The sequence below is a fragment of the Leuconostoc sp. S50 genome (assembly GCF_016624925.1).
Classification (GTDB): Bacteria; Bacillota; Bacilli; order Lactobacillales; family Lactobacillaceae; genus Leuconostoc; species Leuconostoc pseudomesenteroides.
This window is the reverse complement of record NZ_JACVUE010000001.1, coordinates 1-57,671: the sequence shown is the minus strand read 5'-3', so window position 1 is coordinate 57,671 and position 57,671 is coordinate 1. Positions and strand designations below refer to the sequence as shown.

Here is a 57,671-nt window from a genome sequence, read left to right as displayed (position 1 = left end):
ACCAATAATATCAGTTGAGCCCAACGTTTCAACGGCTGGCAACTTACGAACGAGGGCATGACGCGAGGCCATGCGTGTGGTACCTAATGCTAATGTTATCGTCACAATCGCTGGCAAACCTTCTGGAATAGCGGCAACCGCCAAAGAAATGGATGTTAACAACATATCAATGATCGTCTCTCGACCACGCAACAAACCAACAATAAACGTTACCACAGCAACGCCTAAAATCAAGTATGTCAAAACTTGACCTAGCTTGACCAAATTCGTTTGCAATGGTGTTTTGGTTTCATCAGCCGCCTCTAACATGCCGGCAATATGCCCAATTTCGGTTTGCATTCCCGTACCTGTTACGACACCAACACCACGACCGTAGGTCACGTTAGTATTCATGAATCCAAGGTTGGTGCGATCACCCAACGGCAAATCACTATCTGCTAGTGTATCTGCAATTTTATCAACCGGTACTGATTCACCCGTCAATGAGGCTTCTTCAATTTGAAGAGAGGCAGATTCAATCAAACGTAAATCAGCTGGCACAATGTCACCAGCCTCCAGACGGACAACATCACCCACAACCAAATCCGTTGATTTCACAGACATTTCCTTGCCATCACGAATGACGTTTGCGTTAGGTGTCGACATTTCTTTCAACGCATTGATGGCATCTTCGGCCTTGGCTTCTTGGAAAACACCAAAAACAGCGTTGATAATGACAATGGCCAAAATGAAGATGGCGTCAACCAGTTCACCTGTAAACGCCGCCACGATTGCAGCAGCTAACAAGATAGCAATCATCAAATCCTTAAACTGGTTGATGAATTTCTGAACTAAACTGGTTGATTTTGCTTCGTTCAACTGGTTAGGACCGTTTGTTTCAAAACGTGCCTTGGCCTCTTGACCTGTCAAACCAGCCTTTGCATCAGTTTTTAATGCTACCAAAACATCCGTACTGTCTTGGTTATATAACGGCTTATCTGCCATCGAAATTCTCCTTATACGCTTGAGGTTAAGCTAAGACTAACAAAATGAAAAGACCCATGCAAACGCAAATAAACGTTTACATGAGTCTCACTGTTTAATGCTGAACCGGCGCATAGCGCGATATAAAACATTGCTGTTTTGCTTTGACGATTCAGCCACGAACATTTCGTCAGTTACTCCCTCAGAAATTAACTTATACATATAGTATAACAAATTTTTTGGAAAAATGTTGTTTAATTTATGCCCACTCGATGTTAAAAAGCACCACCACCGCCGCCACCAGCACCACCTGATGAACCACCAGAGAAACTGCCACCGCCACCGCTCACGTTACTACTTGATTGGAAGGCACCATCTTGATTGATACTAGTGACAAAACCATCACTCCAGTCGCTACCATACAAATAATACGGTACAAATAATAATGTATTATCAGTATCCCAATCCGTATCTTTCGCCCAGATTTTCATTTGATTAGCGACATTCTTGGCTTCCCCAAAGATGACTGCATAAGCTAAAATTTTATCCCACAATTGGACGTCTAGCACCTGCTTGTCTTGTAAGTGTGCAATATCATGTAACATCTTTTTAAATCCTTGCCACTGCCATTGTTCCTGCATACCGTCTGGTACAGTGAAGAAAATCGTTTTTTGTGTAGCAGTCAATAATAACGTTACAAGCGCTACAACGCTCTCAATCACAATAATGGCCCAGATACTCGACACTTGTGTTTGGTCAGCAATGATTCCTAACACAACTGCTGAAATCACTGATAATACAATTAAGCCACCCAACGCCATCGTTTTGGTATCAGTCGCTTTTTGGGTAGCAATTTTGTCAATAATACGTGTCTGTTGCTCTGCTTTGGCTAATGCTTGCTTGAAAGCGCCAATTCGTTTTCTAATACTTTTTGAAACTGGTGATTGTTTCTTTTTAAAATCACCATGACGGACTAAATCACGATTTTTGCCAAAAACCATTCTCACAAATGATAATTCAAATGGTTGCAAATCTTTTTCATCAGTTACTTGATAGGTAATCTCATCTGGTCGCTTCATGTCTTGATAAGTCATTGTTATTTTATGACGGGCCACTAAATCAAGCAACGTTGCCACGACAATTTTGGCGTCATCGGACTTTTCTGCTAATCGCTCAGAAATTAATGCCGGTCCAAGATCATTTGGTAAATCAAAGATATGGACCGGTTCACCAGCAGTACCGCTTTTTTGATTTGCCAAATTCTGTTGATAACGCACTTTTTTGTTTTGCCAAAATACGATAAATATTACTATCACAAACAGAATTGGTGAAACCAAAAAAGCAATAATCATCATCCAAAAAACAAATCTGTTATGTTTAACCACGATCGCTGCTTCTTGCTGGCTAATTAGTTTCGCACGTTTGCCAGAGCGACGTAATTGATTAAGCGGCGTCTGATTGCTGTCAAAATACATGTGAATTTCTAATGATTCATCTGCTGGAACAGTATCACTTGCAACAGTCACTTTACCTTGTGATTTATCCAGCTTGACATCCCCTTGCGCCCGGCTGTGTACCCAAGCTTTTAACTGCTTAGGTGATTTTTTAGGCAATTTAACAATCAACTTCGCCTTTTCTAAATCAACATCCCAGTCAGAAATTGGTCGCCAATTAATTTCTGCCACGTCGTCCCAATTTGTGACTAATCCCTTTAAAACATATTGATAAGTCACAACTAATTTATCATTTTCACGAACTGGATAATAAACTTTTTCTTTAACTGCGTTTGACGTCTTTGTTTCAACGTAACCGGTTTGCGCCGCACCTTGTCTTGGCAGAATGACTGTCGGCGTTTGACCGTTCACCGCAACTTTGATCGATTTTAAGCCACCCCAGGTCAGTGCTGACGCTTTTTTACCTGCTGCCAAACCTTCTCGCATAACCACGCCATGCATATCATCATCAAACGAATAACTCACCTGCTTAGTCACATTAGCGTCACCATTAGGCTGAATTGCAACTGTTTGCTGCCAATTAGTTATCTCATAGTCATCATCTGCTGAAACCTGTTGTATGCCAATCATAGCAAACAACAACGTCAGTATTAAAAATCGCCACTTCATCTCATTCTCCCCTAATTCTTTGTTCCCATTATATCAAAAAAGGCATTCACCATTACAATAATTGGAAAGCCCAATCATGCCTTGCCCAACATAATGTCAAAGTGCTAAAGTGGAAAGATACGCAACGACTATTTAGGGAGACAATAATGATTAGAACACAACACCCCATTCACGAACGATTACCTATTGGATTACTGCTAGCAATGAATTCTGGATTTGTTGATGCTTATACTTTTCAGTACCACGAATCACGTTTTGCTAGTTTACAAACCGGTAACCTCATACAAGCTGGCTTCAATTTAGCCCATGGACGCTTGAACGATAGCATGATTTTTATCTGGCCAATTCTGTTTTTCACAATTGGCGCCGCTTGCAATACAATTCTGAAAAAACAATGGCCTGAAGGACGTTTGTCCTCTCAACAGCACAGTATTCTGCTTGAATTTATCGGTATTACAGCCATTGTTACCGTGCACCAGTATTTGAGTAGCACATTTTTCATCGCATTTTTGTCTTTCTTTCTAGCCATCCAACTAGATTCCTTTCCTAAATTGCAAGGTCTGCCATTCACAAGTGTCATGTCAACAGGTAATTTGCGTAGTGTTGGTACTAACATCACTAATTTTTTCTACACTCGGGACAAACAATTTTTGAGCAATACTTTTCATTTTCTTTGGCTCGTCTTAGCTTTTTTGTTTGGCGCTTTCATTTCAGGATTATTGGCACAAGCATTAGGTACTTACGCCCTATTTGGTGCCAGTTTAATTGTATTGATTGTCTTTGGCTTACTGTTCAAAAAATAAAAACTGTTGACATTAGTTTGAATGGGATGTAATATTATCTATAACGATTTTTAGAATGAAACGAATTGAACAGGAAAGTAACAGTTTATCAAAGCCAAGAAAGCTAACGGGAGATGTGAGTTAGCGTGCGTGCGATTGTGAAAATGACCTGTGATTGGTGCAGACGAATCGGTTTACCGTTTAGTTTGCAACGATTTGGCCCCCGTTAACGGGCACACCATTCGGCTAGGATCATTTCCCGATGCCCGATGGTTAGTGAGCAACTATTTGGTAACAAGTAGTCCAAACTCAGAATGGTATCGCGCTTATGATAAGCCGCTTCTGTATTTTAAAGTACAGAAGCGGCTTTTTTGATTGACAAAATATCTTGTTCATCGCCATTCTAAAAATCAAGTATTATCATTTAGAGAAAACAGGGAGAAATACGTATCATGAGTAAAACAACTAAATGGCTTGTTGGTGGTGTAGCTGTTGTCGCTATTGCTGGCATTGCCTATGCTAGCTTTGGTCAAAAAGCCAAGACAAATTCAAAAACCGTCACCATCGGTATTATGTCAGGTTCAAAACAAGATGCCAAAATCTGGGATACGGTTAAAAAAACCGCTAAGGATAAGTATGGTATCACGCTAAAATTCAAAGAATTTACTGATTACTCACAACCTAACAAAGCACTTGCATCTGGTGACATTGATTTGAATGCCTTCCAACACTATGCCTTCTTAGCACAGTCAAACAAATCAACAGGAGACAAAATCGTGTCAATTGGTGATACTGTCATTTCACCAATCCGGTTGTACTCAAAGACATATACAAAAGTCTCACAGTATAAGTCAGGTGACACCATTTCTGTTCCTAACGATCCCAGTAATGAAAGTCGCGCGCTCTATGTTTTAAAAGCAGCAGGCTTAATTGATCTCAAATCTGGTTTAACCTTAGCAACGGTTAAAGATATTACCAAGAATCCAAAAAATCTCAAAATTAAAGAGCTAGCCGCCGATCAAACAGCTCGCTCACTCTCAGATGTACAAGGGGCAGTGGTAAATGGTACTTATGCCGATTCTGCTGGTTTAGATTATAAAAAAGCTATCTTTGTTGAACCCTTAAACAAAAATTCTCACCAATGGGTCAACATTATCGCTGCTAACAAAAAGGACAAGAACAACGCTACGTACAAGAAAGTTGTTAAAGCCTACCAAACAGAAGCCACTAAGAAAGCCATTAACAAGCAATATGATGGCGTTGAATTAGCCGCTTGGGACGCTGATTTTAGTAAATAAAGATGTGATTTGAGTCTAATCCATCACTGCTATGAGGAAAATATTATGAGTAAAAAAACAAATTGGATTATCGGCGGTATCGCTGTTGTCATTGTTGCTGGTGCTATTTATACGTTTGGTCATGGTAGCAAAAGTCAATCAAAGACCGTAACAATCGGCGTTATGGCCGGATCAAAGGAAGAAGATCAAATCTGGGATGCCGCAATCAAGACCGCAAAAGACAAATATGGCATCACTTTAAAAACAAAAAAATTCACTGACTATTCACAGCCTAACAAAGCATTAGCCGATGGTGACATTGATCTGAATGCTTTCCAAAACTATCCATTTTTAGCCAACTGGAACAAAACATACAAAACTAATATTGTTTCAATCGGTGATACTTGGACGACACCCCTACGCCTATATTCTAAATCATATAAGAAGACATCTGAATTTAAAACAGGTGATCAAATCGTTGTGCCAAACGATGTCACTAACGAAAACCGTGGCATTCATTTATTAGCTGAAGCTGGTTTAATTAAAATCAAAGATACTAATACGGCAACGCCAAAGGATATTACATCAAATCCTAAAAAACTACAAATCACACCAATTGACGCGTCACAGACAGCCAAATCGTTAGATGATCCCAAAATCGCTGGCGCAGTCATTAACACTAACTATGCTATTTCTGCCAAGTTAGACATTAATTCAGCAATTTATGTTGAAGGACTTAACAAAGACAGTGAACAATACTTTAACTTTATTGCCGCTAACAAGAAAGACAAGAATAACGCGACCTATAAAAAAGTCGTGAAATCTTTGCAAACCGCCGAAACAAAGCGTTTGGTAAAGAAGTTCTATGGCTCAGCTGAAATCACTGTTTGGGATTATAAGAAATAATACATGCGCTTTTGCGCGTACATAGTTGTTGCGGGAGGATTGATAATAGATGAGCATCAGAACACAATATTTAACACTTTTACATGATTTGGTTGCATTACCTAGTGTTTCAGCAAAACATGAATCACTACCAGAAACTGCTAAATTAATTGCGGACGCACTGCGTGGTTTAGGGGCTGAGGTGTTATATGATGATACCTACTTTGCACCATTCATCATTGGCAAATTGACCAGCGATGTGCCTCAAGCGCCAACAGTTATCATTTATAATCATTACGATGTTCAACCAGCAGAACCACTTGATTTGTGGCACAGTGATCCTTGGCAGCTGACAGAAAAAGATGGTAAGTTGTATGGTCGCGGTGTTGATGATGACAAGGGTAACCTGACTGCACGCTTAACTGCCGTGGCTGAGTATTTATCTGAACGTAACAATCAGTTACCGATTAATATTACCTTTATTATAGAAGGTTCTGAAGAAACGTCATCTCAGCATCTCGACGATTATTTGGCTAAGTATCAGCAGCATTTATCTGGCGACCTCGTTATCTGGGAATCGGGTGGTAAAAATGCCAACGAAGAAGTGGAAATATTTGGCGGTAACAAAGGCATTGTGACTTTTGATGTCAGCGCGACAACGGCTGGTCATGATTTACATTCGTCTTTAGCTGCTGTTGTCGATTCAGCTGCCTGGCGTTTGACACAGGCACTAGCCACATTGTACGATGACAATGGTCACATTACGGTAGCAGGATTCTATGATGATGTGACGCCACCAAACAGCCGTGAAATACAGCTAGTGTCTGCATTACCTCTGACACATGATGCACTAATTGCGCAACATCAAATCACTGTGCCGCTTTTGACTGACAAAACTGGGGATGATTTGAAGTCAACTTTATATTTTTCACCGACACTCAACATTGAGGGTATTGAAAGCGGCTACGTTGGTGAAGGCGTGAAGACTGTCTTGCCTGCCAAGGCATCAGCCAAACTTGAAGCACGTTTAGTTCCAGGAATGGATCCTGACAAAACGCTCCTTCAAATCAAGCAACACTTTCAAAACCGTGGCTTTTCTGATATTCTGGTGACTAAGACATTGGGGCAACCCGGTTATCGTAGTGACATGTCGGACCCAGAAATTTTACGCGTTATTGATGTCACAGCCAATTACTACAAAGCACAACCTGTTGTTATCCCAACATCCCCCGGTACTGGCCCTATGTATTATATTCATGAAGCATTGGGTGCCCCCATTGCCAGTTTAGGAATTGGTTATGCCAATACAAACGACCACGCACCAAATGAAAATATTCGCCTAGATGACTACAATCAACACATTGATGTCATTAAAGCACTAATTAGGAGTTATGAAAAATGACAGAAGAACCCATTATTAAACTAGACAATATCAATGTCACTTTCCATCAAAAAAAGCGGACGATCACAGCCGTTAATAATGTTACTGTTCACGTTAATCGTGGGGATGTATACGGTATTGTTGGTTATTCCGGCGCTGGTAAATCAACCCTTGTTCGCGTCATTAATTTATTACAAGAACCAACTAGTGGCTCTGTGATTGTGAATAACGAAACGTTTTTTCAAGCAACTGATGAAAATGCTAAAAAAACAATCATTGGTGGTAACGCTTTACGTGACAGACGCCGCAAAATCGGCATGATTTTTCAACACTTTAATTTGCTAAATGAGCGGACAGTCACTGAAAACGTTGCGTTTGCCTTGCAACACAGTCCATTAAAAGAGGAAGAAAAAAAGGCAAAAGTAGCAGAATTACTTGAATTAGTTGATTTATCTGATCGCGCTGATCAATTTCCTGCCCAACTCTCAGGTGGACAAAAACAGCGTGTCGCCATTGCCCGCGCTTTGGCAAACGACCCTGAAATTTTAATTTCTGATGAAGCTACTTCAGCTTTGGATCCTAAAACAACCAATCAAATTTTGGCATTACTAAAGAAACTCAATCAAGAATTTGGTTTGACAATTGTTTTAATTACGCACGAAATGCAGGCTGTTAAAGAAATTGCCAACAAAGTTTCCGTCATGCAAGACGGTGAAATTATCGAAAGCGGTTCACTATTAGAAATATTTGCACAACCAAAAGAACAACTCACACGTGAATTTATTGAAACGGCTACCAATATTGATAAAGCAATCGAAACAATTAGCCATGAAGCGTTGGTTCACAACTTAAAAGATAACGAAGTCTTTGCGCGCCTGTCATATGTTGGCGACACAACAGATGAACCATTAATTGCTGGATTATTCCGTGATTTCAATGTTACTGCTAATATTTTGTACGGCAACATTGAAATTTTGCAAGAAACGCCTGTTGGCTCATTGTTGGTTATTTTATCAGGCGAATCAGCACAACTAAAAGCTGCACTTGGTACCTTGCGTGACCACCATGTGACAGTTGAACTTATTAAAGGAGGCCAATCATTATGAACCAATGGTTTGCACATACTTTCCCTAATGTAATATATCAAGGCTGGGGTGGCGACACTGGTTGGTGGACTGCGATTGTACAAACACTGTACATGACATTTTGGTCAGCTATTTTTGGTGGCCTTTTGGGTCTGATTTTCGGTATTGGTCTTATTATTACCGCGCCAAATGGTATTGCACCAAGTAAAACTTGGTTTTGGATTTTTGATAAAATCGTGTCCTTCTTCCGTGCCTTACCATTCATCATTTTGTTGGCAGCTATTGCACCTGTCACCAAAATTATTGTTGGTACCCAAATTGGCACAACCGCAGCGCTTGTGCCATTATCTCTTGGCGTCTTTCCGTTTTACGCACGACAAGTTCAAGTTGCTTTATCAGAAGTTAGCGGTGGCATCGTCGAAGCTGCACAATCAGTTGGTGCATCTTTTTGGGATATTGTGTTTGGCGTTTACTTACGAGAAGGACGGTCCGAACTGGTTCGTGTTTCAACCGTCACTTTAATTAGTTTGATTGGCTTAACTGCCATGGCTGGTGCTATTGGCGCCGGCGGTCTAGGAAATATGGCCATTTCGTATGGTTATAATCGTTTTGCTACCGATACAACGTTAGTTGCAACATTGTTAGTTTTGATTCTAGTCTTAGTGGTTCAAGTCATTGGTGATATTCTTGTTAAACGACTCAATCATAAATAATAAAAAAGCTGATATCGTACAGATATCAGCTTTTTTAACGTGTAATTGTCATTTCAAAGCGCTCACCAACATAAAATGAACGAGAGTACTCAAACGGCATATCATTTTGATCATATGAAACTTGACGTACTGACAGAATTGGATCACCACGCTTAATATGAAGTAACTCTGATAAGCGTTCGTTGGCTAGACTCGCCGTAATTGTTTGCTCAGCGCGACCCGGATTAATGCCTGCCTGTTCCAGCGTTGCATACAACGATTGCGTTAATTGACTACGTGTAAACGCTTCAACTAATTTAACCGGCAAAGTTGTTTGTTCTAACAGAATAGGTTCATCATCACCCAAACGCAGCCGTTCCATCACCAATACTTCATCAGTCTCTGATAGTTGCAAATGCTCCATTTCCGAAGCAGAGGGTGTTGTTGTTTTATAACTGACAGTCACCGTGCGTGCTTGTCTTCCTGTGGCAGCCATTAATTCCGTAAAACTTGTGACACCCAGCGCACGTTCAGACACTTTCTTTTCAGCAACATAGGTTCCTGAACCAACCTTGCGTTCCAAAATGCCTTCGTCTACCAAAGTTTGAATTGCTTGACGCAAAGTCATCCGCGACACATCAAATTCCAGTGCCAAATCACGCTCAGCGGGCAAACGTTTTTGAGCTTCCCACTCGCCAGCTTCTATTCGTGACAATATTTGATTGTGAATTTCGATGTAACGCGGTTTAGCCATTAATTCTCCCTTGCGAAGCGACGACCAAGTGAGTATGTCGCTTGTAATTGCATGTCTTGATTAAAAATATTAAAATCAGCGTCTTTACTTGCTGACAAATCACCTTTTTGTGTCAAACCAAATTCCCGTGCTTGGTTGACTGAACTCATTTGCACAGCATCGCTAATATCCGCACTTGTAAAGCGTTGAATATTAGCAAAAGCATCATCATAGGCTAAAACAGAACCAGCCAAGTGACCATTTTCTAAGCGTGCCTGTTTGTCTTTAACAATTACTTTTTGTCCACCCAATTCTGATTCGCCATTACCTAATCCTTCGGCACGCATTGAATCAGTCACCAAATCAAGACGCTGTGCCCCCTTGACCTTGAAAGCTAATTGTAGCATATCAGGCACAACGTGGAAACCATCAGCGATTAATTCGCCTGTAATTGATTCTTCAAGCATGCCATGACCCGTAACACCGGGTTCACGATGATGTAGTGGTCGTTGTGCGTTATACAAATGTGTTATGTGAGTAGCACGGGAATGTCGTAACTGTTCACGAGTAGCATTAGAATGGCCAATCGATGGCACAATATGATGTTGCAACATGAATGCCTCAAAGTCAGGTAACCCACCATTTTCAGGCGCATAAGTGACTAAGCGTATTCGTTCGCCAGAAAGTGCATACCATTTTTTGAGTAACTCAGTATTTGGATCAATAATATACTTCTCAGGTTGGGCACCCATGAAAACTTTATTAATGAAAGGTCCCTCCAAGTGAATTCCTTGAATAACCGGATTAGTCTTAGCGACTTGATCGATTGTCTTCAACGCACGTTCAATATTTTCAGGTGATTGCGTCATGGTCGTTGGAAATAGTGAGGTAATCCCTTCTGTCACCATCTTGTTGACCATCTCGTTAAGCTTATCGGGATCGCCGTCCATAGTGTCTAAACCGTAACCACCATGTTTATGAACATCAATGAATCCTGGTACGACCAGTTGACCAGTTGCCTCGTCAATGACTTCATCGTCAGCTCGCGCTGTGAAATCAGCCATGTAGCCAACTTCCTCAATTGTGTCAGTGAAGCGCATGTAGGCGTCTGGCATATGCTTATAGCCTGTATACAAGTCAATATTCTTAATTAATTTTGCCATATCATCACGTGGTACGGCGTTTTGGACGCCGCAGCACTTTCCTCCTCTAGCTTTTATACTTTAAGTATAATTGGTCTAGACCTATTTTGCAAATATTTTCTATCCCTGATGATGACAATAAAAAAACACCTCAGTATTAGTTTTTGATTTCTGATTCGTTTTCAACCATTCCTGCCGCAAATTTGTGGGCTACCTTAGAAGCAGCAGCTGCAGCTAGAGCACCCACAATATCATCAGCAAATGTCGTCACTGCTTCGCTTGTTTTTCCCTTGCGATCAAGTTCGCCAACCAGTCCAACTTTTAGTTTGTCGATGTAGCCATAATTGGTCACACCAATCGTGTCAAAAGACATTGCAATGGCGGTTCCAATTGTCTCATCAACGCCAAATAAACCATCATCATGTTCAACTAAATCTTGCAGTGGTGCTTCTAATAAATGTTCTTCAGCCAAGCGATCTAATTCAAGTCCAACCCATACTTGGTGCTGAACAACGCGCTTATGTAAAATACTTTCCACCGCTTCTGACACTTGCTCAAGTGTCAAACCTGCCACGTATGATTGTTCATTATCAAAAGCAATTTGGGCGATATCTTTTACCGTAATATGGTGCTGTGCTAATTTTTTAATTGTGTTGTCGTAAGTTGCGTACTGCATGTGTTACCCCCTTCTATGTTTTTCTAGTATATCGAACTTTGATTTTGAAAGCTATCATGAAGACAAATGCTGTCACAACAACATTTTGATAATATCAAACTCCGCTAATTAATGTCACAAATGAAACGATTATTTTTTCATTATTCTAACTGAAAGGTTAATTTGCTGTGATTGGCGCCTATGATATTTTCAAAACCAGGACATGAAATTTTCATTTTTTTAATCACAATCGAATGCTTGAACAAAATCGCAATCGTTTCAAAAATACTGCTTGCAAAAGAGAGACATTTTCTGTAAAATATATAGAGTAATTGCCCCTTGGCCAAGCGGTAAGGCGGTGGCTTCTGGTGCCACTACGCGCTGGTTCGAATCCAGCAGGGGCAATTTCTAATAGGCAATCAACTTTTAGTTGGTTGCCTTTTTCATTGGCTCGTCATGCGTTGATAACACCATTGTTGTGACGTTCATTCAGTAAACTCAAGATCATGGTGACAGCTATTTCACCAAAAAATAAGATATAATAAGCCATAGGAGGTGTTCAAATTCATGCCAGAAATTATTTCGCGGCCAATTGTCACAGTAACCAACGTCATTTGGAGTTATAATTTTACAACTGAAGAAGTTGTGGTACTCTTAGCAAAAAAATCAGATGAGCCCTTTAAACATTTTTGGAGCCTTCCTGAAACATTTCTAAGGTCAACTGAAGATGCCGATTCAGCGGCGCTAAGACTCATTTCAGACAAAATTGGTATCCAATTAGATAGTTTCCATACTGAACAGCTTGCGACTTTTTCATCAGTGCTTCGCACTAAATCAGACCGTCAGCTTGCCCTAGCGTACATGAGTTTTTTGCCAAAAATGCCAGATTTGACACCAGGTGTCGGCGCTGTCAATGTTGCTTGGGTACCGGTCAAATCATTACATAGTCGCTTTTATTTAGTTCACCCTGAGTTCAGTATTAAATTACCAACCGCCTCACCAGACATTTTTTATCAGAACTTAACCGTTAATAGTAACCAATCACAATTAGCTTTTGATCATGAATTGATTATTCAAACCGCCATCACTCGTGTTCGCAACAAACTTGATTATGCGCCGTCAATTCTACGGATTCTTGGCGACACCTTTACACTCAAAAATGCACGTAAAATCTATGCTAATTTCCTCGGCATCTCAGAATTAGCAATTGATAATTCCAATTTTCGAAAAACACACGATCATCTTTTTTCTGAAACTGGTGCTGTTACCACAGTAGGAAAAGGCCGTCCAGCAAAACTCTACCAATTAAAGTAAAATTGACTTTTAATCAATAGCGTGATATTCTTAACTCCAATAAAAGTATTTAATACTTAAAAGGGAGTTTTTTTATGTGGTCATCTTTTACGCGCAAAACATTATTAATTATCGGTACTGCTTGGCTCTTTGATGCACTAGATGTGGCGTTGCTGTCATTTATCATGCCAATGGTAAAAACACAGTGGCATCTAGAAGCCACTCAAACAGGTCTATTGTCTTCTGTCACAGCTATTGGCATGGCATTTGGTGCCATATTGTTTGGTAAGGCTGCTGACCACTTTGGTCGAAAAAACGTTTTAACAGCCAGTCTTGTCTTGTTCTCTTTGGGCAATTTAGCATTAGCATTTTCACCCAATTATCACTGGTTTTTAGTTATTCGTTTCATAGTTGGTCTTGGTTTGGGCGGCGAATTACCTGTAGCCGCAACTTATTTGGCTGACCATTTTAAAGGAACCGTACAATCGCGCCTATTAATTCTAGCAGATAGTTTTTGGGCAGTGGGTTGGCTCATTGCATCCGTATTAGCATTCTTTTTTGCTAATAACCTTGGCTGGCGTGGGTTATTAATACTAACCGCCGTTCCGGTATTGTTTGCTCTGATCTTGCGCAGTAGGCTCACTGATGCACCAAAGATAGCCACAAAATCACCCACTTTAAAAACAAGTTTGATTGCTAATTTTAATTATCAAACTATTCTACTATGGTTAACTTGGCTAATGGTGATGTTCAGTTATTATGGCATGTTTATGTGGCTGCCGACAATTTTGGCTAGTCGTGGCAACACTTTAGTGACGGGATTTGGCTATACCGTTCTCATTACAATTGCACAATTGCCTGGTTATTTTGTTGCAGCGTGGTTAATGGGAAAAATACAAGTTCGTTGGGTCTTCATCATTTACATGTTTGGCACAGCGTTGAGTGCTTTTGCCTTTGGTCAAGCTGACGGCATACCTGCAACCATACTATTCGGCAGTTTACTCTCATTTTTTAATCTTGGTGCTTACGGCACAATTATTGCACTGACTCCGGTTCAATATTTGCCGGAATATCGTGGTACTATGACCGGTATTGCCCAAGGAATTGGCCGGTTAGGCGCCGTAATTGGTCCTTTGCTGGTTGGCTGGTTATTAGATTATCATGTGTCTGTTAATCATATTTTTACTATTTTCATGATGTCACTCTTTATTGGCGCACTAGCGGCAGTCTTTTTGCCAGATCGCCTGAATGCGTAAAAGGATGTTACAAGCATGTTGAAAGATTATTATACATTTAAAAGCCCAAAATTGACGATACAAGTGCTGACCATCGCAGCGTTGATGTTAGCACTTGATATCATATTATGGAAAATTAGTATTGGTCCTAGCTATTTTCAAATAGCATTAGGCTTTATTTCTATGGGTCTGATGGGCTATTTTCTTGGTCCGTGGTTGGCCGGCACAGTTGAACTGATGTCCGATTTTTTAAATAGCACCGTTTTCGGTGGTTCATCCACCTTCGCTTGGCAATTCTTAATAGGTGCTTTCTTAGGTGGCATGGTATATGGTGTGCTACTTCATGGTCGCAAATGGTCATGGCTTAACATCGTTGTCGCCCACTTAATTGTTCTTGGTCCCATTAGTCTTTTACTTGATACTACTATCGTTTCTTTTGTTTACCATATAGACTGGCACGTAGTGTTTATGACACGCGCTGTGCGTAACTTCTTTACATTTTTCATTGAAACATTTGTATTAATCAGTATACTCAAGGGCATTGCAGCCAATAAATTTTTAAGAGAAATCAAGCATAATTTGTAATACCATGGTCAATGATTTTTGCTATCAGCCTGAAAAACGTCACATTCCCAATTAGTTGATATTATTGTTTATCTTGATAGCTGCCGCCGTACTTTTTACCCAAGACTATTGTCTACTGCTTACCATGTTTATGGCACGATGATACGCTGCAAACGTGGCGCAAAATTATTCATCAGCGCAACAATACTAGCATCTGAATACTGAGCCAAATCAGACAAACTCACTGATTGAATGCCAACCTTGCCAATTAACGTCACTTGAACACCAACATTCACTGGCTTATCGACAAAAATCATCGTCTGGTCCATCGCCACACCACCAGCGATATGTCCGACTTGTCCATCAGCTATTAAAACGCGCATACCATCAGCATTAAATGGATAACCGTCTGAATGCCCAACCGGAATCGTTAATAACCACCCGTCGTGTTTCGCGCGATAATCTGCACCATATCCCACCGCTTCCCCAGCTTTAATCGGTTTGCTAAAAATAACTTCAGCCGTTAGTTCGAGCACCGGTTCCAGTTCAAACGGCATCGGCATGGTTGGTTCAGAAGAATCAATGCCAAATAAGCCCACACCTAAACGAATAATATCGGTATCGACTTTATCAGCGTACCAAGTGGCTATACCAGTATTAGCGAAGTGTTGTTCCTTTGGTTGTGCAGGTAAATTCTGCGTTAAACGTTGCCATTCTGATATTTGAAAATCAACATACGTCTCATTAGGTGTATCTGCCGTAGCAAAATGTGTCCAGAGGCTTTGAAATTCTAACTGTTTCGAATCAACTACTTCTTGGATTGCTAGCACCAATTGGTCACGTTCTTTGAAACCAATACGATTAAGTCCTGTGTCAACCGGCAACGATACTTTCAGGTGTAATGATGTATCAGCTAATACTTTGGCCGCTTGTTGAATAGTCGCTAGTGAACTAAATGCCAACGTAATATCTCTTTGTGCGGCTAATCGGACGAACTGCGGATCCGTCAGACCTAATACATCAATGGGCTGTTGATAGCCTAAATCACGTAATGCTAGTGCTTCATCCAGCATCGCCACGCCAAAACGAGTTGCACCAGATTGGCTACTCAACATCGCCATTTCTGGTAAACCGTGTGAGAATGCATTGGCTTTTAAGACAGCCATTACTTGTTGTGCATGAGCATGATTTTTGATGGCTGCCACATTGTGCGCAACAGCTGAGCGAGATAAGGTCACTTGTGCATGACGATGCAATGCTGCGTAATTCATATTGCCACACTTTCGTTAATAAAACGCGCCAAACTCGGAACCTAGTGATGGATAAGCATAAATATTTGCTTGCGTGTCTGCTAAAGTTCTTTTGTCGTTGATAGCGGTCACAAAATAGTTAATTAATTCTTCTGCTTCCATGGCAATGACACTGGCGCCAACAACCCGCCCATTTGGATCCAGTACTGTACGAATTCTGGCGTTGTCATGATAGCGATAGAAAGTAATGACTTGACTCATATCAACATCAGTGACACGATAACCTAGTTCTTCTGCTTCCTTAACTGATATACCTGTTTGCGCAATACGTGGTGATCCAAACACTACTGCAGGCATAGTCGGAAATGCAATTGGGTCAGTTATTTTTTGAGCTATAAGTTGTGCAACATAGCGTCCTTCATAATTACCTGTGGGCACTAACTTTGGCGCCGGACTACCACCCACATCGCCAACTGCGTAAACATGAGGATTGCTGGTTCTTAAATAGTCATCAACTGGAATATCAGCTTCACTATAGGTAATGCCGGCCGTTTCAAGTCCTAACTTATCAGCATTTCCGACACGTCCAGCTGTGACGAAAACACGGTCTGTTTGGAATTGTGTCCCATCATCAAGCGACACTAATAACTTTTTTGTGTCAGTTTTTTCAATTTTAACTACTGTCGCATCAAAATACCAATCAAAACCAGCTTCTTGCGTTTCAGTAATCCATTGTTGTACCAGTGTTTGATCGAAGTCACGCAACGCACTATGGCCATGCGTGACAACGCGGGTATGTGCACCTGCGGCATTTGTGATTGTGGCAAATTCGACACCAACATACCCCGCCCCAATAAAGGTCACATCATCTGGTAAATCAGGCAAATTCAAAAAGTCTTCACTGTCTTGTGTGAATTCAGACCCTGGAAAATCAAGCTTTTTAGGACGTTGTCCAACCGCGATAATCCAATCAGTAGCTTTAATCGTGTCATCGTTATCTGTTATGGATACTGTGTCAGTGTTTATAAATTCACTATGACCATATAACCGCGTTATCCCTGCTTCATCCAATCCACGAACTTTGCGTGGTTCGACAGCATCAACATAACCTTGCTTGTAGGTCATCAAGTCTGACCAATTAATTTTTGAGTATCCTTGTAAGCCACGTCCTTGCATGGCGGATTGACGCCTAATACCTTCAACGGCAGAAAGTAATATTTTTTTAGGATCACAGCCATAGTTTGGGCACGTACCGCCCCACAAATATTGCTCGATAATAACGACTGATTTTCCTAATGATTTAGCGGCAAATGCTGCCGCTAGGCCAGCTGGTCCGGCGCCAATCACGCCGACGTCATATTGATATTGTGCCATTTTTGCCTCACTTAATTTTTTTATTATTATACAATACAGTCGTTATTTTTTTGGTTTTGGATTAAGCTTAAAACCATAAAATGTATTACCTTTAAATGTTTGCTTGGCTAATTTGCCAACTGCTGTGTACGGCTTACCACGTTTAGATTTAGCAGGAAAACTCACTTCTGTCCCAGATAACAACTTTTGCAGTTCATCATCAGTAAATACGTGGCCACTCCATTCTCGAGCAAATGTAACTTCTTGTCCCTGCCAAGTACCAGTCATTTTTTCTGACACTTTTCTGGTCTTTCGAACTTTTGGTTTGGGTTTTCCTAATAAATCTTCTAAAGACTGCGCATTGTTGACCATAATTGGCAGATCATGTTCAACCACTTTAGTGGCTGAATCAAGTACTTGCGTCATCGTCATCTCAAATTGACCCACTTGATCCATCATTTCAAATAAACGCTTGGTAATTTTGGGTGAAGCAATCCAAGTATCTTTAACCATAATAGCGGAGACGTTACCTGTCTCTGTTAAGTCTAACTTCCCTCTTTTTTCAGATATCATGGCTTTAGTGCCGCGCGCCATTTCAGAAAGTGTTGCCACACGTGTCGCACCAGTACCGACGTTATGCTTTTCTAAGAATGCCATAATCCACTTCGTTGTTGGTGCTTGTGGTTTTGGATTAGCGCCTTCGTGCAAATAAGGCGTCGCGTCAGGTCCTAATTCCCCTTTAGTGGCGTTGTTCTCATCCTCTTCCCCATCATCAACTTTAATGGCTTTTTGAGCATCATAGACTAGTTTAAAGTTAAGTTCAATTGGCACATTGAATGCCGTTTTAAAGTCGGGATAATCTTGTAAATTAGCCGTAACATGATCATAGACATAATCTTCTGCTAACATTGCCAAGTAGTTTTTGGCCAATACGTCATATATGGCTGGTCCGCTAGCACCGTACTTTGATAATGACTCGGTTGTGTTGGGGACATTTTCACCTGGCCGATTGGCACCGTGCGCTCCTTGTGCTTTGACATGAGTTGAGCGTGGTGTCCGATGTGTTAACAGCGAGGGATCAATACCAACAACTGCCGCAATACGATCTACTAAAGGCAACAAATCATTAAATTGATCTGGCGTCACTGTTTTATCTTCGGTTCTTGGGTATGAGACGACTTGCGCCTCATACAATTTTTGATAAGTACTCAAAACTTCTTTAGAAGAGAAGCCGCGCGGGGCTAAAATTGACGCCAAGCCGGCTAAATCAAGTAACTTCCCTGGCGCTTGCGTACGGGTTTGGTGTTTTTCATTAACAACGGCACCGTTATGATATTGCAAAATATCTTGCTCTGCTTGTGCTTTCGTCGAAAAGCGCCATGGCACCACATCGCCTTGTGGTGTCACACGTCCAAAAATATGTCCTGCCGGATCTTTGAACTTCACCTCAAAAAATGGCGTTTTAACATAGTTTTTAATGGCTTCAAGTTGCTGATAAATACGCCAAACAATAACTGATTTCAGACGTCCTTCACGGGCAACAACTTGAAAACCAGCCTTTTTGGCAGAAGTTGTAGCAATACGGGTAAGTTGCATGGACGCAAAGTCCCAGCGATTGCGACTTTCTCCTTTGATGTACTCACCATCAGCCATTTTGTCAGACACATCACGTAACTGACGCATTGCTTTTTGAATGCCGGTCGTTGACTCATCCATAAAATTAGCACGAAGCACTTGTCCGTGCCAACTGATTGCGTCTAAAGCTTCCCAAGCAAGTAATTCGCCCTCTCCTGACGGATCAGTATCAGTGGCAATTATAATCGCATCAAAGCCTGCTTTAGATTCTTTTTTTAGGTCGTCAATTAGCTTTTTCGTCGACTCTATTTTGCCTGTTCTCAAATTGCGCTGTTTGATGTACGTACGTGTCCACGAAAAATCTTCTAATCGCCAAGGTAAATGTTTAATGAGCCATGATTTGTATTGTTTTTTGAGGTCTTCTGCCACCATTTGTTCTGGATCTTTGAGTGTCATCACATGACCACGCAAATTAGTAATGGTATAAGTAAAGTTGTCAAATGATCCTGATTTGCCGCCCAGTGCTTTACCAAAATTAGCGGCTGCGGATGGTTTTTCAGTTAGGATGAGATAATTAGGCATAGTAATGTGTGCGCTATCTTTCTAAGGTTAATTGACTCTATTTTAACAGATTGCGCAAGCCGTTGCCCTCTGCCTGAATTAACGCCTACTCTATTGTACGATTTGAATTTAGATAACGCTTATGCTTATGAAACAAAAAATAACACTTACTTTTAGTAAGTGTTATACTAAAAACAAATCAAGAAAGTAGGTCAATAAAATGTCAGAAATTCTATTAGTTGATGCCGCGGGCATGTCAATTTCAATGTTGTCAAATAAAATGGACCAATATAGTGCAGCCCATAATTTAGGTTACCATGTTGAAGGCATCGCAGATGCCGCTGCTGAAGAACATATTGCTCACGTCAAGCACGCCATTATCATGATTGCACCTCAAGTAAGCTACTTGTTTGATAAATATAATGACAAATATGGCGCCAACATTCCGGTTATTAACATTGAAATGATGGCTTATGGCACGATGAATGCTGAAAAAATTATAGGTGCAGCGATTGAGCAAATTGGCTAAATACAAAGTCAGTTGCCAATTGCATGTTATTACTAATAATATTAAAAGCAAGGTGCAACAGCGCTAATACTTTGTATCAATAAGTTGGAAATGGTCACATTTTGTCGGCTCCTTTTACCATCTTTAATATCACAAAGATCAACTCACTATACTTCACATCCTATTTTAGGATAAATCTCCAAAAGGTAAAAAAACTCTTCACTTCCAATGTTAATATTGCTTTTATTATTAAAATGACAAAATATCTGTTTACATTAACTACTTACTGATTAAAACTTACAGATAACCAATTATGCAACTCCTAATGCCTTAAAAACGGCATCTTCAACTGAGCTGTAAAAAAGAATGCTAAACGTACTCATTAGTTCAGGTGGCACATTCCCTAAGTCTGCAGCAGATGTCATTGGTAATAAAACTTTTTTCGCGCCACTATCATGGGCAACTTGTAACGTATCGGCAAGATCATCCAGCCGTTGTAAAGTGCCACCAATTGTTATGGTTCCAAGCACCACCAAACTATCAATAGTTGGCTTACTTAGTGAAATTGACGCTAAGGCTATCAGAGTAGATAAAGCTAGATCTCTCGTCATATCATAACCATTTAAATTCTGCACGTTTAATACATAGTCATGATTGTTAAGACTGATAGTGTTACTGATTGCACTGGCATTAGCTTTCAAATAATTATATGCAGTTTTAGTAGCTTCTGAAGCATCTTTACCTGACACGCCTGTGACATTATATTTTCCCGTTCCACCGCTCATTTGTGTTTCAGTCTTATATAAACTCAGGCGTCCACCAACGTCATGTGCCACAGAATAAATATGTCCTGGCATACCGCTCCCTTCAGGAATTAGCGTGGAACCTCCTTGTTCAGGAACAGGCACAAATTGTTCTTCAAAAGTTTCATTATCTATGTAGCTAAAATTCACATCAAAAAACTCCATGCCACCGATCTTCTTTAACTGCTCTTTAACACGACGGCGCATTTCAAGCGCAAAAATCAAGATTTCTTCAACATCGTCACGACTATACTGTTCATTTGGAAATATCAATTTTAACATGCCAGAAGCCGTTTTGACTACACCGTCTGAATCACGTTTAGCTAGTTGATGCCCCAATTTGAAAAATTTACTAATTGCATCCCCATATGATATTTTCCGCAGTTCTCTCATCACTTCTGAAAAATAATCTGTAATAAAGCCATAACCATTAGTAAAATGATCAGCATGATATTTTGGCATTTCCCATCCTGGCAAATACGCATGCATACGATCTAAAAATGCTGAGTCATTAGCCATGACATCTGGAAATGGATCAAATAAATGAGATGTGCGCATCACAACATCTACACTTTGATTAATGTTTCCTTCAAAAACCATTGATGCACTGGCAGCCTTTTGTTCTTTACCGCGCGCAAATGAACCAGAGGCCATGTAATCTTTCATAATTTGAATGCCATCCTTGTCTTTGAAGTTAATACCAGCAACCTCATCAAATGCCACAACATCCCAGAGACCTACTAATCCTATGGAACGAGAAGACATATTATAAAACAAATTAGCAACAGTTGTTTGACCACCAGAGACTAGAATAGAATTAGGAGAAATTTCTTTATAAACATGAGATTTTCCGGTGCCCCGAGGCCCAAGTTCCACTAAATTATAGTTATTTTCTACCAATGGCACCAAACGTAATAAGTGAAGTAATTTTTCACGATGCGACAATTTACTGGGTTCAATCCCAGTTGTTCTTAGCACAACATCAATCCATTCATTTTTTGTAAAATTAGCACGTCCTAGCTTTAGTTCATCTAAATTGATACTTGGCATCTGAATTGGTGTAATATTCTTTATAACAAATGGCATACCATCATTTGCTTTACTTTCTTTCTGATCGTAATCTCCTCTCAAGTCGTCCTCATGTATATATTCCATTTGAACAATCGCCCAGATACCTCCTCCAAGCAGCCTCTCATATTTAGATGGATAAATTGAATCCACTGGCACTCCACTCAACCCAAGATTCGAAAACTCAACTTCGTATTGATCAACACGGTAGTTCAACGAAACGGTTAGTCGGTCAATGATAGTATAGGAACCTTTTTCACGCAAATTTGAAATAACCTTTGTTGCCTCATCAGGTCGTACATAATTACGCGCTAAAATGTTCTTAACAGTTTGAATACCTTTTTGAATTTCTACTTCATCAGTTGAATTGGCATACATACCTAATAAGTACTCCAAAACATAAGTTGGTACATTAGCCCCTTCCTTGATAAGCTTTGTGAGATCCTTTCGTACAAACTTCCCAGGAAAATTCGTTTGTAATTTTTCAAGAATCGTTGTTTCATCTGTAAGTAGTTCTTCTGTCATTTGATTGCCTTTATTAAACTAAATGTCAAATCCAAATCCACCAGCCAATGCAATATCTAATATATATGGATTACGTTGTACTTCAACACCAGTAGTTCTATCAATTATTAACATATAAAATCGGTCCGTCCGTTTATATTTTTGCTCTTTAAATGTAAATGAGCTGCGAAAACGACGATTATTGACATTATTGTCTTTTAAATTAGCCATAATAATGACTTCATTTGATATAATTTCATTATTTTCACTGACGAAATAAACTTTATATTCGTTAGGTTTTACGACATCACTTATTGGCTCGTCTTGCAAAAACTCGATATTTGTCAACAGATTGGTTATTCGATTTGACGGGGTCAAAACCCGAAGCTCAGCCGGTTTATTTGTAGATTTTCCACGTTTAACATTAACGTGTATGACTGGTATCATCATCTCTTGAAGAGATGATCCACCATGAACGTAATTCCTACCTCCACCAGCACCCTGAAAGACATTAATGCTCTTTGGATAATTGACAAATCTGTCATCAGAATTGCCTAGAATATCACCCAATTTGGTAGCAGTAACTCCAGGTTCATCATACGAGTAATCGCTAATAAGATATCTTTGGCCAGGTTTTTCACCTTTAGCTAATTTCAGCTCAATCTTGTCAGAAACATCAACTTTATCTTCTCGATAAATATATCCGTGATCGGCTGTAATAAAGAAATTACCAATATTTGCACTACCAGCTAAACGTTTGATTAGGTCATGAATGTCATCAATGGCTTTCCTGGTTGCTTCGAAAACTTGATCTTCTGTTTTTTGCGTATCACCTACTGCATCAATTTGATTGTGGTAAATATAGATTATCTCTTTATTAGATCTAAAATCACGTAATTCTGCTTGCGTCATTTTTTTGATCACATCAAATTGAATAGCAACACTCTTTTCATTCCAAGTCTTTAGAATCTTAGCACGATTTTCCGTATTATTGGTATCAAATTGATTATCCACAATGATATTTTTTTTATCGCAATCATATGATAGTGAATTATGCGGTAACAATTGTGCCATACCAAACGGTGTGATGGAAGGTAATCCGGTCAAAGCTGATTCTACGCGAACAATATTTTTTGTATCAAATTTCAACAAATCAGCTAGTTCCAACGCCGCTTCATAACGAAACGCATCGGAAATAATTACCACTGTATTGGCAGTCTGATTAGCAATATAGTCCTGGTAAAAGTTTCGCTGTAAATTTAATTTTGATTGATTAACGTCTGTAAATATAAATTCCTTATTCCATTGAGTAATCGCATTAGCCAAATATTTTACATACGTTTCTTCGATAAGCTGACGAAGCTTATCGTACTGATCTCGATTTTTCGCTGCATGCAAATGTTGATAAAATTTGCGATAATGTCTATCGATATTAAACCCAGTCTCTTTGTATGCTGTAATCATGCTTGCAATGTCACCATATGAAACATTATGATTTTGTAATAAAGCGGCAGCATGTTTTAAAACGTGATAGTCCTCCGAGTAAAAATCCCCAAAATGCATTTTCACTCGTTCATCTGTTAATTCCTCAATAGAAGATTCATTGACCTTTGCTGTGACATCACCCGCAAGCAATCGTTCAATACTCCATTTCAAAACTCGTTCATCAAATTGGCGAAAAGACGATGCCTTTGCGATAATATCAATACTCATTTTACCGAATAATTTATCTGCCCGCACGTAATCATAAACTGCATTGGCAAGTACATCGTATCGTGCCGTATATTCTTTGTTATTCATGTAATTAGCCATGAACACAGCTACAGTTGATTGTCGACTAACCCGATATATCTTGTAACTACTAGGAATTTCAGTTGATAATTCAAAAAAAGTGAAATTCAAAACCAGAGCGCTAACAAATTGCATTAAATTGGGCGTTTCGCTTTGATAACCAAAGTGAAGGTTAACCTCCTCCCAATAGTGCTTCAACAAATCATATTTGTTAAGAACTGCCAAAATTTTATTATCTTCATCAAAAGAACCATCCATAACTGCACGTGTTATCGTTTCAATATCAGCAGTCTTTTGATTGGTTAATACCGCCATCATGCCCAAAATCAAGTCACGTTCATCACGATATTCCAGATTAAGGCTAGCCAACTTTTGCATTCTTTCTTTATTGCCAAAGAAAATCTGGTGCTCTTCCACTATTGAACGCAAAGCTTCTGGAATACCTAGTTCCAATGATATAAACGCAATACGGTCAGCGGTAAATTCTTGTGAATACTCAAGTTCATCCATCAAAAAATTTAATTTAGCTGTCGGTTTTAGAGCGGGTGAATAGATAAGGAAACTATCATTAGGCTGTTGTCTTTCAATAATTGTTTTTGTTTTGAATTGTTGATTATAAGGCATAATCAACAATTTAGCATTCTCTAATTTGCTTGCAATCTCTTCAATATCATCAAAAAAATCTTGCGCCGCATCATACCAAAAAATCAAGCGCCGTTCACCTATAACGAACTCACTATTTAATTTATCGATTATTTGTTGTAAACTGACTGCTGCCATTTATATATGAGCTCCCAAAAAGTATCTTACTTCTATTTTACTTTAGATTAGTACAAAAAAACACAGATAAAATAATATAAATAATCGCTCTTCTTAATCAAACAGTTGACGTGATGAATGACTTGTACAAAATGATTTTTATTAAGCAAGCCAATAAATTAAACGACGTCTTGCCGCAACTATTTGAAAAAATTGCTGATTATTCTGAATTATTGTTCACACCTAATTATACGGATGTGAATGGCGTGATTCACAAACTAGTTAACGATATTGACGAAGCTGATTTTGACGTCACCAAATCTGGTCAAGTTGAAATTATTGGCTGGTTATATCAGTATTACAATACTGAACCACATGAGCGCGTTGTCAATATCACTGGTGGCGCTGTTAAGAGAGCTGACATTCCTGCAGCCACTCAACTTTTTACAACTGATTGGGTTGTGAGATACATGGTTGATAACTCGTTAGGAAAATATTGGATTGAACACGAAGCCAATAGCAAGATTGACAAAGATCTTAAATATCTGTTACCTGCTGACATAAAACGTCGTACCGATGACCTAAATCTTGAAAACATTAAAATACTTGATAACGCCATGGGTTCAGGCCATATTCTCGTTTATGCTTTTGATGTACTAATAAAAATGTATGAAGAGCGTGGATATTCGTCACGCGAAGCAGCATCGTTAGTTCTCGCAAATAATATTGTGGGACTTGAAATTGATAAGCGAGCTTATCAACTGGCATACTTTGCATTAATGATGAAGGCTCGTGAATATAACCGTCGCATATTAACAAGTAACATTAGCCCAAGGGTTTATGTTTTTCGTGACGTAACCAATATACCAGATGATGTATACAAACAGCTTTCCGAAACTACTGCCACTGAAATTAAAGCATTGGTGACATTGTTTTCAGATGCTACTGAACTGGGTTCTATCATGCAGTTTGAGAAGCAGTATGATATTGAACTATTAAAATCTGAAATTACCAAAATTAAAGCTGATGAATTAGATGTTTTTGGGATAGCTGCTTCAAAAGACAGCATCATCAACATGTTAAACATTATTAACGTGCTTCAGATCAAATATGAAGTGGTTGTTACCAATCCTCCGTATATGAACAAGTTTGAAACAAGTTTAAAGAAATATATCAATAATCACTTTAAAGCCTATAAGGGTGACCTATTTTCAGTATTTATTTTCAACAATTTACAGATGCTTAAACCAGATGGCTATGCTGCCTACATGACACCATTCGTTTGGATGTTTATTAAAACTTACGAAGCTTTACGCACTTATATTGTTGATAACAAGCAAATCTCAAGCTTAATTCAAATGGAATATTCAGCTTTTGAAGAGGCGACTGTGCCAATCAATACTTTTGTCATTCAAAATAGCCCCAATCATGAACTGGGTTCATATGTTAAACTATCTGAATTCACTGGGGGTATGGTAGTTCAAGATCAGAAAGTACTAGAAATTATTGAGAATCCTGATACTGGTTATCTATATCGAACTAACCAAGCGAATTTTAAGAAGATTCCCGGTAGTCCAATTGCGTATTGGGTCAGTCCACACACTAGCAATACTTTTATTGAGAATAGCGCTGCTAGTCAATATGCTGAAATAGTTTCTGGAATGACGACAGGAAATAATGATAAATATATGAGGAGCTGGTTTGAAGTTTCTTTTGAAAATGTTGCTTTTAATCAAGACAATATTTCTGACATTGATTTGACACAACAATATTGGTTTCCATACAATAAGGGAGGCCATTTTAGGCGTTGGTATGGCAACAATGATTACTTGGTGAATTGGGCAAAACATGATGAATTTAATAGATCCAAGACAACTATGCAACACCTATATCTTAAATCAAGCATTACATGGTCAGATATAACTAGTTCAATTTTTTCTGCAAGAGCAAGCTTTAAAGGCGCATTTTTCGATGTAAAGGGTTCCTCGGCATTTACCGATGAAAAAACTTATTATCCACTCTTAGCATTATTAAATTCTCCAGTTTGTATGATGTATATTAATATCATTAATCCGACCATCACTACCCAAGTTGGTGATTTAAAGCGAGTTCCTTTTGTTGAGGATTTACTAAACAACAGTAAAATTAGCAAAATGTCGAAATCACAGGTTAATGCAGCAAAATTTGACTGGGATTCTTTCGAAACCTCATGGGATTTCACCCAACACCCGCTCCTCTCAAAAATCGATGAACATAATCGAAAATCTCCGCCAATAATTGATACAATTTCGGATGTGTGCCAAAAAAGTGCCAAATTTAGGAGGAGAATTAATAAATATGGTTAGTTATCGTAAACGTGGAAATGTATGGCAATTTGAAATTTCGTTCAAAGATGCCAATGGAAATTACCGAAAGCTTAGAAAGTCGGGATTTCGAATCAAATCAGAAGCTATCAGTGCTGCATCATATGTTCAAGTCAACAATCCCAAACTCACAACATACCTTCGTGGACAACAGTCCCTATTAAAATATTATCAAAATTGGATCAAACTTTATAAAGAAAATATTGTTTCGGATATTACTTATATGAAGTATGTCAGTACCGCAAAACATATCAGCAAACTATTTGGTGATACAAAGTTAATTGATATCACTAAAACGATGTACCAAGAAAAATTAAATATTTTTGCTAAAACGCATGCAAAACGTACTGTTAGCGGACTACACAAATACATTCGTGCTTGTTTGCTCGATGCATTAGATGAAAACATTATTCCAACTGATCCCACACGTAAAGCTGTAATAACCGGTAAACCATCTTTCGAAAATAAGAAAGCATTGAACTATAACGAATGGCGTAAACTAATTAGCAATATCAATTACTTAGATCCTAGTGAAATGATGATTTACATTGCCGCAGTGACTGGCATGCGCTACGCTGAAGTCGCCGGTATAACTCGTGACGCTATTGACTTTTCCAATCAAACTATTTCAATTAATAAGACTTGGGATTACAAATATAGAACTGGATTCAAAAAGACTAAAACTGCAGCATCTGTCCGAATAGTTACAGTTGATACAAATACTATATCTGTGCTCAAGCAGTATTTATCTTTTAACAGTGTTGATGATTTTCGACCTATTTTCCTAGTCAACCATCGCATACTAGTTAGCACACAAATTAATCAAGTTTTAAAATCAAAATTAAAAGAACTTAATTTACCAGCAATAACTTTTCATGCTTTACGCCACACTCATGCCTCAGTGCTGTTGTACAAGGGGGTAAGTGTTCTGTCAGTATCAAAGAGACTAGGACATAGTAATGTCACTACTACCCAGTCTACCTACTTGCATATTATTAAAGAACTGGAAGCACAAGACCAAAGCCAAATCATTAAAATTATTGGTCTCGTAGATCACTAATAATTTTGGCACAATATTTGGCACTACCCAGCAACAATTATTTCAAATACAACTGTCATAAGTGGCAAATTTTCTTAAAAATAGTGATAAAAAAACGAAATCCAATGGATTTCGTTTTTGATTTATGTAGCATTTGAGTCTTGCGGCCCAAATGTGTCATCAGCGCTTGTTTCTCTAATGACGCTACTGCACAAGTGCAGCCTCGATAGTGGCATCTTCTAAAGTTGTAGTAGTCAGGTCTTAGTGTTATTGCCTCCAACCACTCATCTATTAATGTTAACCCACATCAGCATCTCTGCGTGGTCTATATACAAATACTACTAAGATTTCAGTAATTTGTCAATAATAGTAAACAGACTATATTAACTTGTCATGTTTTGCTACTTCAACTTACTAAACACATTCAGCAAGTTGCCGTCTTCATCAGATTGAACTTTTTTATAATTTTCCACAACACCATCATCAAGATCAAGAACAACATGTTTATTAGCCAAATAAGCAACCTTATCTTCAAAAATAACTAATTCATTTAGATGATTGGTTAACTTAACGCGTTGCTTTTCGTACCCATTCTTAGATTTAGTGTCAGTAGCATTATCAATCAAATTAGTTAATGTGCTCAGGCGTGATTCATAGGCGTTTTGTAACTCATTGAGGTAGTTGGTACGAATCATTGCCATTGTATTTTCATCATAACGGTGCAAATAAATTAGTGCCTTGAATCCACCTAATTTTCCAGATTCTAATTGCCAATAAATTGGACGCTTTTTGTAGATTTGTACGTGATCCTTGAAAAAGTCTTTAAAGAAATAATTTCGGATTACTTCTTCGGGCTTACCTTTTCCACCCAAAACATCAGCAATAAAACTAAGATTTTGAATTAGATTGTCTTCACCAAATGTAACTGCCAAAAATTCTTTAAAGCGATACATTATATCACGCTCATCACCAAAATAATCAGCATCAGTTAACATCACAACATCATCGGTATTAGGAATAAACGTGGTATATTTTGCCTTGTCAAATTCACCACCTGCAAAGGCTAAACCATCAACATCTAATGAGTATCGACCAAATACCAAACCAATAAAGTAAGATAACAATGACTTAATATCCCGCTTCTGATCGGCACGACGTACCGAAACTTCCTTATCCTCTACCTCTGGGGTCAGTTCATCTTGTAACCCATATAAATCAATAAAAATTCTATTTAACTCTTCTTCATTTGCTTTCAGTTGATCAAATCGCGTTTGCGCTTCATCAGCCCAGGATTCGTATGCAGCTTCAACTGTCCAATTTCGATTATGTTCATCGATTTTTGAGAGGAGTGGGTGTTGGATGAAATCCCATGAGGTTTCGAAGGAGTCCCAGTCATCAGTAGTTAGATTCAAATTACTTTCAATAATATCAAAATTTTTTTCTCGCTTTGTATCCACAACTGGAAAATTAGCTACGACACCGTTGGATAAATTAATAGTTGGGTTCAATATTTTAAAAATATAATTTCCTACAGGGGAATTCATTATACCTAATAAATACAATAAATCTTCATGTAAACCTGTAATAAACGGAGCGGCGATGTCAGGTAAACTGGATGGTTTACGATACCTAATGCTAAATCCACCACTGGTAATTAAAGACCAACTTATCGTTTCACGGAAGTAATAATTGGGGTTTCTTACCACTGAACGTTGCTTACCATTTGGAAACTTAAAATTACGAATTTTGGCACCGTTATTCTCCCAATTAACAACATAATCATAGTTGCCGTACCATTTACGATAGGAACCACCTTTATTATATGGAAACCATTTTTTGTTTGATGAGATCGATTCATCGATTGATTTAGCATCAAACTTAATATTGTTTAATGAAACTTCAAACCATTGGCGTAAAAAAAGAGTGTTGTCTCCTGTTTGTAGTCCAACTTTTGGTTCTACTATTTCGTCCATTCTAGTGCCAACTTCAAAGTCATGAATCAGATTAGCACTTGCCCAATACGCAATCGGACTACCGGGAATCTTCTTAAAATTCGCTTGGTTAGTTCGATATAGATAATCCACATTAGATTTTTTAACTGATTCAGTAAATGCAATTTCTTTCTTTTGCTGCGAATCAAAATCAACTAACCGTTCATATGTTCCAACATATTCGCTTAAAGAAGATTTTCGCATAACGAAAGCAACTGTTTGAACCACTTCACCGTTGATTTCCTCAAACGCACGGGTTCCAAGATGTGCGAGGTTAATTAATGTGTGTTTGGTCAATATTGCACGTAATTGCTCGAAACTTGAGAGAAACATCCATGAGTGCTGAGTAATCAAAGCATAGTAACCATATTTAGCTATCATGCTACCTAATCGTTCAATGAATACTGCAAATAAATCTGACTTTGAATGAGGAAATTTAGTTTTAACATATTTTCCAAGAATCGCATCCATCTTACCCGAACCCATGTATGGCGGATTCATAACACCGACTTCGTATGTTTGAGAGAGTACCATTCCCACTTTGATAAGCTCAGCTAAGTTTTTCTGATATAAAGGTAAATCAATTGTTTCGAGTGTTAATTGTCCTTGAGAAAGCTTCGGGTTAGTTAACAGCTGAAGATCATTCCAGTCCAATGTTTTATCAAAATCGATTAACGATCCATATTCATTACCATATTTAAAAGCATTGATTAAATTATCTAAATCTTTACGTAACTGAACTTTGTTCTTTGATTCTGTTTTATCAATTAATGTTGCAAGTACGTCAGTTTCAATAGTTGAGCTTTCTGGCACATCAAACACGTTTGGTCGTATATCACGAGTTAGTGAACGTCGGTCATCTTTTCGCAACTTCATCATTATTGCAAAATAGGTTAATTGAAAAGCTCGAGTGTCGATATCCAGCCCATATATATTTTTTTGAACGATTAACTTTGCAGCGTCAGCCATTGAATATCCTAATGATTCATAGATTTGCATGAACACATCGTAGGCATAGACTAGTATGTGACCAGACCCCATTGCAGGATCAATGAACTTAATATTTTCAATGGTAATTCCTGATTTTGAAACGTCTTCGTCAGTAATTTGAATAGTTATATTAGTATTTTGCTCAGCAGCGGGCATATAGTAGAACCAGTTGAATGTTTCTGAAATCTCTTTTTCCGAACGACTATCTCCAGTAGTGCGCAAATGATCAATCCAGAATCGACCTAGAGAGTTTTCTACCAGGTATTTTACAATCCAATCCGGTGTGAATAATTGAGTAACAGCTGGAATATCTGATTCCGTGTATTTAGACTTTTTGAAAGCGATGGCTTTAGGCTCTTCATTGTAATACTGATATAACCAGCCAATAATTTCAACTTGACCAGATTTGGTGACGTCAAAATCAGCTTCGTCAATATCGTTAACTAGTTTGTGAATCACGCCACTCACATCCGTATAATTAGGTGTGAACAATAATTCAGAATAATCAGCAATTTTTTCAAATAGTTGTGGCAAGACGTCGTTTAATTTATTGGCTTGCTTAATAAAAATCATTTTGTACAAGTCATTCATCACGTCAACTGTTTGATTAAGAAGAGCGAATTTTATTTGCTCTGTTTCAGTAGCATTAAATTCCAAATCAGAGTTAAACGCTTCAGTAATAATGTCAGGCTGATTTTGACCAGGTGTTTCAGATGACAAAACACGTATACGGCTTGGTAAATAACGATTAACTTCCATAAATCGAATGGCAATTAAACGATTAAACCATGTGTAGGCGATCTCTTCAATAAACACAGGTAACACTTCTTCTAAATTTTTACCCGTACTACGTTTCTTAAGCTCTGTCACCAATTTTTGCCGGCGTTGAATATCATCTCCGCTAATACTATACTCACCAAAAAATTGGATTTCATTTGTTTCATTGGTAGGGTCTTGAATGCCATCTTTTCTGATACCAATCAAACGAGCCTTAAGTGTGATTTCTTCAATCAACTGACGTCTAGCATCAATTGCAAAATTTTTAATTTTTGTCTTATCCACAATTCTTTTCCCTATGAATTAGAGCTCAAAGTGAACAACATCAGTTCCTTCAAGTTCGGCAGTTAAACTCGCGCGTAACTTCTCAAGATAATCATTGATATCATCGGTTGATTTTATCGTCCATGATGACTCAATTCCCATTAATTGTTTAGCATTACGTCTTTTTTGAATTTTCGTTTTGACTGTTGGAACTGGATCAACCACCACTTTTTTAAGTTGATCCTCATTAGTCATATCAACTGTTTTTTTGGTCGCAACAGTAGCTCTGGCTATCGTGTCAATTCTATCTTCAAAGTTTTGCTTAGCTATCTTAGCACGTTCTCCTTCCGCATGAACAGTATTCAAACTACCAGCGTCAACCACAGCTTGTTTAGCAGCATCAATTTTTTGTAGAAATTCAGATTTATTCACTTGCGAATCAACCAAACCTGATTCTTCTAAATATGACAATCCACTGAATCGATAACTTTCAATTTCTTTCACAACTTGATTCTGATCCACCGTTAAACGCGTACTAAACTTTTCGTCCAATTGATCGTTTAGAGGCTTGAGATTTTTAATATTATTAAAGGGTCTAATATTGTTACGCAAACTTTTAATTTGTTCATAGATGGTTGCAATTTCTTGATCACCTTGAAGATAAACCGCATTAATTTCATATTCACGTGTTAACTTTAGAGACCGATCCCAAATGGCCTTTTGTCCGTTATTGCCGTTAAAAAACGATTCTACATCTGGGAGTCCCTCTTGTTCATAAATATCCAATAGACTATCCAATTCTCGATCGACGTATTGGAAAAATTCATTAATGTCTTTGATGCTAATGATGCTCGAAAATACTTTGACGGCTTGAGTTAATACATTTGATCCTGGATACTCCGTGCCAAAGGCACGATACTTATTCCAATCACTTATTTTATCCTTTGCGAGCCTTGAAAAAGTTTGATATATCTCTTCATCTTCACCATTTATTGAACGACCCCAATAATTATCTGCAACTTCATTAACAGAGCCCTTCAACCTAGCCGACACAGCCTCACGGACCATTAATAATAACTTATCTTGATATTGTTTTTTAGTAATGTAATCAAACATAAGTCTATCATTTATCGCAACAGAGCTCATTATTTCGCCATTAATAGATACTGTCAGTTTGCCATCCATGAATAGCTTACCAATCAACCAATTAATATCATCATCAATGAATCCATAAGGTGCTTGTGCAAACTTATCTTTGACATTTCTTAATGAAACTTGCCCAGCTAACTGAATATACGTCTTCAAATCATCTAGCGCCAATTCATTTTCTGTATCTTCAACATCTAGTTCAAGGACAGGTTTTTCTTTACGCAAGGCTTTGGCCAAATCATTCGGGCCTTTTGCAGCAGTGATATGCTCTAACTTACCGTAGACACGTTTGATCAAATCATCCATTGCTTGACCAATTCGTGTTTCGAAATCAGCTTTACTATTTTCCACTGGTTTACCATTCATATAAATTGTGGCTTCATTCAGTGCCTGTTCAATTTTCAAATTAATATCGTCATAAATTGCCTCTTTTTCCGCTTGCTTAGCAATAATAATTGTTTCAATGCTTCTGGCTGACTTCTGTGCATGCGCCTCATTTATAAACATTTCAATTTGTTTACCACGACGTAAGTCTTCAGTAAATGTTGTTTGAGTTGGTAAATCAACAATAATACTGTTTCCAGTACTCTCCATGCGCAGATTTTCTTCAATGCCATTATTGTCGTTGAATTTAGTTACAATTTGGATATCCATTTCAGTCTGTAAACTACGTCCAATGATACGATCGTCAACTTTATTTATAAAACTAAATACATAACGATTATTTTGCGTTTTCCCCAATTGGAGCAAATTATAGGCATGACGCGCAGGAATAATTGATCCAAAAATTCGGTTACCGATTTCCGCTTGTATTTCTTGTGGATCAACGTATTTTTTATTTATTTCTCGATTGACATCTTGCTCATCATCTGTCAAAAATTCATAGGTATCTAGATTTTTTTGAATGAAATTTTCTGTTTCCAAAATACCTAGAGCTTTTTTAATTTCTTTTTCTAATGTAAGACGCTCGGTATGAATATTGTCAATCATCAAACTAACAATATTTTCTACGTTTGTCTTGAAATTTTTCACATATTTAACCAAAAACAAAGTTTTCAGAACACGAACATTAAAATTATTATCCTCATGGTCAGGATTAATATGTTCGTTTTGAGATGCTTTAACAATAACGCTGGCGTACATATGGTCTAAGAACTGATCTACTGGATCGTAAAACATATCAAATGATACTAGTTTGCCAACTTCCTCTTGTTCAATCATTCGAGCAGCATCTTGGTACATCGCAAGCATTGAACGTTCACCCTCGGATTGGTGCTTTCCGTTAATACTATTATCACGAATAGCACGTAACACATCTGCCACTAAATTAAATTGATATGGGACGAATGGATATACTTCACTAAATGTATCAGCATTCCTGTAAACTTTTCGTTCAGCGTCATCATTGAAATGAAGCATATTATCAATTGATGTTCCTTCCGACGCATAAATAGCTGTTAGGTTGGTTGTCACTGCTGTTTTTTTCTCGAGCAACCTTCTCTTAATAACTTCATCTACGTTTGAAGATGACATAGAAATACGTGTGTCGAATCTACCTTGAATTTTAGAAAAATCGGCCATATGCATCGTGTCAGCTTTAGCTAGACTATCAATTTCTTCTTGAGCCGTAACAATTACCCATGCGCGGCCATCCGTTAGCCGCCCGAGATCTTCAGCAACTGTTTGGAGATTTAACATGCGGTCGCGTGAGTCACCGATATATTGACCCATTTCATCGGCAAGAAATGCAATGTGATGATTTCTTTCTTTTGAATTAAGGTACTCATTAATTCGATTTGCAAAGTCTTCAATACTTAATGAATATTCAGCCCTAGTCGACTTAATCCATTCGTCTGCCAAGTTTTCAGAATCAAACTTACCAACCTCAATTAATGCAGACCTAACTGCTTTTGACTTTAGGACCACTGATCGACGACCTTTTTCCCATGGTTCATTTTTTGAATCGGCTTTCTGGTAGGCAGCTTTAAATGTATCAAGTTTGCCCTCTTTATCAAGATCTTCTTCCAGATCAGCAACATGCAAATTAGGACCATAGTACCCGCGCATATCATTAAATACCTGCATAAATACATGCATGATAGCTTCTTTATCTGATTTACTATTTGACGAGGCTTTTGAGTCGATATTAAATAGCATCACATCCGTATTAATGTTTGCAGCACGCTGCATATCTGCTAATACCATCGGATCTTGAATTTTATCCTGAAAGAAATCAATCGCATGCCGTCCATTGATCTCACGGTTTTCTAATAAGTAAGAAATAATCTTTAAAAAATGTGACTTACCTGAACCAAAGAAACCAGAAATCCAGACACCAATTTTATCAGTTTTATTATCAATTGAACGCACGTAGGCTGAAAAAAAACTATTAAAATGTTTTTGCAACTCATTTGTCACAACGTATTCATCTAAATCCTGTTGAACGATATCATTTTCAACTTGTTCAGCTTTAATAACCCCCTGAATATCACGATCAATTTGTTTGTCAAATATCTGCTTAATTTCCATTTTTTCTATCCAATCTAATCTAATTTAAAGGCGCGATAATAGTTGTCATCATGGACAACATTGAATATATCTAGTGATCGACCATTATACGATCCAGGAAAAAACATAATCAATGGTACCTTGTCTAACTTTTGTTGTAGGACGTTTAGTATCTTATGGGAACGTAACAATGGAAATATTTGACCAACTCCTGTTAAAAATACTACTTCATTGTGTTTTGTGGTGTGACGATCAATATAATTCACAATTTCGTTATCATCCTCATCCAAACCAAGACTTTCGGCTATTTGAGAAATAACACCACCTATACCATATTCTTCTTCAATTAATTCAAGTCCCTCTTGAAAGTCTTCCTCGTCAACAATGTTCATCACAATTTGATATAAATTAAATTCACGTATCTCAAATCCGTCTTGTGACGCCGAATACTTACTCACTAACTCTCTTACGTATTCCCGTACCTTCAACTCTTCTCTTTTAGCATCATAAGGAAAAATGTAATAACCAAGTTCATTGCTTAGTCCGCGATTATGTCGAAACTTTTCATCATTTAATTTGTATTTCAGCTTGTTAAAGCGTTCATTTAAAATATCCATCAATTTTCTCCCGTTAATGAATCAACTAATCTCTGCTGCCCTTTATTAATAAATAATTGACGTAATCTACGGTTCAATTGTAGCCTTTTGATATAGTCTTTCCCATTTTCTTCAACAACTAACCCCGCATCTATTAAAAAAGTATGGATTATTCCTTTCATACGGTGCACTGTCTGATCAGTCCATGCCGCAATTTCGGCACTTTCAGATTGCTTTTTGTTAAAGAAAGTGACATATTCATGAGGTTCAATTACACTATCACCCAGAATTAATTCGTTCCGATAAATTTCATACATAAACTCTCTAATAAGCTTATTTGTATTCATAATGGCAATCATGTTAAGTGCTTTTTGGTTTGAGATGTCTAACACATTAAATAACTCTTTTTCATCTTCATCCAGTGAAGCAACACGTCTGGACAACGCCCCAATCATTCTTTTGGCTCGCGATGTTGTTGATGCCAAAAATATATTTTGTTCAATCGCTCTTTGGCGAATCTCTTCTACCGTAAGTCCTGAGTTAATTAATTGTAAGTATTGTCGAAACTCATCATACCAAAATCCAGTTGAAACTATACCAGCATTGTATTCTTTCATTGCTTTCTCCAAAATAATTTTTACTATTTTTATTAAAATAAATCTCCCGTTGCTTTCTCCTCCCAAAAAACTCTTTTTTATACCAAGCGTATGCTAAAGAACGACTACTAATTCCCCTTAAATTATAACAAAATAGACATTATACTTTAAAAAACATTGAAAACGGGCAATCTATTGATTATTTTGTAATAATTATTTTTTTATCGACCATTGTTGACCTTTTTAATAACAACTACTCCCCCAACCCATCAAACTTTGCTTTCATCGTTGGATTACCTCTCGTCAGCTTCTTGACGCTGACATCTTCCAACTTGTTATTTGCCAAACGCAGTTGGTTTTCGGAGGTTGTGAGTGAGCGCTTGACGGCTTCCATGCGGGCGATGGCTTTGTCGATTTCGTCAATGGCACTTTTGAAGTTTTTTGAGGCGCTTTGGTAATTTTTGCCAAAGGCATTCTTGAAATTCGTTAAATCGCTTTCAAAATGAGTGATATCAATGTTTTGTTCACGAACTTGTTCGAGCTCTTGCTTATAGGCCACCGAATTCAACGCGGCGTTGCGCAACACGCCAATAAACTGGATAAAGAATTGCGGACGAATCACGTACATTTTGTCGTAGTCATTAACCTGCACAATACCCGTGTTATACAAGTCGCTATCGGCTTCCAACATTGACACTAATACGGCGTATTCTGTGTTTTTCTCGCGGCGATCTTTGTCTAATTCTTTGAAAAAATCAGTATTTTTGTGCTTGGAAGCTGTTGTGTCGGCTTCATTTTTCATATCAAACATAATGCTGACAAATTCTGTTCCATCTTGGTAATCGCGGAAAATGAAATCACCTTTTGAATTGGTCTCAGATAATGCGTTGTCTTTTTCAAAATAGGCGTTTGGGAACGCGTAAGGTCGTATTTTATTAAATTCAGTCATCGCGTATTGTTCCAAGCTTTCACCAATTTCCTTGGTAGATTGGCGTGCCTTGAAATCCTTATAAAACTCAACCTGTTCGTTAGCAGACTTCAGCTGGGCTTCATATTGATCTTTCACATTAGCAATTTGGAGTTCTTTTTCTTTGTCCTTAAGCTGTAATTGTGATGTCAATTCGGACACTTTTTGGTCGCGCTGTGACAGTTCACTTTGAGCCGTTGCGTCTTTTTTAAGTAATTGTGTTTCCAATTCAGCTTGGTGTTGTTGCTTAATCGTTTCAATTTGCGACTCCAGCGCCGTGATTTTGGCCTGCTTATCAGCCAACGTATCTTTCAAGTCCAAATCTTTTTGTGTTAACTGCGCCTTGAGTTCCACGTTATTTTGCTCAGTGATACTTTTTAATTGTGTCTCAAGGGCGACAATTTTGTTTTCTTTATCATTGATATTTTCTTGTAGTGTCGCTTTTTGTTGTTGGAGTTGGTTCTCCAGTTCAGCTTTTGCTTGTGCTTGCTGTTGAGCTTCCCATTCCGTCTTGGATTGCGCCAATTTGTCATCTAACATTTCGGCAATCGTTCCATTGATGACGCTCGTGTCAATGTTTTGTTCGTCAGTTAAATCAACGATATCACCTGCTTTGGCATCTTCATCCAAAACCAATTCCGTTTGTGACGCAATGTGAAATTTTACCTTTGCCATGTGAGATTATCCTTTTTAATTCATGAATTCTAGTCAATATAATCATTCTCATTATAGCAAAAATTGGGTTTTGCTATTATGTTTTATCATATCAATTTAATAAAACTTGTGTATCGTTTTAGTCAATGGAAAAAGCACACCAGAACGGCGTGCTTTATTTGTTACGATCGGTACTATCAATGACTTCTGCTGTGTTAAAAAATGGGTTGAGCACTGAGTTTGTGCCATTCAAGTCATCTGTCATGCGAATGCCGTCAACATTGATACGGGCTTGGCGATAATACTTCGTCGTCATCTCACCCCACGACGTGTGCGACGCATCAACATTCTCAAAGATTTCAAAGCCTTTCTGTCGCAGATAGGCGAATTTCTCGTTGTTATCTTGATATCCTTGCCAATCGCCAATGTCTGCGCCAAATGGAAAAATCAAAATGTTCGTCTTGCCGACAATGGGTTGCACTTCCTTTTCCCAACGGTCAGTGTCAAGCTTGACATCTGCCACAGAAGAAGTCTTCATATTCAGGTGTCCCCATGAATGTGAGGCAAAGTTCCAGCCGTCTGCTTTCAAGGCGGCGACGACCTCGCGAGCTTTTTCTGTTTCGCGCTTGGTCTTGGTCGTGTCGCCGTATTGTGACACAGATGTCCGGTAGCCAAGGACGCCATTATAACCTGTCACCGCCAATGTACCTTTATCACCACGGTATGAGAAATCAGGGTGGGTTTTGATAAATTCATCAACAATTGGCACCAAATCATAATTACCAACCGATGTCTTACCATTAGCGTCAATATATTCATTCTTGATGCCGTTTTTGGTAGCCACCAGCTTCGAGGCAAATCCAGAATTGATCATGTATTCATAATAGTTGACATCATCTTGCGACAGAACCAATGGCGTCTTACCCTTTGGCAAGCTCACCCCATCAAAGACTAACTCGCCTTTGTCATTTTTCTTCACCAATCGCTCAGAATTAACCAACACGTAGCCTTTGGCATAGAGTTGCGTCAACATCTTATTAAACTCACCGATCGTCACCATGTAATCCTTGTACCCTTGCCCCTTTTTGGAGGTGAAGGCGCGCGTCGGATCAACAATTAAGCTGTGGAAAAATAAATGACTGTACTTGTCTGGATCATTCCATGTTACAAGTTCCGACTTACTGGCTTCAATCTCTCTTTTGAGCGCTTTAGCCCTGGTTGAATTGTCATTGGTAATTGATTTGAGGCTTTTGGCGTAGTTATATTGTTGATAGTCTAGCTTGGCTTGAGCAAGTGGTGTGGCTTTGTGTGATTCTGCTGCCAACACGACCGCAGGTGTAGAAGATGTGGCTTTTTTTGTCCCACTCATCTGCCCAACAGACCAGCAAATAAGCATGCCAACCAACATTACCGAAACCATATAAGCTACTTTTTTCATCTATTCAACCCCTGAATCGCCATTATATTGATATAATACGAATTTTAGTGAAATTGTTATCAACATAAATCAAATTTTTAACGTAACTGTAGTATAACTGTTATATTTGAAGTTATTGTGGGTAGAATGTGAAGATAATTCGAAATTTGGTTTGTTCCTGTTTCAGAAAAAAAGCGCTTAATTCATGTGGTATGAATTAAGCGCTTTTATTGCTTTATTGTTTATTTCCTATTAAATGCCATTTTCATTATGACGTGCTGTGCTGGGCTGGCTGTGATACTATTCTTAAATACATCTAAGAATGTAATAATTTATGTTTTTATCATTCTAAATCAGATAAAAACGCCACTAATCTATTTTCATCTTTAGGTGACAGATAACCGATAAATTTAATAACTACGTATTGTTCTTCGACCCTACGTAATTTCAACGTGTCTATCCAAGATGGCTTTTTTAAGCCCGCATAAACCCAATCTTTAATTTCAAAATACTTACTCTTAAAATATTCTGATTTATCATCATATTGACTAGTTATTTTGTAATAAGTAATCCGCTGATTATCGTATTTCACTACAAATGCCGGTCTCACCTTGGAGCCTACTTCTCGCCCTTCATCAAAGGCTAAATCAGCAATCATAATGCTATGCTCGCGAATATCATCACTCATTGCAAAAATTCCTCACGGTCTTCTTTTTTTGACAAGTCCAACTCTTGTATAGGTGACTTTTTAAGTGCTAAGCGCGTGATTGCGTCACGATTAGCAACACGCTGTTCATTGAACCAGTCATCAGGATATGGCTGTTGATGGGTCTCTTGAACTGATAATGGTATTTGCTGCTCATAAGCCGTCTTAGTGATGAACATCTTGATAGCAGTAGCCATATCTAAACCTTGACGTTCGAAGACTGTTTGAGCAGCATCTTTAATGCTTGGATCAACACGAGCAGATACTTGAATTGCTTTCATAATGTGCACCCCACTTAATATACTTTACTTAAATTATAACACATTTTGTTAGTATATGTTATCTATTGTTAGTAATTATGCTGAATTGGCTATAAAAAAACTCAATTACCAAAAAACTTTAAATTATTGAGTATGCCATAAAACCAATCGCTTCTGTGCAATTGCTTCAACAAGACTTTGCCATCATCTGATAGCTTGCTATCTAGAGACAACTTTTGGAATAAATTCGTCAAATGTGTGATTTCTCTGTCTTGCAATGCACTTGGTCGACCTAAATTAACAATGGTATTTTCAATGACCTGCTTTTCATCATCATTTAAATTCGGATGCTTGTCTAGAAAATTCTCTAAATATTTAAGTTTGTCTGTTTTAAACATTTTCCCCTCAATTCGCTCATGCTCAAAAGTTGTTCTTGTATTCATTCATGATAACATGAACTTGATGTCAATATATAGACACGATCTGTTATTATTACATAACAAACACCCAAAAGACAAGAACGCTTTTGGGTGTTTGTTTAAATTAAGGCACTCACAACAATTAAACTATTCATTAATTTGGTAATTCAATCATACTATTGATTAACGTACATGTCTGGAGCTGCTGGTACTTTATTCCCATTATTCAATCCACTGAGCACACTATCACCATCTTTAGGAATCATAATCAGGCTGACTGGTGTTGTGTCATAATTACTATTACCAATTGTTATTTTTGCTGAAGGTGACTGCTTAATTTGTTGATAAAATGTTTTATCGTCCTTACTTGGTTCATGATAACTATTATTTTTAAAATACCCCAGATTAACTTGATAATATGGAGAAGAAAACAAATCAGATCCCGCTTTCGAACCATCTAAACTATAAGTGTCGGTTGCCACAGTTGTTGAATCATAAGCGCGATTAAAACCAAGAAACGGTTCTCCGCTTTTTTGTGTACTCGTATTCGCATCCAACACATGATTAACCCCTTGCTTTCCTTTAACATTGGCGTTGTCTTGTATCTCCTTCACGAAATCTTTTGAGGCTAAATGTTCAAGTGCAGCATTCCATTCACTATTATCTACTTTATGATCCCCTTGCCAGACAACCTTTGTATCCCTATTCATATTCCAGCCATTGTCGTCAAGGGCGTCAATTTTGGCAAAATCGTGTTTATTTGCAAAATATTTTGCGACATACCAAGCTGGAATAGGTTCACTACTTCCAAACTCTTTTGCATCCAACCTATTATAGACCCAAGACTTGTTTGCATATGAGTAGATTATTTTACCATCGTTAGTTGTTTTTTCTTCTGCTTTAAGTTTACCTGGCAGTGGTTGTCCATTGGTGTCGAGAATTACTTTATTCTCATAACGAATATTGCCATCTGCCTTTAGCTGATCTAATACTTTATGAGCAGATTTTTGTTTTTCCACAGCTTCCAACCACGGCGCACTCTTAAATGGTATTGCATAATGAGTTTCATGTTCTCTGGCATCGGCATCCTCAACAGCTTTTTGTGCAGCAGCTAACTTAGCTTGATAATCAGGATCAATACCAACAGCTGTCTTAGTTGGTCTATTCTCAACAGTCCTAGCATAAGCATAGTTAACTGCTTGTGCATTCGCAGCTAAGGTATAATGTTCACCGTCCACAAACACGCTGGTCGGGCTAGATTGCTTGATCCAATTATTATTAATATAATCATTTATTTTGTAATCGGCACGAGTCAATGAGTCAAATCCCAAGCGACGAAGATCTAAGCGCGCGTCTCGTCGCAAATTGCCGAGTAAATCATTAGTTATCGGGTAATCTTTCTCAAATTTGTCAGCCGTCCTACTTGTATACTCGTTTGATGATGTAATATTATCTATCTGCCCCACTACTTTGGAGTAATCCAATAAAATTGCAATATACATTTGATGCAACCAGACTGAATAATGATTCATGATGTCATCACTAAATGCTTCACGAGTTGCAAAAGTTTTTGTATTAAAGTACTCTTTCAACGACTCATAGTCTGTCATCAATTTAAATACGTCATTCTTACTACTATCAGAATCAATAATATTTTCGCCAAAACGACACAAGTTGTTAAAATTACTTATATTTTCGTCCTTTACTGGTTTCACCCCGCCTCTTACGGAATCAGCACCATATGATGCAGTTGAGTAAAGATTGGCATATTCTTCAACATATTTTTTCAGAGCTTTAACATCATTTGTTGCTAAAGAACTGTGATAATCAGTATGAACCAGTTGGACTTTGTCATCAATCGACGCCGACTCGTCTCTGATTGCTTGATATTTTTCTTTAAAGGCACTTAACCTGTTATTAATTGACTCCTCTTTAACCAGTTCACCAACAGCTTTCGAGTCATTGCCCATACTAACACCAAGCTCGAGCAACTTGCCATCCAACTTTAAAAGAGCATCGCTAGTATCGTCACTAGCTTTTGGTGTAAACATATCAATCAAAAAACCAAGTGTTGCTCCCAAAGGACCCGCGAAGCCTAACGCTTTTAACAATGCAGGGCTAGTTGATTCAGTCTTAACAGCATCACCAATGATTGACGCGATAAATCCCGCATCTTGAGCAGCCATTGTCGAATCATCTTTGGGTACATTATCACCATATAAATCGGCTTCCTTTTTGAAGTAAGCCCCTTTTTCAAATCGTTGGGCAAAATCTTTGTCACTAAACGCAATTACATCGCTATCTTTGCTTTGTACCTGTTTGGCACTATCGTTTTTGACTGCCTTAGCTACCTTAATTGGACGAGACGCAGCATTATCAGCGTGCACGACCTCAATACCACATGTGGCACTGACAAAAATTGGGCTTAGCGCAACGCTAAGTAATAGCGCTGATTTAAGTTTAGACATTGTTTGTTTCTCCTCAAATGTTCTCTTTTTTTGTTCATTGTTTGAATTTTTCTGTAACTTACGGCAAAGTTTTCAAAAATTTCATGAACTTATTGAACATTTTCATAGTATATATCCCAAATATGTCTACCCCGTGAACTATTTGTGAACAAAATACATGTCAAAACATAAATTTAAGTAGTAAAGACTTGTCCTATATGCATTTGCAAAATAATATATAGTTTTTTTAAATGCCACTGATTGATTGAGCTTGAACCAAAAAAACACTCAAATTAAAAAATTTGAATGTTTTTCTTTATCTATTAGCTCAAATCAAGTCACTTTACTTACCGACTTGATGAACGACAACTTCATACGTATCACCACGATTACCAGTATCAGTCAACTGATATGGCATCACGTTGTATGTTGTGGTTTCATGTTTGTTCAGTTGATAGGTCTTGCTGAACTTTTCTGGGGCAAAGCCAAGATATGGCGTGCCATACTTGCTTGCATCGTCCCAATTAGTCTTGCCAACGAAAACATTTTCACCATTGACGTTTACTGCAACACCAGTGTTATAAGCAGATACTTGTCCACTTAATGTGAAGCTTGTGTTGGATGTATAGACATCAAAATGATGGCTATTTGGTCGTTGCACCCAATGGGTGTCTGTGTCAAGACGAATGGCTGGTTGGCTCAAGTTAACTTTTAACGCGTGTTCTTGTGTCTTTGCAGTTGTCTCGCCATTGATTGTTTGATCATACTTCACGACAAACGTTTTTTCAATCACAGATCCCACATGATGAGCAACGAACTTAAAACTACCATCTGGATTTACTTTGACTTGATTTGACGCGTCATCAGGGTTAGCACTATTCAAAACAAAGCGCAAATTCTTAATTGATGGAATAGCATAACCAGTTATCGTGTAGTCCTGTGTAAATGGATTATAGCACGTCAAGGCGCCAGTCTCATCAAGCAGGTTACTTGGTGTGATGGCAACATCAGAACCAATCATCATGATTGGCAACTTATCATTAAGTCCTAGTGCGATTGTACTGCGCTCTGGCTTCAAAGGCAGGATTGAATCATTTTCTGCACCATTATCCTTGACAGATGACAGACTTTCGCCCTTTGGTAAACGATATACCGGCATGCTGAATGTCTTACAAAAATCAGACAGTGTCCACCTATAGTGACGCAAAGGATCGTTGGCCGCTACATCGTTCTGGAAAAAGGCATTATTAAAGTACCCATTTCCACCTCCGAAGTTTACAATTCGTGGTAATATATCGCCATACTCGGCCTCATAACCAGTAAATTGAACACTCTGAAGTCCATTACTGTTGCAATCTTTTGATCCAGCACCTTCATAATTACTAGTAGCTTTCGGCAGGTCCAGACTGTTATTTTGTAAATTAGCTAATGTTTGCGCATCCCAAAGGCTGACCTGACCGCTATATGACCCATCAGCTGCTAATTTGGTCGCTTCAACATTCTTTTCTAAACCAGACTGCCCAGTATAGACTTGCATATTTGAGTGATTATCAGTCCAAATTGGATTTGTGACTCGAATAGCATGGGAATCTTGATCAATCACTTGATTATTATAAATCAACACCTTATCTGGCATGTGAGTGCCAGTGAATGCACCATTAATGTTTAGGCTACTTGTACTATACGGAACAACAAGAATCTCTTGGTCTCCGCGTTTAATCCACTTACCGTGTGATTCGTTTGCCAGAGCAGTTTGATTTATTTCAGCATCAATTCCCTCGCCAACAGGAATCTCTGGGACCACCGGCTTAGTCAACTCTTTACCCGACGCGTCAGTAAACTTTAGATAACCAAGCTTACCTACCTTAACTCTAGTTGACCAATCACCATTTTTAGCTGTCACAACCACATGATCAATTTGTTTGTCTTGATTATCAAATGACGTGACATTGAATTGCTTATTTTGATTCCAAGAGCCATTAATTTGAATTGACCAGTACTTCAAATCGACCGCTTTTAAATCAAATGCATTAATACTTTTATTTGCCCCGGGTTCACTATTGGGATCCGCCCGCTCTCCAACTTGAACATGAACTCGATTCGGATCAATTGATGACTGGCTATTTTCACCTCTAACTTTAGTCAGATTAATCATATTTTGATAATCAACACTGAATTTACTTGCTAATTGATCCACTTGTCCTTTAGTTTCATTGGTACCCTCAACGGCTAGTTTAAATTGACCTTCGTACCAATCGCCATTCCCCGCACGGTCACGCAAACCAATTTCAACCTTGTTATCTTGCTTTTTCAAGTTTTCAACTTGGTCTTCGTTCAAAAGAACATCAAAATGATTGTGTAACCAACCAGCAGCTTTCTCCTTTTCAGGTGTATCAAACTGATTAGAACTTATAATAGAATTTAAACGTAACTCAACTCTACCGCCTACGTAGTCATTTGAAAGGTCAAACATACCTGAACCCTTCTCGTTAATATCGGCAGTTAAATGAACACCGTCCTTTTGATACGTTAAATGCGCATTGGCAACTTTTGGCATAACATTATCAACGGTTAACTTACGATATACAGTCTCTGTTTTAGCACCATCTAACATTTGGGCTTTGGTACGTATGTAATAAACACCATCAGCCACTTTATCAGATTTACCCGTTTTCGAGTTTGGTACAGTGCCGTTCCATTCTGTACTAATCAGTCCTGGTTTAGACTGTTGATACGTTGCTAAATGTGTCAAAACGGTGTTTTTATCAGCACCCAACACATCAACATCAATTTCTTTTGTCCAACGTAACATGTACTCTAAATCAACGGCCGATTGATGCGCACTACTCTTTTGGAATGAAATCGCTGCGTGTTCATTATCACTGGTATATTGTGTGACGTATTCATTAGAAGCTATACCCGTATTCCCTGTCACTAATGGCCGCAAATAATGAGCATCACCTAAATAACCCCAACCTTTGATTGATCCTTTTTCCTGTGCCGGCTTATCAATGACTTGCCCTGCATCCCAATCGCCATAGTAACCAAAATATGGGATATTAGCTGCAGGTTCGCTATCTTTGGTAGATTTAACTTGAACATAGCCTTCTACCCAGCTCTGTTTAGCTTGTGTTTTTGGCACAGTGACTGTCACGGTAACTGTCTTTGTCTGACCTGCTGGCACAGACACTTGATTTTGACTAGTTGTTAATTTAGCGTTATCAATGTTATGCTCACTCACCAAGTCTAGATAAGGTTGCTCATCACGATAATAGTAAGTCCCAGCACCATTCAAACTGGTTGTATCTAATGCCATGCCGAGTGCATTATAAGTCGTTCGAATACCCACTTCGTTTGGCGCTTTAGGATCAGTCGTGCGAACTTCAGTTGCGACACCACCAAGACCGTTAATCGAATAGGTAGCTGCTTTATTACCGACGTTTTTAATGTTTAAAGTAAATGTCTTTGTTTGTCCACTAAAGCTCTTCAAATCCACAGCACCATCTTGATCTTTGGCGTCAGTAACGACGGTGTGTGATTTGATTGCATTATCAACTTGAACCAGACCAGCACCTTGTTGACGCGGTGAATAGTAAGCTTGACCATCTTTACTGTATACCGGTTGCGCTGTATTTTGCAGCAATGTCTTCATATTCTTGATGAACTTGTTGCTACCTTGACCGAGATTGACGTGTTGCTTGTTGGCTTGCTGCTTCAACAAAGCTACCGTACCCGCAACAAATGGGGACGCCATACTTGTGCCACTCATTTGAGCGTAGTCCTTGTTAGACAGCGACCAAATATTGCCTCCGACACCCGTAACATCAGGTTTCAAATTCAAATCTGGTGTACATCCCCAAGAGGTGAACGTACTCATCTTGCCTGTATCTTGATTATCAGCAGTTGTGGTCGTTGGTGAAGCGAGTGAAACATTTTCAACCTCAGCTTGCCCATCATAGTCGGGTGTCATACCTCGTAATTTGGCTAACAATTGACGGCCACTCTGATATGATATTAACATTGCGGGTGCATTTGCACTATCCACTGGTGCAAAGTCACATTCTGGCAATGGTCGGTCCTTATAGTCGACCAAGATCACCATATCGGCATCGTTATCTTTTGCAGCTTTTTGCATATCTTTAACTGTCGTAGCAGCATTGAGATCCGGATTGTATTGAATGATTTTGATTTTATGAACATCGTTTCCCGCAGAGAAACCTTTTGATTGCCAATCAGCCTTTTTGGTCTCATCAAAGTTTTGATTCCCATCAACTATGGGCACACCATTATCCTTAATCGTATGTTTCTTCGTCCAGAAGTCATCTGGAATCCCTGGTGACACACGCACCGGCACTTTATCACTAAATGTCTTGCCTGTACTATCTGAGAAGTTGGTCGTCAACGCGTGCGTTTGCGTGCCCTCCATTGAAGCTACCGATATAGCACCGTCAGCAACTGACATGGAACTAATTGAAATATCCTCCTCTGGGTTGTGTGCCACGGTATGTAAGTCAGATTGCTCAGCTGAAGCACGACCGTCATTTGAAGCCGCGACAACTGGCACAACACCCAACTTAGCCGCACGATTTAACGCAGCTGTTTCCGGCATCAGACTAGAATAGTTAGTCAATGATGAACCTAATGATAGGTTCAAAACATCAGCGCCAAGCTTTACTGAATCTTCAATGGCGTCCACAATTGAATCAGTTGACGCCCCGTTGTGATGATTACTGAACACTTTCATATCCAGCAATTGCGCTTCAGGTGCAACCCCTTTGACTTTACCATTGGCTGCCAAGATACCAGCGACGTGTTGTCCGTGTTCGTGAGTAATCCCACTGTCTTTTAACTCATCTTGAGAATCAATGTTATCCGCATAGTTGTGGGCAAATGGCACTTTATTTGACTGATAAACACCGTACGAACTGAATTTTTGGAACAGTTTTGAACTATCCTTGCTTAACTTAGCCTGTTTAGTACCTGTCGTGGTTAATTTCAAATCAGGGTGCGTGTAGTCAATACCCGAATCAATGTCGGCAATTAACATACCACTGCCGTCACCGCCATGCGCTGAACGCCAATCGTCAGTGACTTGGGCAAGATCATTATCATTAGAATTTGCCGGCTGGTAAACACTTTGAATATGAACTTCTTTCACGCCAGCAATGGCCGAGAGTTGCTTCACTTGTGTTGGCTTAGCCATAATTGACAAAGTATTGACCAAATAACCACTTTGTTTAAGAACTTTTTTACCAGTAATTTGCTCGGCACGATTTTTGATTGGCGTTTGTTGGTCAATTACGTTTTGCTCGGCTTGATTGATACGATTCAGCGTTGCTGACGTACCGTCAGGGTTTGGCGTGCTTGATTTTTGCGCTGCCGCCTCAGCCGACAAGCTCAAAGTCATCTTCACATAAGTATTAGACTTTTCTGCTAACGTCATTTCTTTAGGCTTTTTGCCTTGCGCAGTGAGTTGCGTGTCATAAGGCGTCTCAATTCCCTTTGTTTTCAAATCATCAGCTTTTTGTGCTTTAGTTTTGACAACAGTTGTCGGGAAGTTCTGGACGACCGTCTGCACTTTTTGCTGTTTTGCGGTCTTGTAGGGCGCTAGGCGATGCTGCTGATAGGTGTTGACACCAACCGTTGTACCAGCAATAGCCATCAAGGCAAAGCCCGAGAACATTAGATAAGCTCGTCGTTTTCTCATATTCTTCTCTCATCTTCAAATTTTTTGTTCATGAACATTGCACCATTATAGTATAAAATTTACCCCATAAACCGTTTTTTCACAGTTTGTTTACAAACTTCTTTTTTTGGGCATAATTCCTCATAAAAGCCATTTTAAAGCCTTTACAGCAGGTTTTATACTGTCGATTAGCCTATTCTATATCCATTATCAAGAACATTTTCAAAATGATATTTTTATTATTTTTAGCACATATTCGCACAAAAAAAGCCAATAACATGTTATTGGCTTAGTGAAAGATATTTATTATAAGGTCACGTTGTGGTGAACTTGTTGCACGTCTTCATCTGACTCTAAGGCGTCAACTAATTTTTCGAATGCTTCTAAATCGTCGCCTTCAAGTGTCATTTCTGATTGTGGCAACATCGTAATTTCAGTGGTCGAAAATTCAGATATACCACTGTCGCGCAATGCCGCAATTGCTTGATGCAATGCAGTTGGTTCTGTATAAACTACGACTTGATCATCTTGTTGTTCCGCATCACGAACGTCTACTTCGGCATCTAATAATGTCTCTAAGGCACCATCAGCATCATCCCCTTCAAAGACAATCACACCAGTCTCATCAAAAAGATAGCTAACAGAACCTGAAGCGCCATAAGTACCACCATTTTTGTTAAAGGCCGTGCGAACGTTGGTTGCGGTACGATTAACGTTAGAAGTTAAGGTATCCACAATAATTAATGACCCATTAGGACCAAATCCTTCATAGCGTCCTTCAATGAAAGTCTCATCGCCCGAACCCTTGGCTTTTTCCAAAGCACGTTCGATAACATGCTTTGGTACCTGTGCCTGCTTGGCACGTTCGATAACAAACTTCAAAGTTGAATTAGCTTCTGGATCAGGACTACCACCTTGCTTGGCAGCAGCATAAATTTCAATTCCATATTTACTGTTAACTTTGGCGGCAGCACCATCAGTCTGCGCCTTTTTCATTTTAATGTTTTCCCATTTACGTCCCATGAGGTCACCTCTTTTAATTTATATCTTTTACTATTATACCGGTTCGTCGCCTATTTCACCACACGATACTGACCTGGCTTCAAATCAGCAATGTGATAGTCACCAATATGCGTGCGAATCAACCGTAACGTCGGGATTCCCACAGCTGCTGTCATGCGACGCACTTGACGATTGCGTCCCTCTTTAATTTTGAGTTGAATAAAACTCGTCGGTTGATTTTGCCGGACGCGGATCGGCTTTTCACGTTCCCATAACCATTTTGGATACGGAATTCGTTTCACTTTGGCCGGCAAGGTCATGCCATCTTTGAGCATGACACCTTGCGCTAATTCACGCAGTTGGGCTTTTGTTGGAATACCGTCTACTTGAACAACATAAGTTTTGTAGGCTTTATTCTCAGGATCAGTTAGTTCATGATTCAACTTGCCATTGTCGGTTAGCAACAATAGCCCCTCACTATCCATGTCTAAACGCCCTGCCGCATAGACACGCGGAATGTCGATGTAATCAGCTAAGGTAGCTCGTCCTTGATCATCTGTGAATTTGGTCAATACATTATAAGGTTTATTAAATAGTACAATCATGCTGTTTTAGAAGCGTCCTTGTCATTGTAAAAAAAGAAGCAAATCAATGCGGTGATTTGCTTTAATAGCATTATTATTGTATCACATCCACCCATACTCGCCTCAATAACCTGACAGATTATCCCATTTCTTGTACTACTTTTATCAAACGATAAGGACTTGCTTCAATTTATACTAGTTAATGAGGGAAAATTATGAAAAATAGTCTATTAATTGTTAATCTTGGCACGCCAGCCGAGCCTACCACACAAGCAGTCAAACAGTATCTCAAAGTCTTTTTGTCTGATCCTAATGTGATTCAAATGCCAAAATGGCTTTGGCAACCAATTCTCAATCACATTATTTTGCCCACTCGTTCATGGCGTTCAGCGACGTTTTATCAACATGTTTGGCAACCATTGGGTTCACCTTTGATGCAATATACACAATTGCAAGCACAACAGATTCAAGCGCTTTTGCCTGACTGGCAGGTTAACTATGCCATGACTTACGGTCAACCAAGTATTGCTGGTGAACTACACAAATTACAAAACGCCGGTGTTGACAACATCATTGTCCTCCCACTTTTTCCACAATATAGTACAACAACCACAAAATCTATTGTTGACCAAGTCGAAGCCACAGGAATTCCCACACAAATCATTACTGACTTTTACCAACACGAACGTTATCAACAACTTCTCGCCAAGACGGTGTCTAATCAGTGGGATCCTGATAAATATGATCAGTTGCTGGTCAGCTACCACGGCATTCCCAGCTCGTATGTCCGCAAAGGCGATCCATACTTGCAACAGTGTACGGACACAACCACAAATTTGATGTCATTGGTACCGTCACTAAACCGCGACAATGTCACCCAAGTATTCCAGTCAAAGTTTGGTCCCATGCCTTGGTTAAAGCCATATTTGCGACCCACCTTGCAACAATTGCCTGTACTCGGTAAACGGCGCGTGTTAATTGTTGCCCCTTCATTTGTGGCAGATTGCCTCGAAACACTTGAAGAAATTAGTGTCCAAGGCTATCAAACCTTTGGCAGTGCGGGCGGCGAATTGTATGATGTCGTATCATCTTTTAACGATTCCACTGACTTTTCTAGCTTTTTAGCACAGTTAGCCACTGACGAGGTGGCTCATGACTGAGAAAAGTCTCTCTGAAATCAACAATTCTGTTACCGTACCAAGCGTTTATGAAAGTGCGTTTTGGCGAAAATTCTTAGCTTATAGTGGTCCCGGCGCTCTGATTGCGGTGGGCTATATGGACCCAGGCAATTGGCTCACGTCGATTATGGGTGGTATTCATTATCGTTATTTGCTATTGTCAGTCATTCTGATGTCAATTTTAGTGGCAATGCTAATGCAATATTTAGCCGCCAAATTGGGGGTTGTGACACAGCTTGATTTGGCGCAAATTATTCGTCAGCACGTTAATCGTCCCGTTGCAATCTTATTGTGGTTATTGTCTGAACTCGCCATGATGGCAACCGATATCACCTCGGTAGTCGGTTCTGCGATTGCATTAACCTTGCTGTTTAAAATACCATTATTTATTGGTATTTTAATTACCAGTTTGGACGTTTTGTTGCTACTAGCGTTGCTAAAATTTGGGATTCAACGCGTTGAAGCCATTGTGTTTATTTTAATTTTTGCTGTTGGTTTGGTGTTTGCCTATGAAGTAGCGTTAGCGCAACCGCAATTGGGTGATTTATTGCGTGGCTATTGCCCACAAATTAGTCTACTCCACCATTCGCAATTGGTCCTGTCACTTGGCATCATTGGTGCCACAATTATGCCACATAATTTATTTTTGCATTCCTCTTTGTCGCAAACTCGTCGTTTTGATCATAACGATCCTGCACAAGTCGCTGAGGCCGTGAGATTTTCAAAATGGGACTCTAATGTTCACTTATTCGTCGCTTTGGTTATCAACTCTTTGTTACTGATTCTTGGCGCTGCCCTGTTCTATGGTACGCAAGCCAATCTGTCTGCTTTCAGTGACTTGTACCACGCGTTGCAAAATCCACATTTAGCAGGTAAAATTGCGTCACCATTTTTGAGCACTTTGTTTGCTATCGCCTTGCTCGCCTCAGGTCAAAACGCCACCATCACTGGCACATTAAGTGGTCAAATTGTCATGGAGGGTTTCACTAACTTGAAACTCCCACTCTGGTTACGACGTGTTATCACGCGTCTTTTGGCAATTATCCCTGTTATTTTACTGGTGATTTTATTTGGCGCAAAAGAAGGCGTACTCGACCAACTGATTGTTTACTCACAAATTTTTCTCAGTATAGCGTTGCCATTTTCGATGTTTCCACTCGTGTATTTCACCAGCAAAACACGCTACATGACGACAAGATTTGTTAACCAAAAGTGGGTGACAGTACTGGGTTATTTAATTGCGAGTGTTTTGACTATTTTGAATGTGCAGTTGATTTTGAGTTTAGCCTAAAATTCATTTAATTACTACATGTTGAAATGATTAATGATTATATTGTCAGTTAAAAAGTCGTGAGAGTTGAGACCCGCACGACTTTTTGGTTGTATTATGGTGTTTCACTTAAAGTCCAAGTTAGTTCTGACCCTATACTCTTTCTATCTAATAAAGCAGTATCAATCACCGCGTTAGGATTTAGCCAAATGCTAAATGCGTTAGTGGCATTGTGATTAAACAAAATACTCTTTTGACTGGTTGTCGAATTACCCGACCAGAAGTCAACGCTATTGGTTAATTTATTTTCACCATATTGAATACTCAAATCATTCTTTGAAATCGTTGCTGATAGACCGACTGTGGTCCAATCACTTGTTTGCGCCACAGACACTTTGTATGGTATCCCACTTTCCAAGTTGATGAGATTAACTGAGCCAGTTGTCATATTAGTTGCCAATGGTTTGTTGCCGTTACGGAAATTCCCAGCCCCCAGTGTGCCAAAGGTAAGGTTAGCAACGCCATCAAAAGTGGGCGCTTGCGCCCACACATAGGTAACTGGACGGGTTGCCGTATCAGACCACATTTCGTCAGTAGTTACAAATGCACCCTTTGGGTTATGTGCTGTTCCTGCACCAACTTCTTGCCAAGAGGCAGTGGTTGTTTTGTAGGTCTGATCATTATCAGTAATTGTTGTACCTACTTGAGGTGCGGTTGTAAAGGTAGGAGTTCCTAAAAACTGACAATTTTCACCCAGAGTAATTCGCCAGAGCTTTTTTGTGTCTCTCAACATATCCATAACACTCCCCAAATTTCTAAAATCCCAACTGCTCAAATCTAACGTTTCTATACTTGACCCACTAAACATAGATGACACACTCTGAACGTTCTCGGTATTGAAATCTGTGAAGATCACACTTTTTAACGAAAGTGTATGAGCAAACATTACATTAAAATTGGTTTCAACAGGTGAATCCTGTTGTCGCCAACCTGATAAATTAACTTCCTTTAGCGACGAATAATCAAACATCGATTGAAATGAACCAACTTTGCTGACATCCCAAGTATGAAGATCCAAAGATTCAAGTCCTGTACTATGAAACATATTAGGCATATTAGTAACATTCGTTGTTGTAAAGTCAGTTAATATTAACGATTTTAAAGCAGGTGTATATTGAAACATACTCGTCATATAAGTACTAGTTGAAGAATCATTGTGGCGCCAACCTGATAAATTCAAGGTTGTTAGTTGCGACATATTGTTAAACATATATGGAAATGCGATAACTTTGCTAACATCCCAAGTGTGGAGATTTAGAACTTTTACATTACTACCAGCAAACATATAACTCATTTCAGTCACATTTGTAGTTGTAAAATTGGTTAAGGTTAATGATTCTAATGCCACCGTTTGACGAAACATATGAGTCATAACAGTGCTAGTTGACGAATCACTACTTCGCCAGTTAGATAAGTTCAAGTTTTTTAACTTGAGTGCATTATCAAACATATAATTGAAATTCACTACCTTGGTCACATCCCAATCATGTAAGTTCAACTCCATCAAACCGGTACTTTGGAACATATAACTCATATTCGTGACGTTAGTGGTCTTAAAGTTCGTTAAATCCAAACTAGTCAATGCAGACGTAATCCTAAACATAGCATACATATTAACTGATGTTGCTGTACGATCAACGCCCCAACTAGATAGATTTAATCTCTCCATTTTGGTAGCATTATTAAACATATAACTGAAATTTGTCACTTTAGTAACGTCCCAACTACTAATATCCAATGTTAACACACCGCTATTATTAAACATATTACTCATATCCGTGACATTGGTCGTTGAAAAATTAGTCAGTTTTAAAGTGGTTAAAGCATTTGTATTTTGAAACATGTTGGCCATGCTAACAGTAGTTGCTGTACGATTGACGCCCCAGTTAGAGAGATTTAACGTCTCCAACTCGATAGCATTATTAAACATATAACCGAAGTTTGTCACTTTAGTAACGTCCCAATTACTGATGTCAAGATTGGTCAAGGAAGCCACCCCGTAAAACATATAATACATATTGGTTACGTTGATGGTTTTAAAATTAATTAGCCTTAAACCATCACTAGTTAATGTGCTCACTCCATAAAACATGTATTGCATATTAACATTAATTGCTGTACGATTGACGCCCCAGTTAGAGAGGTTTAATGTCTTCAACTTGTTATCATTCCGAAACATGTTTCCAAATGTTGTCACTTTATCAACATTCCAACTACTTAAATCTAGACTAGTCAAGGACGTATTGGCAAACATATATGACATAGCAGTTACATTATTTGTGCTAAAGTTGATCACATTCAAATCGGTTAGCTGATCTGTACTTTCAAACATATTACTCATATCCACAGTCGTAGCGGTACGATTAGCACCCCAACCAGATAAATTCAAACTTTTTACATTAGTGGCACTATAAAACATAGCTATGAACGTTGTCACTTTATCAACATTCCAACTACTCAAATCCAAACTAGTGACACCACTTCCATAAAACATATAAGACATACTTGTCACATTACTGGTATTCAACGCACTCAAATCAGGATTAGTCAGTCCTTTACTGTTGTAAAACCAATAAGACATCGAGGTTACATTACTCGTATCAAAATTTTGCAAATCAATAAACTCACTGAGTTGTCCTAAGTTAGCGAATAAATAAGTCACTGATACTGGTGCTATCACGTTGCTTTCAAATTGAATTTTCTTGACTTGTGTGGCAACTAGTCCAGCGGCTTCCAAATTCTGATCAATTCTCTGTGCTAATTGCCCCGCCCCAAAAACCAACAAACCAGTATCCGAATCAAACGTCCAAGTACTAGTGCCGTTTGCGTTTGTCGTTATTCCTCGTGGTGCCTTTGCAGACGAAGCTGGTTTGCTATCCGCCTTCGCCACCGTTGGTTGTTCAACTGGTGGGTCTGTTTCTTCTGGCTGTTCCGGTTCGGCTACTTCAGGTGTCTCGGGTTCATCAGGTTCCGGCTCTGTTGGCTGACCGTCACCCGTATCACCAGTAGCGACGCGCTGAATCAATTCTTGCAAGTCAGAGCGACCGTCATTTGGTAGACGTAGCTTTTTATTCGTTTTGACGTCATCAGCTGTCATCACTTCGGCAGCTGTCACGGCCTGTACTGGACCTGTGACGGTTAATAAGGTAATTAATATTGGTAAGTAGAGTTGTTTGTTAAAACGCATGATTTTTCTCCATTAGTAGCCTAGACCCTCATTCTACTAGGGGGGTGGAAGACCAGACGAATTTTTAGTGAACAAATTGTGAACGTTAACCTAAAAAGCGGAGACGACATGATGTCGTCTCCGCTAATTTTATTTATCTGTCACAATCACAGACCAACATTTCTTAACGGTGTTTTCGTTGTTGATTTAGATAAATATAAAAAATGCTCAACTTCTTAGTTTGCAAGAAGTTGGGCATCTCTGTGATTATAAATTGATAAGTAGATATGCCGACGAGAGGATTCGAACCTCCGACCCCAGGTTTACGATACCCGTGCTCTACCAACTGAGCTACGTCGGCATGACTCCGACTGCCGGGCTCGAACCGGCGACAACCTGATTAACAGTCAGGTGCTCTACCAACTGAGCTAAGTCGGAATGACATTTGTTGCTTAACACAACTATTTTATTATGCCATGAACAACCCATCATGTCAACCATTTATTAGTTGAAAAAAAGAAGCAAACCAACTGGTTCGCTTCTCATAAAACTCCGACTGCCGGGCTCGAACCGGCGACAACCTGATTAACAGTCAGGTGC

General features: G+C 38.8%; 38 protein-coding genes and 3 tRNA genes (1 of these 41 running past the window's edge). 15 read left to right on the top strand and 26 right to left on the bottom strand.

All coding sequences use genetic code 11. The features are described from left to right. Both IAE53_RS00205 and IAE53_RS00200 read right to left on the bottom strand, forming a co-directional pair. Window positions 1–984 carry the start of a cation-translocating P-type ATPase gene (locus tag IAE53_RS00205; protein ID WP_200135765.1) on the bottom strand. It extends 1,680 nt beyond the left edge of the window, so the window shows 984 of its 2,664 coding nt (coding positions 1–984); it begins with the start codon at window positions 982–984; its stop codon lies beyond the left edge, outside the window. 254 nt (window positions 985–1,238) lie between these two features. Continuing rightward, a complete protein-coding gene (locus IAE53_RS00200; protein WP_200135764.1) occupies window positions 1,239–3,086 on the bottom strand; it encodes a DUF2207 domain-containing protein in 1,848 nt (615 codons plus the stop codon). Window positions 3,087–3,232: 146 nt separating this feature from the next. Between IAE53_RS00200 and IAE53_RS00195 the strand changes: the two genes are divergently transcribed. From IAE53_RS00195 to IAE53_RS00170, 6 genes are all read left to right on the top strand, one after another. Then, on the top strand, window positions 3,233–3,889 hold the full coding sequence (locus IAE53_RS00195; RefSeq protein ID WP_148423238.1) for a YoaK family protein: 657 nt from the start codon (window positions 3,233–3,235) through the stop codon (window positions 3,887–3,889). A gap of 431 nt (window positions 3,890–4,320) precedes the next feature. After that, window positions 4,321–5,166 (top strand): MetQ/NlpA family ABC transporter substrate-binding protein, encoded by an 846-nt coding sequence (locus IAE53_RS00190; RefSeq protein ID WP_200136500.1) that lies wholly within the window; start codon window positions 4,321–4,323, stop codon window positions 5,164–5,166. Window positions 5,167–5,211: 45 nt separating this feature from the next. After that, a complete protein-coding gene (locus IAE53_RS00185; protein WP_148423240.1) occupies window positions 5,212–6,051 on the top strand; it encodes a MetQ/NlpA family ABC transporter substrate-binding protein in 840 nt (279 codons plus the stop codon). 49 nt (window positions 6,052–6,100) lie between these two features. Further along, window positions 6,101–7,432, top strand: coding sequence for a M20/M25/M40 family metallo-hydrolase (locus tag IAE53_RS00180; protein WP_200136499.1), 1,332 nt, complete (start codon window positions 6,101–6,103; stop codon window positions 7,430–7,432). After that, window positions 7,429–8,517: a methionine ABC transporter ATP-binding protein gene (locus IAE53_RS00175; RefSeq protein ID WP_148423242.1), complete on the top strand. Its 1,089-nt coding sequence runs from the start codon at window positions 7,429–7,431 to the stop codon at window positions 8,515–8,517. The genes IAE53_RS00180 and IAE53_RS00175 overlap by 4 nt, the downstream gene beginning before the upstream one ends. After that, window positions 8,514–9,209 carry a methionine ABC transporter permease gene (locus IAE53_RS00170; protein WP_010278514.1) on the top strand — a complete coding sequence of 232 codons (696 nt, stop codon included), beginning with the start codon at window positions 8,514–8,516 and terminating at the stop codon, window positions 9,207–9,209. The genes IAE53_RS00175 and IAE53_RS00170 overlap by 4 nt, the downstream gene beginning before the upstream one ends. 34 nt (window positions 9,210–9,243) lie before the next feature. On the opposite strand, the gene IAE53_RS00165 is transcribed toward IAE53_RS00170, so the two are convergent. The 3 genes from IAE53_RS00165 to IAE53_RS00155 form a co-directional block, all read right to left on the bottom strand. Further along, on the bottom strand, window positions 9,244–9,942 hold the full coding sequence (locus tag IAE53_RS00165; RefSeq protein ID WP_004915766.1) for a GntR family transcriptional regulator: 699 nt from the start codon (window positions 9,940–9,942) through the stop codon (window positions 9,244–9,246). Next, window positions 9,942–11,084: an N-acetylglucosamine-6-phosphate deacetylase gene (nagA, locus tag IAE53_RS00160; protein ID WP_010278509.1), complete on the bottom strand. Its 1,143-nt coding sequence runs from the start codon at window positions 11,082–11,084 to the stop codon at window positions 9,942–9,944. Before nagA ends, IAE53_RS00165 begins: the two co-directional genes overlap by 1 nt. Before the next feature lie 136 nt (window positions 11,085–11,220). Then, window positions 11,221–11,739, bottom strand: coding sequence for a phosphatidylglycerophosphatase A (locus IAE53_RS00155; RefSeq protein ID WP_200136498.1), 519 nt, complete (start codon window positions 11,737–11,739; stop codon window positions 11,221–11,223). 312 nt (window positions 11,740–12,051) lie between these two features. On the opposite strand from IAE53_RS00155, the gene IAE53_RS00150 reads away from it, so the two are divergent. The 4 genes from IAE53_RS00150 (at window position 12,052) to IAE53_RS00135 (ending at window position 14,831) form a co-directional block, all read left to right on the top strand. Further along, window positions 12,052–12,123 (top strand) — tRNA-Gln (locus IAE53_RS00150). A gap of 162 nt (window positions 12,124–12,285) precedes the next feature. After that, on the top strand, window positions 12,286–13,032 hold the full coding sequence (locus IAE53_RS00145) for an NUDIX hydrolase (protein WP_200136497.1): 747 nt from the start codon (window positions 12,286–12,288) through the stop codon (window positions 13,030–13,032). Between the two features lie 74 nt (window positions 13,033–13,106). Beyond that, entirely contained in the window at window positions 13,107–14,267 is a 1,161-nt protein-coding gene (locus IAE53_RS00140) for an MFS transporter (RefSeq protein ID WP_200136496.1), read from the top strand. Between the two features lie 15 nt (window positions 14,268–14,282). Continuing rightward, a complete protein-coding gene (locus IAE53_RS00135; RefSeq protein WP_200136495.1) occupies window positions 14,283–14,831 on the top strand; it encodes a folate family ECF transporter S component in 549 nt (182 codons plus the stop codon). 128 nt (window positions 14,832–14,959) lie between these two features. On the opposite strand, the gene alr is transcribed toward IAE53_RS00135, so the two are convergent. From alr to IAE53_RS00120, 3 genes are read right to left on the bottom strand one after another with little or no spacing between them, the layout of a single operon-like run. After that, window positions 14,960–16,081: an alanine racemase gene (alr, locus tag IAE53_RS00130; RefSeq protein ID WP_200136494.1), complete on the bottom strand. Its 1,122-nt coding sequence runs from the start codon at window positions 16,079–16,081 to the stop codon at window positions 14,960–14,962. A 15-nt stretch (window positions 16,082–16,096) separates the two neighbouring features. Next, complete coding sequence (locus IAE53_RS00125) at window positions 16,097–17,434, bottom strand: NAD(P)/FAD-dependent oxidoreductase (protein WP_200136493.1); 1,338 nt, start codon at window positions 17,432–17,434, stop codon at window positions 16,097–16,099. 42 nt (window positions 17,435–17,476) lie between these two features. Then, on the bottom strand, window positions 17,477–19,570 hold the full coding sequence (locus tag IAE53_RS00120; protein WP_200136492.1) for a DNA topoisomerase: 2,094 nt from the start codon (window positions 19,568–19,570) through the stop codon (window positions 17,477–17,479). 199 nt (window positions 19,571–19,769) lie between these two features. On the opposite strand from IAE53_RS00120, the gene IAE53_RS00115 reads away from it, so the two are divergent. After that, window positions 19,770–20,078 carry a PTS cellobiose transporter subunit IIB gene (locus tag IAE53_RS00115; RefSeq protein ID WP_200136491.1) on the top strand — a complete coding sequence of 103 codons (309 nt, stop codon included), beginning with the start codon at window positions 19,770–19,772 and terminating at the stop codon, window positions 20,076–20,078. A gap of 290 nt (window positions 20,079–20,368) precedes the next feature. On the opposite strand, the gene brxL is transcribed toward IAE53_RS00115, so the two are convergent. Together brxL and pglZ are read right to left on the bottom strand one after the other, a co-directional pair. Further along, on the bottom strand, window positions 20,369–22,453 hold the full coding sequence (brxL, locus tag IAE53_RS00110; protein WP_200136490.1) for a protease Lon-related BREX system protein BrxL: 2,085 nt from the start codon (window positions 22,451–22,453) through the stop codon (window positions 20,369–20,371). 18 nt (window positions 22,454–22,471) lie between these two features. Next, window positions 22,472–25,003, bottom strand: coding sequence for a BREX-1 system phosphatase PglZ type A (pglZ, locus tag IAE53_RS00105; protein ID WP_200136489.1), 2,532 nt, complete (start codon window positions 25,001–25,003; stop codon window positions 22,472–22,474). A gap of 113 nt (window positions 25,004–25,116) precedes the next feature. On the opposite strand from pglZ, the gene pglX (IAE53_RS00100) reads away from it, so the two are divergent. After that, a complete protein-coding gene (pglX, locus tag IAE53_RS00100) occupies window positions 25,117–27,327 on the top strand; it encodes a BREX-1 system adenine-specific DNA-methyltransferase PglX (protein WP_255531275.1) in 2,211 nt (736 codons plus the stop codon). After that, window positions 27,320–28,405, top strand: a complete 1,086-nt coding sequence (locus IAE53_RS00095) for a site-specific integrase (RefSeq protein ID WP_200136516.1) — start codon at window positions 27,320–27,322, stop codon at window positions 28,403–28,405. Before pglX (IAE53_RS00100) ends, IAE53_RS00095 begins: the two co-directional genes overlap by 8 nt. 380 nt (window positions 28,406–28,785) lie before the next feature. Here the strand turns inward: IAE53_RS00095 and pglX (IAE53_RS00090) are convergent, their stop codons facing one another. From pglX (IAE53_RS00090) to IAE53_RS00030, 13 genes are all read right to left on the bottom strand, one after another. Further along, window positions 28,786–32,427: a BREX-1 system adenine-specific DNA-methyltransferase PglX gene (pglX, locus tag IAE53_RS00090; protein ID WP_200554176.1), complete on the bottom strand. Its 3,642-nt coding sequence runs from the start codon at window positions 32,425–32,427 to the stop codon at window positions 28,786–28,788. An 18-nt stretch (window positions 32,428–32,445) separates the two neighbouring features. Then, window positions 32,446–36,084 (bottom strand): BREX system P-loop protein BrxC, encoded by a 3,639-nt coding sequence (gene brxC, locus IAE53_RS00085; protein WP_200136379.1) that lies wholly within the window; start codon window positions 36,082–36,084, stop codon window positions 32,446–32,448. A gap of 14 nt (window positions 36,085–36,098) precedes the next feature. Then, window positions 36,099–36,680 (bottom strand): DUF1788 domain-containing protein, encoded by a 582-nt coding sequence (locus IAE53_RS00080; protein ID WP_200136378.1) that lies wholly within the window; start codon window positions 36,678–36,680, stop codon window positions 36,099–36,101. Next, on the bottom strand, window positions 36,680–37,276 hold the full coding sequence (locus IAE53_RS00075; RefSeq protein ID WP_200136377.1) for a DUF1819 family protein: 597 nt from the start codon (window positions 37,274–37,276) through the stop codon (window positions 36,680–36,682). The genes IAE53_RS00080 and IAE53_RS00075 overlap by 1 nt, the downstream gene beginning before the upstream one ends. A 232-nt stretch (window positions 37,277–37,508) precedes the next feature. Further along, window positions 37,509–38,897, bottom strand: a complete 1,389-nt coding sequence (locus IAE53_RS00070; RefSeq protein WP_200136376.1) for a DUF2130 domain-containing protein — start codon at window positions 38,895–38,897, stop codon at window positions 37,509–37,511. A 154-nt stretch (window positions 38,898–39,051) separates the two neighbouring features. Beyond that, a complete protein-coding gene (locus tag IAE53_RS00065) occupies window positions 39,052–40,314 on the bottom strand; it encodes a polysaccharide deacetylase family protein (protein WP_200136375.1) in 1,263 nt (420 codons plus the stop codon). A 322-nt stretch (window positions 40,315–40,636) separates the two neighbouring features. After that, on the bottom strand, window positions 40,637–40,981 hold the full coding sequence (locus IAE53_RS00060) for a type II toxin-antitoxin system PemK/MazF family toxin (protein WP_188352860.1): 345 nt from the start codon (window positions 40,979–40,981) through the stop codon (window positions 40,637–40,639). Beyond that, on the bottom strand, window positions 40,978–41,280 hold the full coding sequence (locus tag IAE53_RS00055; protein ID WP_200136374.1) for a type II toxin-antitoxin system RelB/DinJ family antitoxin: 303 nt from the start codon (window positions 41,278–41,280) through the stop codon (window positions 40,978–40,980). The genes IAE53_RS00060 and IAE53_RS00055 overlap by 4 nt, the downstream gene beginning before the upstream one ends. A gap of 101 nt (window positions 41,281–41,381) precedes the next feature. After that, a complete protein-coding gene (locus IAE53_RS00050; RefSeq protein ID WP_370568009.1) occupies window positions 41,382–41,702 on the bottom strand; it encodes a hypothetical protein in 321 nt (106 codons plus the stop codon). Window positions 41,703–41,854: 152 nt separating this feature from the next. Next, on the bottom strand, window positions 41,855–44,146 hold the full coding sequence (locus IAE53_RS00045; RefSeq protein ID WP_200136373.1) for a hypothetical protein: 2,292 nt from the start codon (window positions 44,144–44,146) through the stop codon (window positions 41,855–41,857). A gap of 322 nt (window positions 44,147–44,468) precedes the next feature. Continuing rightward, a complete protein-coding gene (locus IAE53_RS00040) occupies window positions 44,469–49,832 on the bottom strand; it encodes a S8 family serine peptidase (protein WP_200136372.1) in 5,364 nt (1,787 codons plus the stop codon). 285 nt (window positions 49,833–50,117) lie between these two features. Beyond that, window positions 50,118–50,834, bottom strand: a complete 717-nt coding sequence (locus tag IAE53_RS00035) for a YebC/PmpR family DNA-binding transcriptional regulator (protein WP_200136371.1) — start codon at window positions 50,832–50,834, stop codon at window positions 50,118–50,120. A gap of 50 nt (window positions 50,835–50,884) precedes the next feature. Then, a complete protein-coding gene (locus IAE53_RS00030; protein WP_010278468.1) occupies window positions 50,885–51,418 on the bottom strand; it encodes an rRNA large subunit pseudouridine synthase E in 534 nt (177 codons plus the stop codon). 194 nt (window positions 51,419–51,612) lie between these two features. Here IAE53_RS00030 and hemH point away from each other — a divergent pair, with 194 nt between their 5' ends. Both hemH and IAE53_RS00020 read left to right on the top strand, forming a co-directional pair. Next, complete coding sequence (gene hemH / locus IAE53_RS00025; protein WP_200136370.1) at window positions 51,613–52,557, top strand: ferrochelatase; 945 nt, start codon at window positions 51,613–51,615, stop codon at window positions 52,555–52,557. Then, window positions 52,550–53,866, top strand: a complete 1,317-nt coding sequence (locus IAE53_RS00020; RefSeq protein WP_200136369.1) for an Nramp family divalent metal transporter — start codon at window positions 52,550–52,552, stop codon at window positions 53,864–53,866. The genes hemH and IAE53_RS00020 overlap by 8 nt, the downstream gene beginning before the upstream one ends. A 94-nt stretch (window positions 53,867–53,960) precedes the next feature. On the opposite strand, the gene IAE53_RS00015 is transcribed toward IAE53_RS00020, so the two are convergent. The 3 genes from IAE53_RS00015 to IAE53_RS00005 form a co-directional block, all read right to left on the bottom strand. Continuing rightward, on the bottom strand, window positions 53,961–57,092 hold the full coding sequence (locus IAE53_RS00015; protein ID WP_200136368.1) for a BspA family leucine-rich repeat surface protein: 3,132 nt from the start codon (window positions 57,090–57,092) through the stop codon (window positions 53,961–53,963). A 267-nt stretch (window positions 57,093–57,359) separates the two neighbouring features. Next, a tRNA-Thr gene (locus IAE53_RS00010) sits at window positions 57,360–57,432 on the bottom strand. A 4-nt stretch (window positions 57,433–57,436) separates the two neighbouring features. Then, window positions 57,437–57,509 (bottom strand) — tRNA-Asn (locus tag IAE53_RS00005). Window positions 57,510–57,671: the final 162 nt, after the last annotated feature.

Bases quoted from the DNA above. Each gene is read 5' to 3' on its own strand.
- IAE53_RS00200 (WP_200135764.1), bottom strand. From the start codon at position 3,086: ATGAAGTGGCGATTTTTAATACTGACGTTGTTGTTTGCTATGATTGGC.
- IAE53_RS00195 (WP_148423238.1), top strand. From the start codon at position 3,233: ATGATTAGAACACAACACCCCATTCACGAACGATTACCTATTGGATTA.
- IAE53_RS00190 (WP_200136500.1), top strand. From the start codon at position 4,321: ATGAGTAAAACAACTAAATGGCTTGTTGGTGGTGTAGCTGTTGTCGCT.
- IAE53_RS00185 (WP_148423240.1), top strand. From the start codon at position 5,212: ATGAGTAAAAAAACAAATTGGATTATCGGCGGTATCGCTGTTGTCATT.
- IAE53_RS00180 (WP_200136499.1), top strand. From the start codon at position 6,101: ATGAGCATCAGAACACAATATTTAACACTTTTACATGATTTGGTTGCA.
- IAE53_RS00175 (WP_148423242.1), top strand. From the start codon at position 7,429: ATGACAGAAGAACCCATTATTAAACTAGACAATATCAATGTCACTTTC.
- IAE53_RS00170 (WP_010278514.1), top strand. From the start codon at position 8,514: ATGAACCAATGGTTTGCACATACTTTCCCTAATGTAATATATCAAGGC.
- IAE53_RS00165 (WP_004915766.1), bottom strand. From the start codon at position 9,942: ATGGCTAAACCGCGTTACATCGAAATTCACAATCAAATATTGTCACGA.
- nagA (WP_010278509.1), bottom strand. From the start codon at position 11,084: ATGGCAAAATTAATTAAGAATATTGACTTGTATACAGGCTATAAGCAT.
- IAE53_RS00155 (WP_200136498.1), bottom strand. From the start codon at position 11,739: ATGCAGTACGCAACTTACGACAACACAATTAAAAAATTAGCACAGCAC.
- IAE53_RS00145 (WP_200136497.1), top strand. From the start codon at position 12,286: ATGCCAGAAATTATTTCGCGGCCAATTGTCACAGTAACCAACGTCATT.
- IAE53_RS00140 (WP_200136496.1), top strand. From the start codon at position 13,107: ATGTGGTCATCTTTTACGCGCAAAACATTATTAATTATCGGTACTGCT.
- IAE53_RS00135 (WP_200136495.1), top strand. From the start codon at position 14,283: ATGTTGAAAGATTATTATACATTTAAAAGCCCAAAATTGACGATACAA.
- alr (WP_200136494.1), bottom strand. From the start codon at position 16,081: ATGAATTACGCAGCATTGCATCGTCATGCACAAGTGACCTTATCTCGC.
- IAE53_RS00125 (WP_200136493.1), bottom strand. From the start codon at position 17,434: ATGGCACAATATCAATATGACGTCGGCGTGATTGGCGCCGGACCAGCT.
- IAE53_RS00120 (WP_200136492.1), bottom strand. From the start codon at position 19,570: ATGCCTAATTATCTCATCCTAACTGAAAAACCATCCGCAGCCGCTAAT.
- IAE53_RS00115 (WP_200136491.1), top strand. From the start codon at position 19,770: ATGTCAGAAATTCTATTAGTTGATGCCGCGGGCATGTCAATTTCAATG.
- brxL (WP_200136490.1), bottom strand. From the start codon at position 22,453: ATGACAGAAGAACTACTTACAGATGAAACAACGATTCTTGAAAAATTA.
- pglZ (WP_200136489.1), bottom strand. From the start codon at position 25,003: ATGGCAGCAGTCAGTTTACAACAAATAATCGATAAATTAAATAGTGAG.
- pglX (WP_255531275.1), top strand. From the start codon at position 25,117: ATGAATGACTTGTACAAAATGATTTTTATTAAGCAAGCCAATAAATTA.
- IAE53_RS00095 (WP_200136516.1), top strand. From the start codon at position 27,320: ATGGTTAGTTATCGTAAACGTGGAAATGTATGGCAATTTGAAATTTCG.
- brxC (WP_200136379.1), bottom strand. From the start codon at position 36,084: ATGGAAATTAAGCAGATATTTGACAAACAAATTGATCGTGATATTCAG.
- IAE53_RS00080 (WP_200136378.1), bottom strand. From the start codon at position 36,680: ATGGATATTTTAAATGAACGCTTTAACAAGCTGAAATACAAATTAAAT.
- IAE53_RS00075 (WP_200136377.1), bottom strand. From the start codon at position 37,276: ATGAAAGAATACAATGCTGGTATAGTTTCAACTGGATTTTGGTATGAT.
- IAE53_RS00070 (WP_200136376.1), bottom strand. From the start codon at position 38,897: ATGGCAAAGGTAAAATTTCACATTGCGTCACAAACGGAATTGGTTTTG.
- IAE53_RS00065 (WP_200136375.1), bottom strand. From the start codon at position 40,314: ATGAAAAAAGTAGCTTATATGGTTTCGGTAATGTTGGTTGGCATGCTT.
- IAE53_RS00060 (WP_188352860.1), bottom strand. From the start codon at position 40,981: ATGAGTGATGATATTCGCGAGCATAGCATTATGATTGCTGATTTAGCC.
- IAE53_RS00055 (WP_200136374.1), bottom strand. From the start codon at position 41,280: ATGAAAGCAATTCAAGTATCTGCTCGTGTTGATCCAAGCATTAAAGAT.
- IAE53_RS00050 (WP_370568009.1), bottom strand. From the start codon at position 41,702: ATGAATACAAGAACAACTTTTGAGCATGAGCGAATTGAGGGGAAAATG.
- IAE53_RS00045 (WP_200136373.1), bottom strand. From the start codon at position 44,146: ATGTCTAAACTTAAATCAGCGCTATTACTTAGCGTTGCGCTAAGCCCA.
- IAE53_RS00040 (WP_200136372.1), bottom strand. From the start codon at position 49,832: ATGAGAAAACGACGAGCTTATCTAATGTTCTCGGGCTTTGCCTTGATG.
- IAE53_RS00035 (WP_200136371.1), bottom strand. From the start codon at position 50,834: ATGGGACGTAAATGGGAAAACATTAAAATGAAAAAGGCGCAGACTGAT.
- IAE53_RS00030 (WP_010278468.1), bottom strand. From the start codon at position 51,418: ATGATTGTACTATTTAATAAACCTTATAATGTATTGACCAAATTCACA.
- hemH (WP_200136370.1), top strand. From the start codon at position 51,613: ATGAAAAATAGTCTATTAATTGTTAATCTTGGCACGCCAGCCGAGCCT.
- IAE53_RS00020 (WP_200136369.1), top strand. From the start codon at position 52,550: ATGACTGAGAAAAGTCTCTCTGAAATCAACAATTCTGTTACCGTACCA.
- IAE53_RS00015 (WP_200136368.1), bottom strand. From the start codon at position 57,092: ATGCGTTTTAACAAACAACTCTACTTACCAATATTAATTACCTTATTA.